The organism is Streptomyces sp. ADI95-16 (genome assembly GCF_003721495.1).
Lineage (GTDB): Bacteria > Actinomycetota > Actinomycetes > Streptomycetales > Streptomycetaceae > Streptomyces > Streptomyces goshikiensis.
On the sequence record NZ_CP033581.1, the window covers coordinates 4,060,172 to 4,116,000 of the forward strand.

The window sequence follows — 55,829 nt, forward strand, 5'->3', positions numbered from 1 at the left end:
CGGGGCCCCCTCGGCCGTACCGGCCCGATGGCGGGAGCCCGATGAACGCACCGGCCCTGAACCCCGGCCGGCTCGCCGCGCTGGGCCGCTCCGAGCTCACCCTGCTGGTGCGCAACCGGGGCGCGCTGTCCGTGGCGCTGGTGATGCCGCTGCTGATGGTGTTCATCCTGCGCTCGACCCTGAGCGGCGTGGACGGCGTCGGCGGCGAGGGCCGGGCGGCCCTCGGCGAGGCCACCTTGACCGGCGGCATCGGCATGGTGCTGATCCTCGTCGTCTACATGAGCCTGGTCTCCGCCTACGTGGCCCGGCGCGAGGAGCTCGTCCTCAAGCGGCTGCGCACCGGCGAGGCGCGGGACCTGGAGATCCTGGCCGGGACCGCGCTGCCCGCCGCCGCCCTCGCCGTCGGGCAGGTCCTCGTCCTCGCGGTGGCCGGGGCGGCCGCCCTGGACGCGCGGATGCCGCGCGAGCCGCTGCTGCTGGCCGCGGCGGTGCTCGGCGCCGTCGTGCTGCTGGCCGGGGCCTCGGCGCTGACCAGCTCCTTCACCCGCAACGTGGAGAGCGCGGGCATCACCACGCTGCCGCTGTTCCTGGTGACGGCGCTCGGCTCCGGACTGTTCCTGCCGCCGGATTCGCTGCCGGGGAAACTGGCCGCGGTGTGCGAACTGCTGCCGCTGAGCGGTGTGATGGCCCTGGTGCGGGCCGGCTGGACCGGCGGCGCCGGGACCGGGGACCTGCTGCGGGCGGGGCTCACCACGCTGGCCTGGATCATGATCACGGTGTTTGCTGTCCGGACGTGGTTCCGCTGGGAACCGCGCCGCTAGGAACGAAGAACGAACTCGGGGGACGGGCCGTGCCGAAGCTGACCGGGTGGTGGAAGAACCGCGGCAGCGCGGGGAAGGTCGAGCTGTACACGCGCTGGTCCTTCCACTTCTTCGTGCTCATCGAGATCTTCTCGTTCGGGCTGAGCGGGCTGGGCGCGGCGTCCAAGGAGACCCCGCCGGGGATCGCGATCGCGGTCCTGCTGCTGGTGTCCGTGCACGCCGTGGTGGTCGCGTTCCAGACCTCCCGCGCGCTGGACTGGATCGTGGGCCGCCGTGAGCGGCCGGTGCGGCTCGCGGTGACGGTGGTGGCCCTGACGGCGGCCTCCTGCCTGGTCCTGATCGCGCTGCGCGGCGCCGGGACGCTGCAGGGAGTGGTGGTCGCGTCGATCGTGACGGGCATGACCTGCTTCGCCACCGGCTCGCTGGTGCTGTGCGTGAAGCGGCTGGGGCACAAGTGGTGCGTCGCCCCGGCCTGGGCCGTCGGGACGGCGCTGACGGTGCTCGCGCTGGGCGTGGGGGTGGGCGAGGCCTGCGGATACGCGGTCGCGGTGCTGCTGACCGGCCAGTTCATGAGCCTGGCCTACGGGTTCTCCGGGTGGCTGCTGAAGACCGTCCACGAGCTCGACCACGCCCGGGAGCTCCAGGCGCAGCTGGCGGTGGCCGAGGAGCGGCTGCGCTTCGGGCGGGACCTGCACGACGTGATGGGCCGCAACCTCGCGGTGATCGCGCTCAAGAGCGAGCTGGCGGTGCAGCTGGCCCGGCGCGAACGCCCGGAGGCGGTGGACCAGATGATCGAGGTGCAGCGGATCGCGCGGGAGTCGCAGCGCGAGGTGCGGGACGTGGTGCGCGGCTACCGCGAGGCGGACCTGGCCGTGGAGCTGGAGGGCGCGCGCGGGGTGCTGAGCGCCGCCGGGATGGACTGCCTGGTCGAGTTCGAGGCCGGCCGGGCGCTGCCCGCCGAAGTGCAGTCGGCGCTCGGCTGGGTGGTGCGGGAGGCGACCACGAACGTCCTGCGGCACGGGGACGCGCGCACCTGCCTGATCCGGCTGACGGCGGACGACGAGGGCGCGCTGACCCTGCTGGTGGAGAACGACGGGGCGCCCGAGGCGCCGGCCGGGCCGCCGGGATCGGGGCTCGCGGGGCTGCGGGAGCGGCTCGCGGTGGTGGACGGCACCCTGCGGGCGGGGCCCGTGGACGGTGGCCGGTTCCGGCTGCTGGCGGAGGTCCCGGGCCGAGGACCGAGACGAGTGGAGGTGCGGGCGTGAACCCCGTACGCGTACTTCTGGCCGATGACGAGCACCTGATCCGGGGTGCGCTGGCCGCTCTGCTGGGCCTGGAGGACGACCTCCTGGTCGTCGCCGAGGCGGCTTCCGGGCCGGAGGCCCTCGCGATGGCGCGGGCGCACCGGCCGGACGTGGCGGTGCTGGACCTGCAGATGCCGGGGGCGGACGGTGTGAGTGTCGCCACAGCGCTGCGGGCCGAACTCCCCGGCATCAGAACCATGATCGTGACGAGTCACGGCCGTCCCGGGCACCTGAAGCGGGCCCTCGCGGCGGGGGTGCGGGCCTTCGCCCCGAAGACGGTGTCGGCGCAGCGGCTGGCCGAGCTGATCCGGACCGTGCACGCCGGAGGGCGTTACGTGGACCCGGAGTTGGCGGCCGACGCGATCAGTGCGGGGGATTCCCCGCTGACCGCGCGCGAGGCGGAGGTACTGGAACTGGCGGGGGACGGGGCACCGATCGCGGAGATCGCCGAGCGGGCCTCGCTGTCGCAGGGGACGGTGCGCAACTACCTGTCCTCGGCGGCCTCGAAGCTGGGCGCGGAGAACCGGCACACGGCAGTGCGTCTCGCACGGGAGCGAGGTTGGGTATAGTAGGTCCCGCGCTACGGCGCACCTGCGGACATAGCTCAGTTGGTAGAGCACCACCTTGCCAAGGTGGATGTCGCGCGTTCGAGTCGCGTTGTCCGCTCAGAACGAAGAAGCCCCCGGTCCTCGACCGGGGGCTTCTTCGTGTCTCAGGACCAGGCCAGGCCGGTGAGCCGCTCGTACGCCTCGACGTACTTGGCGCGGGTCTGCTCGACGACCTCCTGCGGGAGGGCCGGCGGCGGGAGCTCGCCCTTGCGGTCCCAGCCGGAGGCCGGGGAGGCCAGCCAGTCGCGGACGAACTGCTTGTCGTACGAGGGCTGGGCGCGGCCCGGCTCCCACTGGTCGGCCGGCCAGAAGCGCGAGGAGTCCGGGGTCAGCACCTCGTCGCCGGCGACGAGGGCGCCGTCCTTGTCGAAGCCGAACTCGAACTTGGTGTCGGCCAGGATGATCCCGCGCTCGCGGGCGATGTCCCGGGCGCGGCCGTACACGGCGAGCGTGGTCTGGCGCAGCAGCGCCGCCGTCTCGGCGCCGGTGGTGCGCGCGACCTCCTCGTAGGAGACGTTCTCGTCGTGCTCGCCGACCTCGGCCTTGGCGGCCGGGGTGAAGATCGGCGCGGGCAGCTCGGAGCCGTTCACGAGGCCCTCGGGGAGGGCGAGTCCGCAGACGGTGCGGGTCTGGTCGTACTCGACGAGGCCCGAGCCGGTGAGGTAGCCGCGGGCCACGCACTCGACGGGGACCATGTCGAGGCTCGTGCAGATCAGCGTGCGGCCGGCCCAGTCGGCGGGGGCGCCGGCGGGCAGTTCGGTGCTGATGACGTGGTTCGGTACGAGGTCCCGGAGCTGGTCGAACCACCAGAGGGAGAGCTGGGTGAGGACGCGGCCCTTGTCCGGGATCTCGGTGGGGAGCACCCAGTCGAAGGCGGACATCCGGTCGCTGGCGACCATGACGAGGTTGCCGTCCTGGTCGCGGTAGAGGTCGCGGACCTTGCCGGTGTGGAGGTGGACGAGGCCGGGCACCTGAACCGGCTCGGGCTTTTCGACGAATCCGGACACGGGGTCTCCCTGTGGTTCTGTACGAGCGCGGTCCCATTCTCCCGTACTCGGGCCCGCGCGCTCCCCAGGGGGTGCCCGGCCGGACCTCAGTCGCGCTTGCAGATCCGGTCGAGGAGGTTGGCCGTGGCGCGCTGGACCCGCTCGTCGACGTGCCCGGGCCGGTCGAGCGCGGGGGACCAGGCGAAGGTGCCGGAGGCGAAGACCAGGGCCCCGCTGGGCGCCCGGTAGAGGGAGGTCTCCTGGTGGCGCTTGTGCCCCTCGCCGTCGAGGTACGGGGAGTGCGCGAGCAGGATCCGGTCCCGGTGCTCGGGGAGCTGGGTGCGCGGGAAGTAGCGGTCGGCCTCGCCCGCGACCAGACCGTCGAGTTCGTCGTTCTCGGCGGCGCCGGTGGAGTCCCAGAGCCAGTGCGTGGCGTTGCGCACGATCATCGGCGCGGGCTCGGGGACCCGGCCCGCGTACTGGATGCCGAGCAGTTGCTGCTCCGGGCGGTCGACCTCGCGCCACAGGCAGGGACGGCCGGGGCCCCGGCGTTTTCGGCAGGTGAGGAGCCGGTCGGGCACTCCGGAGGGGGAGGGCGCCAGCTCGACCTGCCAGTACATGGTGTTCGCGGAGAGGAAGACGAGCGAGGTGCCGTGGTCGCGGGCGCGCTCGGCGGTGCGGCGCATCGGGGCCGACCAGTACTCGTCGTGGCCGGGGAAGACCAGGCCGCGGTAGCGGGTGGGGTCGACGCGGCCGGCGTGCAGGTCGCGGGTGTCGGCGTAGGCGAGGTCGTAGCCGTAGCGCTCGGCCCAGCGGATGAAGTCGTAGGCGTGGCCCACGTGCAGCGGAAGGCCGGCGCCCGCGTAGGGGCGGTCGAAGGAGATGGTGACGGCCGCGTCCGCCTCGCCGAGGAGTCGGCCGTCCTCGTCCCAGGCGTGGTAGAGGCTGGCCCCGGTCCGGCCGTCCTCGGGATAGAGGTTGTAGGCCTGCCAGGTGATGTCGGGCAGCAGGAGCAGCAGATCGGCCGGGTGGTCGTCCCGGACCGTGAACGGGATGTGGGAGCGGTAGCCGTCGGCGGTGGTGAGGACCGCGACGTACGCGCCGAGGTTCCAGTACGAGGGGACCTGGAGCCGCCAGGAGAGCCACCAGTGGTGGCAGGAGACGGTGCGGTCGGCCGTGAGGGGGGCGGGCTGGACGATGCCGGAGAGCCGCGGGCTGGTGGTGATCTTCGAGGCGCCGTCGCCGCCGTAGTGGCCGATGCGGTAGACGTCCACGGAGAACTGCTGGGGCGGATCGACGGTGATGTGGAAGTCGATGGCCTCGCCCGGGGCGACCGCGCCGGTGGAGGCGAAACCTTTGATCTGGCGGTGCACGTCGTCTGCCGTACGGGGGCCGCCCGCACCGCGGGCGCGGGGAACCTGGCCCGCGCCGGCCGCCGCGGGGTCCACGTACCAGGGGACGACATGGCCGGTGTCGTCGAAGTAGAGCTCGCTGCCCCGGAACCAGGGCAGGGGGCCCTGGCCGAAGGGGTCGTTCACCGCGTGCGCGAGCGCACCTGACTCCCACCGCCGGATCGGGTCAGCACCCATACCGTTCCCCTCCCTCACTCCCCCGGACGCCACAGCCTGTGGCCGCGCCCACGAGTCTTGTCGCGAGCGGTCCCAGCACATCACATAACGCACGCACTCCGTCACTGTTCGCCATATCCGGCCGTACCTGCGACGGGGGAGCACAGGTTCGGGGGGTGGGTCTACCCGGCGGCGGAGCACGTCACACCGGGCCGGGAGGGCACCGCCCGACCACGAGGGGCACGGGCGGGGCACGGCGGTGCGCGGCGGGTTCACACCAGCCGGACCGGCTTCTCCGGGCGTACGCCCACCTCCGCGAGCCAGCCCCGCAGGGGTTCGGGATCGCCGTCCTCGACGAGGCACAGCACATGGGGCGCGAGATCGGAACGCCGGTCGCCGGAGATCAGCAGCACCGGGCCGTCCAGCCAGTCCAGTCCCGGCGCGGCACCGGCCGAGTCCACGGCCGCGCAGCACACCAGCGCCGTCACGTGGTCGGCCAGCAGGTCCCGCGCGCTGCGCGGCGCCTGCAACGGGACCAGCGGCACCGCCTCCGCGTCCCGGGCCGTGCCGGGGCCGCCCGCGCGGTCCTCCCGGGCCAGGTCCCCGCTGAGCCGGCCGGCCAGCGCCTCCCCGGCCGCGCCCTCGCCGGCCGCGCCCGTCAGATAGCCGAGCACCCGCTCCAGCGTGGGGCCCGCCGGGCCCGCGGCCGGACCGGCCGGGACGGCGAGCGCGTCGAGGGCGGCGTGCAGCCGGGACGCCTCCGTGCGCCACTTGCGGTCCACGACCTCTTCCGGATACGCCGCCCAGTCCACCGGGGACCAGTCGGGCCCGGCCTCCGCCGGACCGCCGTGGAACAGCCGCGCGGCCAGCAGCGAGGCCGCCTCGTCGATCACGCCGGGCTGCTCCAGCAGGTCGCAGGCGGGCCGCTCACCCAGCCGCGAGGTGAACCCGTCGGCCAGCCGGTCCCGCCGGGACAGCTCGGTCAGCGCGGAGACCACGCCCGCGTCGAGCCGCGCCGGCCACCGGCCCATCCGCCAGGCGGGCAGCGCCACCCGGGTCAGCAGCCGGTCCCAGCCCGCGTAGGCCAGCCCGACCTGCTCCTGGGCCAGGATCCGCAGCGCGTAGTCCACACCCTGTGCGCGCGCCGAGGCGGCCGCGGCCACCCCGCGCTCCATCTCGGCGGCGTCCTCCCGGCACAGCCGCAGCAGCAGCCGCGCGGGCCGGGCGATCCAGCCCGCGCCGCGCCGGCCGCCGATGTCCACGGCGGCGTCGAGCCCCCGCAGGAAGCCCCGCGCATCGGCTATGTCCGGGTGCGCGGAGGGTCCCGTACCCGCGACGACCGGGGCGAGCACCGCCCGCAGCTCCGCGACCCGCATCCACCACAGGAACGGGGAGCCGATCACCAGCACCGGGGCCGCGCCCGGCTCGGTCTCGGGACCGGCGGATATGCCGCCGCCCCCGGATCCGCGCCGGTGCGCCGCGTGCGTACGGTCCTCCAGCCAGCTGTCGCAGTCCGGGGTCAGGGCTATCGCGGAGGGCGCGGGCACGTCCATCCGGTCGGCGAGGTCCCGTACGAGCCGGTAGAGGTCGGGCGCGGCGGTCTCCGAGAGCGGCACCGTCGGCGTCACGGCGGGGCTCGCCCGCAGCACCACGGCGGCGAAGGCCCCGCCGACCAGCAGCACCAGCGCGGCGACCGCGCAGACGACGAGGGTCACGGCGGGCCAGGGGTCGGCGAGGAGCCGGTCCGTCATACGGGCGGCCACGAGCACCACCGCGAGGGCGGCGGGCAGCAGGAGGACGGCCAGCGCCCTGCTGCGGACCCGCAGCACGGCGAGGGCCCGGGAGCGCGCGGACGGCGCGCCCACTTCCACGATCGAACCGGTTCCGGACACGGCCGGACCTCACCCCCTCTGCCCTGCGGCGGCTTTGCTCACTCCCCCACTGTGACACCCGCCACTGACATCGCAATGCCGGTGGGCCATGTGCCGGAATGCTTGCGCCGCACCCTAGTTGGGGCCGGGGCGGCCGTCAGGCAGACCGGGTGACGATCACCCGATGGAATGGCTTTGGGTAAAGCTGGGTGCGTTCGAACGCGAGCGGAGGCAGGCGTACGCGGGCATGCGCGCGGGCCCGGGCGCACCGTGTGCGCACCGGGCCCGCGGGGTCCGGGGAGTCCGCGAACCGGCGGTTCAGCGGGTCAGCGGCCCTCTGCCGCCTTCGCGGCGATGTCCGTGCGGTGCTGCGAGCCGTCCAGCCGGATCCGGCCGACGGCCTTATACGCCCGCTCGCGGGCCTGCGCCAGATCGGAACCGGTCGCCGTCACCGACAGCACGCGGCCGCCCGCGCTGACGACGGCGTCGCCCTCGCGGCGGGTCCCGGCGTGCAGCACGTACGCCTCGGGGGCGTCCTCGGCGGCCACCTCGGCCAGGCCCTCGATCGGATCCCCGGTGCGCGGGGTCTCGGGGTAGTTGTGCGAGGCGATGACCACCGTGACGGCCGCGTCCTCGCGCCAGTTGAGCGGGGGCTCGGTGTGCAGGGTGCCGGTGGCGGCGCCCAGCAGCACGCTCGCGAGCGGGGTGCGCAGCCGGGCCAGGACGACCTGGGTCTCCGGGTCGCCGAAGCGGGCGTTGAACTCGATGACGCGTACGCCGCGCGAGGTGATCGCGAGGCCGGCGTAGAGCAGGCCGGAGAAGGGGGTGCCGCGGCGGCGGAGCTCGTCGACCGTCGGCTGCAGGACGCTCGCCATGACCTCGTCGACCAGCTTCGGGTCCGCCCAGGGCAGCGGGGAGTAGGCGCCCATGCCGCCGGTGTTGGGGCCCTCGTCGCCGTCGAGCGCGCGCTTGAAGTCCTGCGCGGGCTGGAGCGGCAGCACGGTGACGCCGTCGGTGATGGCGAAGAGGGACACCTCGGGGCCGTCGAGGAACTCCTCGATGACGACGCGGTCGCAGCCGAGCGCGTGCGCGCGGGCGGCGGCCAGGTCCGCGGTGACCACGACGCCCTTGCCGGCGGCGAGGCCGTCGTCCTTGACGACGTACGGGGCGCCGAAGGCGTCGAGGGCCTCGTCCACCTCTTCCGGGGTGGTGCAGACGTAGCTGCGCGCGGTCGGGACCCCGGCCGCGGCCATCACGTCCTTGGCGAACGCCTTGGACCCCTCCAGGAGGGCCGCCTCGGCGGACGGGCCGAAGACGGGGATGCCGGCCGCGCGGACCGCGTCGGCGACGCCGGCGACCAGCGGGGCCTCCGGGCCGACGACGACCAGGCCGGCGCCGAGTTCGGTGGCGAGCGCGGCCACGGCCGCGCCGTCGAGGGCGTCGACCGGGTACAGCTCCGCCACCTCGGCGATGCCGGCGTTGCCGGGAGCGCAGTAGAGCGCGGAGACGTCGGGGTCGAGGGACAGAGAGCGGCACAGGGCGTGTTCGCGGGCGCCGCCGCCGATGACGAGGACCTTCACGGCATGAAGCGTAGCCCGCGCTCCGGATTCTCTTTCGTGCGGCCACCCAATGAGACGGCCCTACTCGTTCGTATATTCCTCTACAACGGTCGCCCCGAGCTCCCTCACGATGAGGTCGTGCCCGGTCAGCGCGCTCTCGACCAGATCCGGATCATCCTCTTCCGGCACGTCGTCCTCGGGCGCGACCGGCGGCGGCGCCTGCCGTACGGGAGGCTGCTGCGCGGGCGCGGACTGCTGCTGCGAAGACTGGTACGAGGACTGCTGCGGGCCGGGATCCTGCCGGGCCGGGGCCGCGGGAGCGGCGGGCGGCGGGTTGTAGGCGGGCGCGGGCGGCCCCGCGTACGAACCCTGGGGCGCGGGCTGGCCGCCACCGCCGCCTCCGACCACGGCGTCGATCTTCCAGTTGACCTGGAACTGCTCGGCCAGGACCGCCTTGAGGACGTCCTCGCTGCCGCTGCTCGCGAAGTTGTCGCGGGCGCCCACGTTGGGGAAGCCGAGCTGGAGGGTCGTCCCGTCGAAGCCGGTGACCTGGGCGTTCTGGCTGAGCAGGATCCAGGTGAAGCGGCGCCGGTTCTTGACGGCCTCCAGCACGCCGGGCCACATCGCCTGCACCTGGCCCGCGCCGGCGGCCATGCCGGGGGACGGGGCGGCGGGAGCCGGGGCCGCGGGGGCGGCGGCCGGAGCGGGAGCCGGGGCCGGGGCGGCGGGTGCCGTACCGGGCGCGGTGGCGCTGGGCCAGGCACCGGCGGCGGGGGCCGCGGGAGCGGCGGCTGCGGCGGCTCCCGGCCAGGCGCCGGGGGCCCCGGAGCCGGGCTTGGCGGCGCCGGGCCAGGCGCCCGGCGCGGGGGCCGGGGCTTCGGCGGCGGGCGGAGCCACGGGGGCCGGGGCCGGCTCCGGCGCCACGGGAGCGGGAGCGGGAGCGGCGGCGGGCGCGGGGGCCTGCGCCACCGGCGCCGGGGCGGCAGCGGGGGCGGGCGGGGCCGACTCCTCCGGCCCCCCTCCTCGTACGGCCGCGCGCGCGGCCGCGACACCGCCGCCGGGACCGGCGGGCGCCATGCCGTGCGCCTCGGGGCCGGGCACGTAGCCCATGGCGGGGGCGCCGGCGGGCGGGACCGCCAGCGCGGCCGCGGCGGCCATGCCACCGCGCTCCAGGCGGTCGAGGCGCGCCTGGAAGGACCGCTCGTCATCGAAGGCGGCGGGCAGCAGCACGCGGGCGCAGATCAGCTCCAGCTGCAGCCGGGGCGAGGTCGCGCCGCGCATCTCGGTGAGCCCGGTGTTGACCAGGTCGGCGGCGCGGCTGAGCTCGGCGGCCCCGAAGACCGACGCCTGGGCCTGCATCCGCTCCACGACATCGGCGGGGGCGTCGATCAGCCCCTTCTCCCCGGCGTCGGGCACGGCGGCCAGGATGACCAGGTCGCGCAGCCGCTCCAGCAGGTCGGCGACGAAGCGGCGCGGGTCGTTGCCGCCCTCGACGACGCGGTCGACGACCTCGAACGCGGCGGCGCCGTCCCCGGCGGCGAAGGCGTCGATCACCGAATCCAGCAACGACCCGTCCGTGTACCCCAGCAGGGAGGTGGCCATGGCGTACGTCACACCCTGGTCGGCGGCGCCGGCCAGCAGCTGGTCCATGACGGACATGGAGTCACGCACCGACCCGGCGCCCGCACGCACGACGAGCGGCAGCACGCCGTCCTCGACGGTGGCGCCCTCGCGCCCGCAGACCTCGCCGAGGTACTCGCGCAGGGTGCCGGGCGGTACGAGGCGGAAGGGGTAGTGGTGGGTCCGGGACCGGATGGTCCCGATGACCTTCTCCGGCTCCGTCGTGGCGAAGATGAACTTGAGGTGCTCCGGCGGCTCCTCGACCACCTTCAGCAGGGCGTTGAAGCCCGCCGAGGTGACCATGTGCGCCTCGTCGATGATGTAGATCTTGTAGCGGCTGGAGGCGGGCCCGAAGAAGGCCTTCTCCCGCAGGTCACGGGCGTCGTCCACACCACCGTGCGAGGCGGCGTCGATCTCGATGACGTCGATCGAGCCGGGGCCGTTGCGCGCCAGGTCCCGGCAGGACTGGCACTCGCCGCAGGGGGTGGGCGTGGGACCTTGCTCACAGTTCAGGCAGCGGGCCAGGATCCGCGCGCTGGTGGTCTTGCCACAGCCTCGCGGACCGCTGAACAGGTACGCGTGATTGACCCGGTTGTTCCGCAGGGCCTGCATCAGGGGGACAGTGACATGCTCCTGCCCGATGACCTCGGCGAACGACTCGGGGCGGTAGCGGCGGTACAGCGCAAGGGACGACACGTCTACGAGGTTATCCGGGCCCACCGACAACAGCGGCCCGCCGACCCCACGGGATCCACCCGGGAACCACCGGGGACCGCCTGGGAACCGTCCGGGGACGGACCGCCCCGGAACGCAAAGCGCCCCCCACGCACCCGCCAGAGCCCACTTACCCTTGCTGCCTTCCGGCCCTGGGGGAGTTGGGTGAGATAGCGCCACGTGAGGGGCTGGCCCCACCCTAGCGGATGGAAGCCCCCGGAATCGAGCCGGGCCTTCCCCGGATCCCCCTCGGATCCCCTTCGGATCCTCCGCGGACGATCACGTTCGCGAGCACCCCTCAACGTCTTGTATTGTTTGCGGCGGAGGATTCGCCTAGTGGCCTAGGGCGCACGCTTGGAAAGCGTGTTGGGGGCAACCCCTCACGAGTTCGAATCTCGTATCCTCCGCCAGTGCCTCACCGGGCACTTGAAGGCCCCGACCGGGAAACCGGCCGGGGCCTTCTGCGTTGCTCCGTCTCACCTTCCGCCCCGGTCGCCCCGGGACGGGCCCCGCAGCGCTTCGCCGAACGGCTCCGCGTACGTGTGATCAGGCGGCGTGCTGTGCGAGGAAGTCGGTGATGAGCTTCTGCCATTCCCCGGGGCGCTCCACCATGGGCAGGTGGCCGGTGGGGATCTCCACGAGCCGGGCGCCGGGGATGTTCTCGGCGAGCTGGTGGTGCAGGCGCGTGGAGGCGAACCAGTCCTGGGTGGTGGAGACGACCAGGGTGGGCACCTGGATGTGGCCGAGGTCGTCGCGGACGTCGATCCGGTCGACGAGTTCGGCGTGTTCGGGAGAGCCCTCGGCGATGCCGGAGGCGGTGTACGCCACGGCCTGCCGGAGCTGCTCGGGCACCATGGCCCCCAGCGCGTCGGCTCCCGTGGCCATCATGACCAGGAACTGGGCCAGCAGCTCCTGGTCCGTCTCGGCCAGCTTGCCCCAGATCGGTGCGGAGAGGGCGAGCCGGTTGTCGGGGCGGGCGAAGGTCGCGGTCAGCACCAGCGCGGTGACGCGCTCGGGGTGGCGGGCCGCCGCGCGGATGGCGACCGGGCCGCCCAGCGAGTAGCCGGAGACCGCGAAGGTCTCCAGGCCCTCGGCGACGGCGGCGGCGACGAGCTGGTCGGCCAGGTCGTCCAGCGACAGCGGGGTGGTGGACCGGGGAGTTCCGCCGCTGCCGGGGTAGTCGACGCCGACGACCTTGTGGCCGGCGGCCAGGCCCTCAAGGATCGGGCCGTAGGTCTGGTCGACGCTGCTGCCGGCGCCGTGGGCGAGGGCGAGACCGGGGCCGGAGCCCAGGACGGTGCGGGCGAAGGTCGCTTCGGGCAGGGGACGTGCGGACATGGTTGGGGTTCCTTTTCTTGGAGGAGCGAACGTCAGTGGGGGGTGCGGCGCCGCGACCCGGAAACGGATCCGCTCCTGGGGGAGCGGGGTGGGTTCCGAGCCGGGCGGGAGCTGGGCGTGACCGGTGGGCTCGGCGGGAGCCGGGCGTGACCGGCCGACTCGGCGGGAGCCGGGCGTGACCGGCCGACTCGGCGGGAGCCGGGCGTGACCGGCGGGGTTAGGCGTGGCCGGCGGGGTTGGCCAGGGGGCCGACGGGTTCTGGCGGGCCCAGCGGGGTTGGCCAGGCCCGGGGTTCGGCCAAGCCCGGCGGGGTTGGCCAGGCCCGGCGCGGCCGGGCGAAAGCCGGTCGGCGCCGGTGGGGCCGGCGCGGCCGGTCGGGACCGGTGAGGGCCGGTGGGCCCGGCGCGGCCGGGCGGGCCGGGGCGGCCGCCCCTCGCGCGCCAGGGCGCGAGGCGGCGGCACGGGGTCAGGGCAGCAGGACGGCCTTGCCGCGGCCCAGGCGAGCCTCCAGGTCCGCGTGGGCCCGTGCGGCCTCGGCCAGGGGGTAGCTGCGCCAGACCGGCACGGCGAGCCGTCCGTCGGCGGCCAGTCGCGCCAGCTCCGGGAGGGATTGGCCTTCCTCGCCGGTGCCCGCGCTGAAGCGCACGCCGTGCCGCGCGGCGGCCATGTCGGCGATGGTTGTCACCCGGGTGGCGTCGCCGGTCAGGGCGACGGACTCGGCGAGCACGCCGGCGCCGGAGGCGTCGAAGACGAAGTCCACCCCGCCCGGGGCGGCGGCCTTCACCCGCTCCGCCCAGCCGTCGCCGTAGCGGACCGCGGTGGCGCCGAGGCGGCCCACCTGCTCCAGGTCCCGCTCGGCGGCGGTGCCGATGACGGTGACGCCGCGCGCGACGGCCAACTGCACCGCGACGACGCCCACGCCGCCGGCGGCGCCGTGGATGAGCAGCGTCTGCCCCGCCCCCGCGCCCAGCTGGCCCAGGACGCGGAACGCGGTCTGCCCGACCGTGACCAGCGAGGCGGCGGTCTCCCACGACAGGGCGGCGGGCTTGGCCACCGGTCGGTCGAGAAGGGCGTACTCGCTGTAGCCGCCGCCCGCGGTGGCGCCGAGAACCTCGTCGCCCACGGCCGCGTCGGCGCCCTCGCCGACCGCGTCGACGACACCGGCCGCGTCCAGGCCCGGGATCACGGGAAAACGGGCCGGGATGACATCGGCCATCAGCCCGGAGCGGATCTTCATGTCGAGCGGGTTCACCGAGGCGGCCTTGACCTTGATCCGGACCTGGCCGGGCCCCGGCTCGGGCGGGGTGACCTCCGACAGCCGCAACACCTCGGGCCCGCCGTACTCGGAGAAAGCGATCGCAGTGGACATCAGGAACTCCCGGAAAGAGGGGAAGCCGCACACGCCCTGAATCATTCGGTGCGTGTGATTGCCATTCCTGTGTATCACACGTTGAGTATGATTCGCGAAGGCCAGCTGACATGACACAGATCACACGGCATGTATGATTTTTAGGTAGGGTGTCGTTCATGTCGTCGACCCCCGTGCACCGCCGCAAGCCGACCCTGAGCAATCCGCGGGTCCAGCGCACCCGCGCGCGGATCATCACCGTCGCGCGCGAACTGCTGTCCGAGGCCGGCCCGGAAGGGCTGACGTACGCCCTGCTGGCCGAGCGGGCCGGCGTCACCCGCCAGACCGTCTACCGGCACTGGCACAACCGCGCCGCCCTGCTCTCGGACCTCATCCTCGAAGGCCCCGACCTCGGCAACTACCCCGAACCCGGCACCGATGTGCGCACCGTGGCCACCGCCTGGCTGAAGAGCATGCGCGACGGCATGAACGCCCCCGCCGTCCGCCCCGCCGTCCTCGCCGTCACCGCCCAGGCCGACCACGACCCGGACAGCGCGCAGGCCCTCGTCCACATCGTCGAGGACCGCCACGCCGCCTTCAACGGGATGCTGGAGCCCGCCGGGGTGCGGATCAGCGCCGAGGAGTACACCCTGCTGTACGGGCCGGTCGTCGCCCGGCTCTTCTTCGACCGCGCCCAGGCCACCGACGCCTTCATCGACGCCGTCGTCGCCCAGTGGCTCACGACCCTGCGACTCGAAGACGGCGACGGTGGCGACGGTCGCGACGGCCACGGCGACCGCCCGGCGCGGGAGCGGCGCTAGGCTGCGCGCGTGCCCTCGTACTCGATCGGGCAGGCCGCGGGCCTGCTGGGCGTGAGCCCCGAAACCGTCCGCCGCTGGGCCGACGCCGGGCGGCTGCCCGTGCGGCGCGTCGCCGAGGGGGCCCGGGCCGTGGACGGCGTGGTGCTCGCCGCCTTCGCGAAGGAGCGGGCGGCCGGGCTGCACCCGGTGCCGGAAACCGCCGCCGCCACCTCGGTACGGAACGCCTTCGCCGGGATCGTCACCTCGGTCCGGCTCGACGACGTGGCCGCCCAGGTGGAGGTCCAGTCGGGCCCGCACCGCGTGGTGTCGGTGGTGACGCGGGAGTCGGTGGAGGAACTCGGCATCGCGGTCGGGGTCAGCGTCACGGCCCGCGTGAAGTCCACGGAAGTCCACATCGACGTCCCGTGACGCCGCCGCGGCCGCGTGACGGGTCGATCAGCCGGCCGGGTCAGAGGCAGCGCAGCGCCGCGTACAGGTCCAGCTTGTGGTCCAGCCGGGACAGGTCACGGCCCGTCAGGGTCTCCACCCGCTCGATCCGGTAGTGCACGGTGTTCACGTGCAGGTGCAGCGCCTCCGCCGTGCGCGTCCAGGAGCAGTTGTTGGCGAGGAACACCTCCAGGGTCTCCCGCAGCATCCCCTCCCCGAGCGCGCCCAGCGTCCGGGTCCCGAACACCGCCCGGACCTCCCGCGGTACCCCGGCCAGCAGTTCCGCGAGGGTGTCCAGCTGCTCCACCCCGCGCACCGGAGCCTCCGGGTCGGCCGCCGTCAGCGCGAACCGGGCCTGGCCCAGCGAAGCCCGCAGCCGCTGCGCCCCGGGGACCGGCGAGCCCACGCCCAGCCGCAGCGCGGTGTCCGCCCCCGCGTCCGGCGCCGACGCGCCGCACGCCTGGAGCAGCGGCCAGACCGAGCGGAGCAGGCCCGTCACATCGCCCTCCGCGCCGGGGTCCTCGTACAGGACCGCCGCCGAGTCCCCCACGGCGTACCGGGCCGCGTCCCCCAGGTGCCCCAGCGCCTCCGCGAGGGCGTCGCCCGAGGTGGCGGCCAGCACCCGGTACGGCCCGCCCGCGGGCAGCCCGGCCGCGCCGAGGGCCTCCTCCAGCGCCCCCGGATCCGCCGGGCCGTCCCCCGACAGCAGCCCGATCAGCTCCTGCCCCGCCGCGCGCCCGGCGGCCACCCGGCGCGCCTGCCCGTCGCGGTACTGGGCGAACACCTCGGCGATCTCGTGGAGCACCCGCGGCGGGGCCGCGTCCGCGTCGGGCACGTACAGGTGCCAGGCGTCGTACGGCGAGCTCTCGGCCCCGACGCGCAGCGAGACCCCGCCGCGCACCGAACCGGGCCGCCGCGCCGGAACGGCCGGGGCGCAGGGCGTACGGGCCACCGTGCGGCCGGTCGCGGTGAGCAGGTAGCAGGCCACGGGCCCCAAGTGCGCGCAGGCGCGGTCGAGCAGCTCGGCCGGGCCGGCCCCGCCCTCCAGCAGCCGGCTCAGCTCGCCGCGCACGTTCTCGGGGAGGGCGAACAGCCGGGTCGGACGGCGGCTCAGGTCGCCCCACTGGCGCAGGTACACCGCCTCGGTCACCGCGCGGAAGCTGGTCCGCGCGGGCACGGCCACCAGCGGCACCCGGTGGGCCCGGCAGGCCGCGACCAGCTCGTCGGGGACCTTGCCGTGGGTCTCCTCGCCGGCCAGCAGCGCGGTCGCCCCGGCCGCGGCGAGCGCGGAGACGAACCGGTCCGCCTTCGCGAGGTCGCCCGCCGTCCACCACACCAGTCCGCTCAGGACGAGCTCCCCGGGCCCCAGGAACCGGCCCGGTTCCTCCAGGTCGGTGGCCGTGACGCCGTTGACCTCCTGGCCGAGAAGGTCCTCATCGCCCCAGAGCAGGGTGAGGCCGAGGCTGTCGGACTGGAGCAGGTCGAGGACATGCATGGCAGGGACTCCTTGCGGTGGGCATGACCCACATTCGCCAGGTGAATACGAGAAAGCCCATCGTAAATGCAAGGACAAGGGCGCAGAGGGGCTCCTGGTTGATCGTCCAGGGCGGACCCTCCGGAGCCGGCCGCTTTCCGTGTCCGGCCACAGTCGTCCCGGCCCCCTCCGCGTTGCTTCACTGGCTGAAACGGCCGGCGAACAGCAGAACGGAAAGGCGGCGCGCGTTGGATCTCAACACGGTGCTCGACGTACGCGACGCGCGCCGCCGCGAACCCTGGCGCCCCGGCGACGCCTGGCTCGGCGGCGGCACGTACCTCTTCTCCGAGCCGCAGCCGCACGTCCGCCGCCTGATCGACCTGTCCCGGATGGGCTGGCCGCCACTGTCCTGGCAGCCCGACGGCTCCCTCGACATCGCCGCCACCTGCACCATCACCGAGCTGTCCCGGTTCGGCCGGACCCTGCCGGCCACGGCCGCCCCGCTCGTCGAGCAGTGCTGCCGGGCCTTCCTGGCCAGCTTCAAGATCTGGAACATGGCCACCGTCGGCGGCAACCTCTGCAACGGCCTCCCCGCCGGCCCGATGGTCTCCCTCACCGCCGCCCTGGACGGCAGCTGCCTGCTCCAGGGCCAGGACGGCGCCACCCGCCGGCTCCCCGTCACCGACTTCGTCCTCGGCGCGGGCGTCAAGGACCTGCGCGAGGGCGAGCTGCTCCGCTCGGTCCGGGTCCCCGCCCGCGCGCTGGGGTGCCGTACGGCCTTCCGGCAGGCCTCGCTCTACGGGCTCGGGCGCTCCGGCGCGCTGGTCATCGGCACGTCCGATCCCCAGGACGGCTCGTTCTCGCTGACCGTCTCCGCCGCCACGACCCGCCCCTTCCGCTTCTGGTTCGCCCTGCCGCCCACCGCCGCCGGGCTGCGGGCGGCGATCGACGACACCGTCCGGCCCGACGAATGGTTCGACGACATCCACGGTCTGCCCGCCTGGCGGCGCCACATGGCGCTGCTCCTGGCCGAGGAGATCCGCCGCGAACTCACGCTGGAGGAGGTTTCCCGATGAGCTACGAGATCGAGATCAACAAGGAGCGCTTCGACACCGAGCCCCGGGCCGGCCAGTGCCTGCGCACCTACCTGCGCGAGCGCGGCTGGTTCGGCGTGAAGAAGGGCTGCGACCAGGGCGACTGCGGCGCCTGCACCGTCCACGTCGACGGGCAGCCGGTGCACAGCTGCCTCTACCCGGCCGTCCGGGCCGGGGGCCGCTCGGTGACCACCGTCGAGGGACTCGCCGCGGCGGGCGGCGAGCTCCACCCCGCCCAGCGGCAGTTCCTCGACGCCCAGGGCTTCCAGTGCGGCTTCTGCACGGCCGGCTTCCTGATGACCACGGCCGCGCTCCAGGCGGAGCGGGGCACCGCCCACGACGACGGCAAGCTCGACGACCTCCCGCGCGCCTTCAAGGGCAACATCTGCCGCTGTACGGGCTACCGCGCCATCGAGGACGCCGTGCGCGGGGTCAAGCACACCGAGCTGCCCGAGGCCGGCCAGGCTGTCGGCCGGTCCCTCGGCGCCCCGGCCGGGCCGCTGGTCGTCACCGGCACCGCCCGCTACACCTTCGACGTCGAGGTGCCCGGGCTGCTCCACATGAAGCTGCTGCGCTCCCCGCACCCGCACGCCCGCATCGTCGGCATCGACACCCGCGACGCCCTCCGGGTCCCCGGGGTGCGCGCCGTCCTCACCCACCACGACGCCCCCGACCGGCTGTACTCCTCGGCGCGCCACGAGCACCCCACCGAGGACCCGATGGACACCCGGGTCCTGGACGACGTGGTGCGCTTCGTCGGCCAGCGCGTGGCGGCCGTCGTCGCCGACAGCGAGCAGGCCGCCGAGGAGGGCTGCCGGCGCGTGGTCGTCACGTACGAGGAACTCCCGTACGTCATCGACCCGGAGGAGGCGATGCTTCCGGGCGCCCCCGTCCTGCACCCCAAGGGCCCCGAGTCGGGGATCTTCCGCGCCGAGAACAACGTGTGCGGCGAGGTCCACCACACGCTCGGCGACATGGAGAAGGGGTACGCGGAAGCGGACGTCGTCCACGAGGAGACCTTCCAGACGCAGCGCGTGCAGCACGCCAGCCTGGAGACCCACGGGAGCGTCGCGTACTTCGAGCCCAAGGAGTCGGGCGACGGCGAGCGCATCACCGTCCGCTCCTCCACCCAGGCGCCGTTCCTGACCCGGCGGGCGCTGTGCGCCCTCTACGACCTGGGTGAGGACGAGGTCCGCGTCGTCGCGGGCCGCGTGGGCGGCGGGTTCGGCGGCAAACAGGAGATGCTCACCGAGGACATCGTGGTCCTCGCCGCCCTGAAGCTGCGGCGCCCGGTGAAACTCGAATTCACCCGGGCCGAGCAGTTCTACGGCGCCACCACCCGCCACCCCTTCAAGATCACCATCAAGATCGGCGCCAAGGCCGACGGCACCCTCACCGCCCTGCGCATCCGCGTGCTCTCCAACACCGGCGCCTACGGCAACCACGGCCCGGCGGTGATGTTCCACAGCGTGGGCGAGTCCTTCGCCGTCTACAAGGCGCCGAACAAGGAGGTGGAGGCGTACTCGGTCTACACCAACGGCGTACCGGCGGGCGCCTTCCGCGGCTACGGCCTGGGCCAGGTCCTCTTCGCCCTCGAATCGGTGATGGACGAGCTCGCCGTCAAGCTCGGCATGGACCCGCTCGTCCTGCGCGAGAAGAACGTCATCGGCGCCGGCGACCACCTGGTGACCCCGATCGGTCACGAGGAGGACCTGTTCATCGCCTCGTACGGGATGAAGCAGTGCATGGACGTCGTCCGCAAGGCCATCGCCGAGGACCGCAGCCACGAGGACGTCCCCGAGGGCTGGCTCACCGGCACGGGAGCGGCCGTCGCCATGATCGCGACCGGACCGCCGGGCGGCCACTTCGCCGACGCCCGGGTCAGCCTGCTGCGCGACGGCACGTACGACATCGCGGTCGGCACGGCCGAGTTCGGCAACGGCACCACCACCGTCCACAAGCAGATCACCGCGGGCGCGCTGAACACCACGGTCGACCGGATCGCGGTCCGCCAGTCCGACACGGACGTGGTCCGCCACGACACCGGCGCCTTCGGCTCGGCCGGCACGGTGGTGGCGGGCAAGGCCGTGATGCTGGCGGCGAACTCCCTCGCCGAGCGGCTGCGGACCTTCGCGGCCCGGCACACCGGCGTCGCCCGGCACCTGTGCGAGCTGGGGGCCGAGGCCTTCGACTGCGCGGGCCGGACCGTCACCCTGAAGGAGCTGTACGAGGCCGCGTACGACAGGAACGCGCTCGACGAGATCGCCGCGGACGGCCACTGGGGCGGCTCCCCCCGCTCGGTCGCCTTCAACGCGCAGTGGTTCCGGCTGGCGGTCGACCCGGACACGGGCGAGATGAGGATCCTGCGCAGCGTGCACGCGGCGGACGCCGGCAAGGTCATGAACCCGATGCAGTGCCGGGGCCAGGTGGAGGGCGGCGTGGCCCAGGCGCTGGGCGCGACGCTGTTCGAGACGGTACGGGTGGACGAGCGCGGGGAGGTCACCACGGCCGCGTTCCGCCGCTACCGGCTGCCGCAGTACGCGGACGTCCCGCGCACCGAGGTCCACTTCATGGAGACCTCGGACGCGATCGGTCCGCTCGGCGCCAAGTCCATGAGCGAGAGCCCCTTCAACCCGGTGGCTCCGGCCTTCGCGAACGCCCTCCGGGACGCGACGGGGATCCGCTTCACGGAGCTGCCGGTGACGCGTGACGTGGTGTGGCAGAGGATCGCGCTGGAACGGGCACGGAAACGGTCACCGGATCTGCCAGGCACAGGCGACCAATGAGCGCTCATCTGCTGCCTATAACAAGCTAACGACCTTGCAGACGAGGTTCCGGAACGGGCGCTCCCGGGCATGACATCCCCATGGCCAAACTCATGCTCCACGGAGACCTGGACCACCCGGCGACCCTGAGCGCCGCGGACCTGCGGGAATGGGTACAGCACCGGGCCGAGGTCACGTTCGACTGCGCGACGAACGGCCCGCAGCACCACGTGTTCGAGGGCCCGCTGCTCCGCGACGTCGTCGCGCACGCGGGCCCGGCCTTCGACGCGCGCCGCCGCAAGGACCGCAGCCGGTTCCTGATCGCGGTCAGCGGCGGGGACGGCCACCACACGGTGCTGTCCTGGGCCGAGCTGGACGCCGACTTCGGCAACAGCCCGGTGCTGCTGGCGACCCGCCTCGACGGGGAGGACCTCGACGAGGCGGGCTGCCAGCTGGTGGTCCCCACGGACCTGTGCGGGGCGCGCTACGTCAGCGCGGTCACGCACGTGTGGTTCGGCGCGCTGTCCCCGCCGAGCCTGGGCATGTGAAGACGCGGCCGGATCACACGGTCGCGAGGGAGACCTCGGTCGACTTGATCAGCGCGACGACGGAGGAGCCGGCGCCCAGGCCGAGCGCCTCCACGGCGTCGTTGGTGATGGCGGCGGTCAGCCCGCCGCCGTTCACGTCGACCTTGACGGAGGCCATGGCACCGCCGGAGGCGATGTCGGCGACGGTGCCGGGGATCTGGTTGCGGATGCTGATCCCGTCGACGGCGGCGGTGGCGAGCGCCACCTCGGTGGCCTTGACCAGCGCCTTGACCGCGGTGCCCGTGGTGATGCCGAGGTCCTTGACGGCGTCGGTGGTGATCGCGGCGATGATGTCCTGGCCGCCCTCCAGCCGGACCTTGACCGTCGTCATGGCCTCACCGCTGGTGACGGCGGTGACGGTGCCGGGGATCTGGTTGCGGATGCTCAGGCTCATGAGTGGCTGACCTCGTGTGTAGGCGTGTCGTGCGGTCGGGGGCGACCGCACGGGACCGACCGTAGGCACCGCCGCGTTGACCGGTGTTCAGCCGGTCGCATCCGCCACCCGGAACCACCCGACCGGCTCGCCCCTGCGGCTGCGGGGTGTCAGGCGTGCTGGGGCACCTCGGGCTTCAGCATGCCGCGCAGCGCATCGCGGAACTCCTGAGTGTCCTCCTCGCCGTGCACGGCGACGGCGTGCTGGACGGCCGCCCCCATGACTTCGTCTTCCTCACCCATGATGGTCAGGGTGCACCCGATGTCGCTGGGGTACTCCCTGCAGTCCATGACCTTGCGCATGACGCGCCTCCTTTCTCTCCCCACGATCCTCCGCGGACCGCAGGAACGGAAGCCGGGCCCTCACCGGGCGATACGGCCGGCTCAGCCGGAGCCGGCCGTGACGGCCCGTGACGGCCCGTGACGGCCGGCGGCGAGGGGCTGGCGGCAAGGGGCTGGGAGCTAGGGGCTAGGGGGCTAGGCGTCCTTCGTCTGCGGCATCTCTCCCGACGTCTTCGACATGTCGATCACCGCGAACGCCGCGCCCTGCTGGTCGGTCAGGGCCGCGAAACGTCCGAACGGGCTGTCCATCGGACCGAAGTGGAGTTGACCACCCCGCTTCTGGGCCTTGGAGACCGCCTCGTCGCAGTCCGGGACGCCGAAGTAGACCTGGACGTACGAGGGGATCTCCGGCGGGAACTCGTCGCCCATGCCCATCCGGCCCAGCACCGCGTTCTCGGGGCCGCGCCCGCCCAGGCTGAAGATCTTGAAGTCCATGGCCGCGCCCTCGGGGCTGTCGCCCATGTCCATCTGCTGGACCTCGTACGGGAAGACCTTCGGGAGGAATCCGTCCACCTTCCCCACGTCCCGGGAGAAGACCTCGGCCCAGGCGAACGAGCCCGGCTTCCCCGCCTTCTCGAAGCCCTTGTGCTCGCCCGGCTGCCAGACGCCGAAGACCGCGCCGCTCGGCTCCTTCGCGATCACCATCGTGCCGAAGGTGCCGACCCGCATCGGCTCCATCAGCAGCTCGCCGCCCGCCGACTTGATCTTCTCGGCGGTGGCCGCCGCGTCGGGCGAGGCGAAGTACAGACACCACTGCGACGGGGCGTCCGCGCCCGGCATCGGCGGGACCACGGCCGCCACCGCCTTGCCGTCGGAGTAGGCCTGCGTGTAGTTGCCGTACTCGCTGGACGCCTCGCCGAAGGTCCAGCCCAGCACGTCCGCGTAGAAGGCCTTCGCGGCCTCCACGTCGGCGAACATCGCGTCCGCCCAGCACGGGGCGCCTTCCGGGTACTCACTCATGCTCGATCGACTCCTGTGTCGGGTCCGACGGCGTACCCGACACACGCTAGGCGCGCGGTGCGGCGACCGCGCGGGGAGCGCGTCCGAGGGGGAGGCTGGAGCCATGGACAAGGACATCACGATGCGTCTGGCCCAGCAGCCGGAGGCGGACGCGCTGCTGGCCAGGAGCCCGCTCGCGGCCCTCGTCGGCATGCTGCTCGACCAGCAGGTCCCGATGGAGTGGGCGTTCTCGGGGCCGTACACGATCGCCGAGCGGCTCGGGGCCGACGATCTGGACGCGCACGCGATCGCCGCGTACGACCCGGAGGCCTTCGCCGCGCTGCTCTCGCGGAAGCCGGCCGTGCACCGCTACCCCGGCTCGATGGCGAAGCGGATCCAGCAGCTGTGCGCGTACCTGGTGGAGCACTACGACGGGGACGCGGAGGCCGTCTGGAAGGGCGTCGGCACCGGCGCCGAGGTGCTGCGGCGGCTGAAGGACCTGCCCGGCTACGGGGAGCAGAAGGCGCAGATCTTCCTGGCCATGCTCGGCAAGCGGTTCGGCGTCCGCCCGAAGGGCTGGCGGGAGGCCGCCGGCGGCTACGGCCCGGCGAACGTCTACCGCTCGGCGGCCGACATCACCGGCCCGGAGTCCCTGGCCAAGGTGCGGGCGCACAAGCAGGAGATGAAGGCCGCCGCGAAGGCGGAGCAGAAGGCCGCCTCCGGCTGACCGACCGGCGGCCGACCCGCGGCCGACCCGCGGCCGGACCGCCGCGGACCGCCCGCGGACCGCCCGCGGACCGCCCGCGGGGGACGCTACGCCGGGAGCCGGCGCAGCGCCGACGCGTAGCTCAGGTCCGCGTCCAGCCGCCGGAGTTCCTCCGCGAGCAGCTCGGCGGTGCTGCGGATCTTCAGCGCGACGGTACGGTCCGGGGCGCCCGGCAGGATCAGCGTGGCCAGTGCCCCGTCCGGGCGGTCCACCCGGATCTCCCCGGCCGTCGTGTCCAGCCGGACCCCGGTGATCACCGGGCCGTCGGTGGCCAGCCGGTCCACCGGCACCGCGAGCCGCTCCTCCAGCCAGCGCGCCAGCAGCTCGGCGCTCGGGTTGCCGGCCTCGCTCTCCACGCCGCCGCCCGTCAGCGGAACCGGCTTCTGGTCCAGGGCGGCGGCCAGCAGCGCCCGCCACGGCGTCAGCCGGGTCCACGCCAGGTCGGTGTCCCCGGGGGCGTACGACGCGGCCCGCTCGGCCAGCGCCGCGATCGGGTCCGCGGTGGCGTCGGCGTCCGTGATCCGGCGCTGCGCCAGCGCGCCCAGCGCGTCGCGGGCCGGGTCGGCGGGGGCGTCGGCGGGCCACCAGGCCACCACGGGGGCGTCCGGCACCAGCAGCGGGAGGACGACGGAACCGGCCTGTCCGGTGAGCTCCCCGTGCAGCCGCAGCACCACGATCTCCCCGGACCCGGCGTCGGAGCCGACGCGCAGTTCGGCGTCCAGCCGGGTCTGGCGGAGCTTGTGCGGCCCGCGTGAGGTCCGCTTGATCACCACGATGATCCGGCAGGGGTGCTCGCGGGAGGCTTCGGAGGCCGCGCGCACGGCGTCGTAGGCGTTCTCCTCGTCGGTGGCTATGACCAGGGTCAGCACCAGCCCCATGGTGGGGCTGCCGACGGCCCGTCGGGCGGCGAGCAGCGCCCGGTCGATCTTGCTGGACGTGGTGTCGGTGAGTTCGGTCCGCATGCCCCGAGTCTGTCAGCGTCCGCCCGGGAACGGGCACCCGGTACGAACATCCGACCGGAGTCATCGTCTCCGCTTCGCCGTCCCGAAGAGGGACCGCGAGATCTCCCGTCCCAGCTGGGTCCCGACCGACCGGGCCAGCGAGCGGAACAGCCCGCTCCCCACCACCTGTTCCGCCAGCGAGGGATCCGGCTTGGGCGCGCCGCGGGCGGTCTTCTGCTCCTCCTTGGCCTGCTCCTTGGCCTGCTTCTCGGCCGCCGCTGCCGCCGCGGCGGCCTCCGCCTGCGCCTCGGCGGCCGCCTGCTCGGCGCTGATCTTCTCGTACGCCGACTCGCGGTCCACCGCCTCGGCGTACCGCGAGTAGAGCGGCGAGGACTTCACGGCCTGCTCCAGCGCCGCCGGCTCGACCGGCCCCATCCGCGACTGTGGGGCCCGCAGCCGGGTCGCCGCCACCGGCGTCGGGGCGCCGTTCTCGCTGAGTACGGTGACCACCGCCTCGCCCGTGCCCAGCCCGGTCAGCAGCTCCTCCAGGTCGTAGGGGGAGTTCGGGAAGGTCTTCACCGTCGCCTTCAGCGCCTTCGCGTCGTCCGGGGTGAAGGCGCGCAGCGCGTGCTGCACCCGGTTGCCGAGCTGGGCCAGCACGTCCGCCGGTACGTCCTTCGGGGTCTGGGTCACGAAGAAGATCCCGATCGCCTTCGACCTGATCAGCCGGACCGTCTGGGTGATGGACTCCAGGAAGGCCTTCGAGGCGCCGTTGAACAGCAGGTGCGCCTCGTCGAAGAAGAAGACCAGCTTCGGCTGCTCCACGTCGCCGACCTCGGGCAGGTCCGCGTACAGGTCGGCCAGCAGCCACATCAGGAAGGTGGAGAACAGCTGCGGCTTGTCCTGCACCGCCGGGAGTTCCAGTACGGACACCAGCCCGCGGCCGTCCGCGGACGTCCGCAGGAATTCGCTCGTGTCGAACTCGGGCTCGCCGAAGAACTCGCCCGCGCCCTGCTGTTCGAACGCGGTCAGCGCCCTCAGGATCACCCCGGCCGTCACCGTGGAGAGCCCGCCGATGCCCTTGAGCTCGGCCTTCCCCTGGTCGGAGACGAGGAACGCGACGACCGCCCGGAGGTCCTTGAGGTCGATCAGCTCCAGGCCCTTGGAATCCGCGTAGTGGAAGATCAGGCCGAGCGACTGCTCCTGCGTCTGGTTGAGCTGGAGCACCTTGGACATCAGCACCGGGCCGAAACCCGTCACGGTGGCCCGTACCGGAATGCCGGTGCCGATCCCGCCCAGCGCGTAGAACTCACAGGGAAATCCGGTGGCTTCCCACTCCTGGGCCACGTCCGCGGCCCGCCCGGTCACCTTCTCGTTCGCCACGCCCGGCACGGAGATCCCCGACACGTCGCCCTTGATGTCCGCGAGGAAGACGGGGACGCCGTTCGCCGACAGCTGCTCGGCGACGAGCTGGAGGGTCTTGGTCTTGCCGGTGCCGGTGGCACCCGCGACGAGGCCGTGCCGGTTGAGCATCGACAGCGGAATCCGGATCTGCAGGTCGGGTCGGCAGGCCCCGCCCCAGAGCAGCGCGCCCAGGTCGAGGGCGGGCCCGGCGAAGGCGTACCCGGCGGCGATCTGGCCGGCCGGAGACGCGGGGTCGGTGCTCTCGCTCATGATCACTCCCGAATTAGCACTCCTTGTCACTTTTGCACCGCTGGTACGAGGCTGCGCCCGCAGGCACCGGCCCGGTAGGCTTTCCGTGTGATCTTCAAGCGCATCGGAAGCGGGCGGCCGTACCCCGACCACGGCAGGGAAACCACCCGGCAGTGGGCGGATGTCGCCCCGCGCCCGGTCCGGCTCGACCAGCTCGTGACGACCAAGGGGCAGCTGGACCTCGAAACGCTCCTCGCCGAGGACTCGACGTTCTACGGCGACCTCTTCGCGCACGTCGTGAAGTGGCAGGGCGACCTCTACCTGGAGGACGGGCTGCACCGCGCCGTGCGCGCGGCCCTGCAGCAGCGCCAGGTGCTGCACGCACGCGTCCTCGAGATGGACTGATTGCGCCTTTCGGGTCTGCCTTACCCGATCAACAGATCATTTAGTAGGCATCGTTCCGGTACGGCACTACGCTGCGCCCATGAGCATGCTCACTCCCCCCGGCATGGGCGGAAAGTACCGCGTAACGGGAGCCGCCTACCCCCGCATGAGCCGTCCGCGGCGTCGCCGCCGGATCGTGCTCGCCCTGCTCGGCTCGGTCCTCACGCTCGCCCTGCTCGGTTACGGGGCTCTGCAGCTCATCGACGTGTTCCGCGGCGACACCGCCAAGCGGAACGCGGCCGCGGGCAAGGACTGTCCGACCACGGCGCCCAAGGCCGGCCCCGCCGCCGCCTCGGCGGCCGCCGCGTCCCCGAAACCGGCCGTCGCGCTCCCCCAGCCCGCCCAGATCAAGGTCAACGTCTACAACGCGACCCCGCGCGCGGGGCTCGCCAAGGCCGTAGGCGACGAACTCCGCAAACGCGGCTTCACCGTCGGCAACGTCGGCAACGCCCCGGCCGACTTCGACAAGAAGGTCCCCGGCACCGGAATACTGCTGGGCTCCCCGAAGACCGACAAGGCCGCCTACTCCGTCCTCGGCACCCAGCTCGCCGGCACCACCCAGCAGAGCGACACGCGCGAAACCGCGGACATCGACCTGATCCTCGGCGATTCCTTCAAGGAGCTCAGCACCAAGGAGGACGCGGACAAGGCGCTGGCCCTGCTGGCCAACCCGGTGCCCGCGGTCGCCAAGAAGTGCTGACCTGACCTGAACGTGACCGGCCGCGCGTACGGGAGCGTGAACGCGTTCCCGTACGCGTGGCCGTCGTCACCGGAGTCCGTCCGGGCGCGGGTCCTACTCGGCCGAGCCGTACATGCGGTCGCCCGCGTCGCCCAGGCCCGGCACGATGTAGCCGTGCTCGTTGAGCCGCTCGTCCACGGCGGCCGTCACCACCGTCACCGGCGTGCCCGCCAGCTCGCGCTCCATGACCTCGACGCCCTCGGGCGCGGCCAGCAGCACCACGGCCGTGACGTCGTCGGCGCCGCGCTTGATGAGCTCCTGGATCGCCGCGACCAGCGTGCCGCCGGTGGCGAGCATCGGGTCGACCACGTACACCTGGCGCCCGGAGAGGTCCTCCGGCATGCGCGTCGCGTACGTGGAGGCCTCCAGGGTCTCCTCGTTGCGGACCATGCCCAGGAAGCCCACCTCGGCGGTCGGCAGCAGCCGCACCATGCCGTCCAGCATGCCGAGACCGGCGCGCAGGATCGGGACGACCAGCGGGCGCGGGTGCGACAGCTTCACGCCGGTGGTCAGGCCGACCGGGGTCTCGATGTCGGCCTGCTCGGTGCGCACGTCACGGGTGGCCTCGTAGGCCAGCAGGGTCACCAGCTCGTCGGCGAGCCGGCGGAAGGTGGGGGAGTCGGTGCGCTTGTCGCGCAGGGTGGTCAGTTTGTGCGCCACCAACGGGTGATCGACGACCTGCAAACGCACAACATCCTCCAAGACTCAAAGCTTCGGGTTTTCGACCTGCGACCTGCGCAAACGGCCGCAACACGCGACCCACACGCAAAAGGCTACGCGGTGAGCCGACCCGAAGCGTCCGCGCGGGTGTACGTGTGGGTGGACGCGCGGGCGGACACGCGGGTGTGCGTGGGGGCGGACACGCCGGTGGACACGCCGGTGGACACGCCGGTCCGCGTGACCGGACCGCCGGGGATGCGCGCCCGCGCGATGGCCAGCACGCTGGACTGGTGAGCAACGGACTGGTGATCGCGGCCGTCGACGGATCCGAGCACAGCCTGGTGGCCCTGGAATGGGCCCGGACCGAGGCCCTGCGGCACGGGGCGGGGCTGATGGTCGCCCATGTGCTGTCCGACAGCTCCCAGTTGTACGCGGGCCGCCGCAGCTCCCTCCACGACCGGTCCGAGCCGGACGCGTTCGTCGATCCGGTGGCCGAAAACCTGCGGGCCCTCCTCGCGCGGGCCCCCGAACTCCCCGCCGAGATGCGGTACGAGTCCCTGGAGGGCTCCGTCCCCGAGGCGCTCCGGGTGATCGGGGCCGAGGCCCTGATGCTGGTGATGGGCTCGCGGGGGCGCGGCGGGTTCGCCACGCTGCTGCTGGGCTCGAACAGCCGGGCGGTGGCCACCAGCGCGCCGTGTCCGGTGGTGGTGGTCCCGCACGGGGCGCGCAGCGCGGGGGCGGCCGAGGGGGCTTCGGCCGGCCGGGTGGTGCTCGGGCTGCACGCCGCCGAGACGCCCGACGACGTACCCGACTTCGCGTTCGCGGAAGCGGCCGCGCGGGGGACCGCTGTCCAGGTGGTCTCCGCGTACGCCGTGCCGCCCTCGCCGGTGGCGCTGATCGACTCCCCCTTCGCGGTGATCACTCCGGAGGGGCTGGCCGACGGCGGCGACGGGGTGCCGGCCGAGCGGGAGATGCTGCGGTCCCAGACGGAGCGGCTGGCCCCGTACCGGGAGCGGTACCCGCACGTGCCGGTCGAGCAGGTGGCCGTGCCGGGGGACGCTGCGGGATCGCTGGTGGACGCCTCGCGGTCGGCGGCGCTGGTCGTGGTCGGCCGCCACCATCCGCGGGTGCGGTCCCTGCTGATCGGGTCGGTGGCGAACGCGGTGCTCCAGCACGCGCACGGTCCGGTGGCCGTCGTGCCGCCGCTGCGGGACGACGGCTGACCGCCCGGCTCCCCCTGATCCGGCACTGAGGTCCCTGACCTGCGAGGGGGTGGCATCAATCGGGCCATCGGGGGGAAGGTGGGTGCGGGGGGACTGCTTCGCGCCGGCGGAGGAGGACGACCGGACCAGCCCGGGGTGGTGGCCGATGCCCGACGTGCACCCGACCGACGACAGCGACGAGCTCCACGCGCCGGAGACGCCGGCGCAGCGCAGGGCGCGCCGCGCGCAGTTCCTGCGCGACCTGATGGAGGCGCGGGAGCTGCGCGACCGCGTCCAGCCCCGGCGCGCCCGCGCGGCCCGGATGCGCCAGCAGATGCGCATGCGCACCTTCCGCTGGTAGTCCGCCGGGGTGCGCCGCGCCCCGCAGGGTGACCCTCGTACCGCCACACGCAGCAACCGCCGCGCCGGGCGCCGAACCGGGTCCCGAGGGGCCGTTCCGGCGCCGCGCCGACGCCTCGCCGACCCCGTTCGGAGCCCCGCCGGGCAGGCCCCGTAAGACCCGCCGAGCACACGGCACGGAACGACGCAGCGCGGAAGACCTCTCGCAAAGCCGCTGTTTCTGCCACGATGCCGATTGGGCGGGGCATGAACGGTGAGCACGACGGCCGTTCCACCCCCAACCTCCGGCCGGGGGGACCTCCAACCGGCACGCCTATGACCAGTGGGAGAGTCACGGTGTACTTCGCCGCACTGCTCGCGCGCACCGAAGACGGGTGGGAAGCGAGCGACATGGAACTCGACGATGTCGAGTCTCTGAGTGATCTGATCGATCTCGCCCGGTCCGCCGCTGTCGACGACGACACGGTGGTCGCCCTCATCGAGCAGGAGGACGCCTGGTTCGGCGTCGTCCGCGTGGACGGCGAGGAGGACCCGCGGTACTTCGTATCCAACGCCTCCGCGGCCTCCCGCAGCTCCTACGGCTCGATGCTGACCGACGAGCTGCTCGGCAGCGACGAGGAGGACGACGAACTCGACGAGCTGGACCTGGACGGCACCGAGGACGGCGAGGAGGAATCCATCGCCGCGTTCACGGACGAGGACGACGACGCGGACGAGAAGGGCGGGACCGGCGCGGAGCCGGTGCCGGCCGGTCCGCTCGGCGATCCCCGGCTGCTGGACGACCTCGGGGTGAGCCACAAACAACTGATGACCCTCGACGGGGACGCCCTCTCGGAGATCGCCGACTCGCTCGGCGCCACCGAGGTGCTGGAGGCCGTCCGCTAGTGACCGACCCGTACACGACCTCTACGCACGACCCCGGTTCCGAACCCGGCCGGGATCCCGCACGCGACCCCGGTGGCGTCGGCGATCCCGTCCGGGACCCGTGGCGGTCCTCCATGCGCCTGGCGCTCCAGGAGGCCGCCCGGGCGGTACCGGCCGGCGACGTGCCGGTCGGCGCCGTCGTCCTCGGCCCGGACGGGGAGCTCCTCGCCACCGGGTACAACGAACGGGAGGCCACCGGCGATCCCACGGCGCACGCCGAGGTGCTGGCACTGCGCCGTGCGGCCGCCAAGCTCGGGGAATGGCGGCTTCCGGGGTGCACCCTGGTGGTGACCCTGGAGCCGTGCGTGATGTGCGCCGGCGCGCTCGTACAGGCGCGGGTGGCCCGTGTCGTCTACGGAGCGGGGGACGAGAAGGCGGGCGCGGCGGGGTCGCTGTGGGACCTCGTACGGGACCGCAGGCTCAACCACCGGCCGGAGGTGATCCGCGGGGTGCTCGCCGAGGAGTGCGCCCGGCAGCTCACGGACTTCTTCCGCGATCTCTGACGGGCCCCGCGGATACGGATTTCAGAGCACGGGCCACCTTGGGCTAAGCTCTCTCTCGGTAGCGTGTCCGAGCGGCCGAAGGAGCACGCCTCGAAAGCGTGTGATGGTGCAAGCTATCCGTGGGTTCAAATCCCACCGCTACCGCTCTGATCGAGAGCCCCGCCCCGCAAGGGTCGGGGCTCTCGGCGTTTTCCGGTGCGCACGCGGCGGGGGCCGGGTCTCCGGAACCGGGGTACGGGGCCCGGCGTCCGCGGCCGGCGTCCGCGCCCGGCGTCCGCGGCTGCGCCGGGGCACCGGAGGGCCCTACGGGGGACATCCGCGTGACCGGCCGCCCGCTCGGCCGTTGTCACGGCATGACCAAGACCCAGCGCATGCTCGCCGCCATCGCCCTCGCGGGGGCCGCCGCGGGCCTCGCCGCGCCGGCCGCCTCCGCCGCCCCGATCGCCCCGCTCACCCTTCCGGACCTGCCGACGGCGGCCCCGGGCATGCCGGAGGGGGCCACCCCGAACTCGGTCCAGGACATCGGCGCCAAGCTCAACGACCTGAACCAGCTCAACCAGGTGATGGACCTGCCGAACCAGCTGGCGCCCGTGATCGCCCCCGTACAGCCGATCACGGACCTGGCCGGCGCCATCCAGTAGGACCTCCGGAACGCGAAGAAGGCCCCGACCGGGATCGGGGCCTTCGACGTACGGGACGGGACGGGGGAAGTGGCGTCGGGGGGACAAACCACTTCCCCCGACGAGGACGGACCTGCCAGTCCGCGCCGCGTCAGGGGGAAGCCGACGGCTCGGACCCCGCAGTCAGGCCCTGTCCCTCACCCACCGGTTTCCTGCCAGAACCGGCGGGCTCGCCTCCCATCCTGCGCTCCCCCCGCCGCCGGGCGGACCGCCAAAGGACCCGGACCACCGGGTCCTTGGTCCTTAAAGGCCGGGTGAGTGTCCGAACCCGACCGGTTAGACTCACCCGACTTTGCAGTACCGGTTGGGGAGGCCGACACCGCTCATGGAGACCAAGAAGCTTGTCATGGGCGCGCTCGTCGTGTTCGTGCTCTTCGTGATCATCACCGAGCCGGTGAAGGCGGCGGACCTCGTGCTCCTCGGCTTCCAGGGCATCTCCGACGTCGCCCACGCGATCGGCGCGTTCATGACCGAGCTGGTGCGCTGAGCCCCTGCGCTGAATCGGTTCTTCGGCCGTCCGGCCCCCCACTCGCGCACGTGGGGGGCTTTTCGTGTTCCGGTGCGGTCCGGCGCCGGGTCCGGGGCCGCACGCGGCGATAGCCTGCACGCCCCAATATGCCCAACTTGCCCTCAACACGGCGATATACGGTGCTTGCACATAATGCACATGTCTTGTGATGCTATGACCGCTTTTGACGGATAGTCGACTGAAGGGGTGGCGTGACCGTGCCGGCCAGTACAGCGCCTCAGGTGCCACCCCAGCAGGACGACGCCCGGGATGCCCGGGACACGCGGGACGCCCGGGACACACGGGATGCCCGGAACTCCCCGGACGCCCGGGACTCCCCGCACGACTCCCAGGTCCCGCCGCAGCAGGACGCCCCGCAGGACCCCCCGGCGGAGCCCCCGCAGCAGCCCCCGCCCGCCCCCAGACCGCAGAGCCGGGGCGCGGACACCCGGGCCCTCACCCAGGTGCTGTTCGGCCAGCTGAAGGGCCTCCAGCCCGGCACCGGCGAGCACACCCGGGTGCGCGGCGCCCTGATCGAGGCCAACCTCCCGCTCGTCCGGTACGCGGCCGCCCGCTTCCGCAGCCGCAACGAGCCGATGGAGGACGTGGTCCAGGTCGGCACCATCGGCCTGATCAACGCGATCGACCGCTTCGACCCGGACCGCGGGGTGCAGTTCCCGACCTTCGCCATGCCCACGGTCGTGGGGGAGATCAAGCGGTACTTCCGCGACAACGTCCGCACCGTCCACGTACCGCGCCGGCTCCACGAGCTGTGGGTCCAGGTCAACGCGGCCACCGAGGACCTCACCACCCTCCACGGGCGCACCCCGACGACGCCCGAGATCGCCGAGCGGCTGCGGATCACCGAGGAGGAGGTGCTCTCCTGCATCGAGGCCGGGCGGAGCTACCACGCCACCTCGCTCGAAGCCGCCCAGGAGGGCGACGGGCTGCCCGGGCTGCTCGACCGGCTCGGTTACGAGGACCCGGAGCTGGCCGGGGTCGAGCACCGCGACCTGGTCCGCCACCTCCTCGTACAGCTGCCCGAGCGCGAACAGCGGATCCTGCTCCTGCGGTACTACAACAATCTGACGCAGTCACAGATCAGTGCCGAGCTGGGCGTCTCCCAGATGCACGTGTCCCGGCTGCTCGCCCGGAGCTTCGCCCGGCTGCGATCCGCAAACAGGATCGAGGCGTAACCGGTTCGAGTGGAGATCGCTCCGCGATTCCGGCAGAACGGGCTCATTCCGGTCTGTCGCTGGAACTACATGTCGACATGGCGCTACAGCGTGTTGCCGACATGTGACATTCTGCTGGAACCGCGTTTGCCGCAGCCCCGCCTCCGGTATTCAGGTGGAGGCTGCGTTCCTCCGACGGGCGCGCAGAGAACGCGACCGTCCGCGACCTCAAGGGGGTGGCATGTCCGTAGACCAGGGCAGCTCCAAGGTGCTCACGCTCGTCAAGCGTGAGCTGCCGGCAGTGTCCAACCGCTCGGAAGCCATCGACACCCGCACCCTCTCCCGCTCCCTCTTCCAGCGACTGGCCGCCCTGGACGCGGACAGCCCCGAACGGGCCTACGTACGCGACACCCTGATCGAGCTGAACCTGCCGCTGGTGCGGTACGCGGCCGCCAGGTTCCGCAGCCGCAACGAGCCGATGGAGGACATCGTCCAGGTCGGCACGATCGGCCTGATCAAGGCGATCGACCGGTTCGACTGCGAACGCGGCGTGGAGTTCCCGACGTTCGCGATGCCGACCGTCGTGGGCGAGATCAAACGATTCTTTAGGGACACCTCCTGGTCGGTGCGCGTCCCGCGCCGCCTCCAGGAGCTCCGTCTCGCCCTCACCAAGGCCAGTGACGAGCTCGCCCAGAAGCTCGACCGCTCGCCGACGGTGCCGGAACTCGCCGCCGTGCTCGGGGTATCGGAGGAGGAGGTCGTCGACGGCCTCGCCGTCGGGAACGCGTACACGGCCTCCTCGCTCGACTCGCCCTCCCCCGAGGACGAGGGCGGCGAGGGCTCGCTCGCGGACCGCCTCGGCTACGAGGACACCGCGCTCGAAGGCGTCGAGTACCGCGAGTCGCTGAAGCCGCTGCTGGCCAAACTCCCGCCCCGGGAACGGCAGATCATCATGCTGCGGTTCTTCGCCAACATGACGCAGTCGCAGATCGGCGAGGAGGTCGGCATCTCCCAGATGCACGTCTCCCGGCTGCTCACCCGCACCCTCGCGCAGCTGCGCCTGGGCCTGATCGGCGAGTAGCCCGGCCGCGCATCCGCCGCACCCGGGTTCCCATTTGACGGAGCGTCAGTGAAACTGGCGCGATGCGAAGGGGACCACGGGCACCACGAGGCACGTTCGCCTGGCTCGTCCTGTGCGGTACGGCCGTCGTCGCCCTCACGGGATGCGGCGGCCCGGCACCGGACGGCTACGTGGCCGTGGGAGCCGCGGCCCCGGGTCCCGAACGGGGCGCGGGGGAGAACGTGGCACCCCGGAGCGGGGTCGAATTCCAGCCCCTCTCCGCGCCGGACGCGCCGGCCGGGTCGGTTGGGTCGGTTGGGTCGGTTGGGGCGTCCGCCTCGTCGAGTACGTCGGCCAGTGCCCCGGGGTCCGAGGGCGCGGCCGGTTCCACCCCGGGCGCGGGCCCGCCCGCCGCACCCGGCGGCTCCGCGACGCGGCCCGGCACCTCGCCCGCCCCGGGCGGCGGTTCACCCGGCCCCGGAGCCCCTTCCGGCGGGCCCGCCGCCACCCGACCCGGCACCCCGCGGCCCGGTACTCCGGGCCCGACCGCACCCACCACCCCCACCACGCCGCCGGGCGGCGGCGGTCCGGCCACCCCGGCGAAGCTGACCCTGAGCCCTCCGGCGCGCGCGGCGGCGTCCGACCGGTGGTGCGAGCGGGTCACCGTCACGTTCACCAACACCGGCAGCGCCGCGGCCCGTTCGGGCACGGTGACCTTCGCGACGCACATCATCGGGGCCCTGGGCATCGACTGGGCCACGATCACCACGACACAGCCCCTCCCGGCGCCGATCGCCGGGGGCACGGCCGCGACCCGGACCTACACGGTCTGCCTGGAGGCGTGGCGCGTCCCGCTGGGCATGCGCGTGGAGACCCGGAACGTCACGGCGACCTGGTCCTGAGCGGGCCGGGGCCGAACGAGCCGGGCCTGAGTGAACGGCGCCCGAGCGGCCGGCGCCTGCGCGAACGGCGCCTGAGCCGGCCCGATCTCTAGCGCAGGGTCAGCCAGGCCGCCGCCGCGATGATGAGCAGCAGACCGAACGCCAGCCCGATCCGCGCGCCCGTCGACGATCCGGATTCCTGCCGGGCCGCCGCGCGCCGCTGCGTCCGCGCCCCCGGCGTCGTGGGCCCGGTCGGCGCGGCCTCCTCGACGAACGCACGGAACATCTGGGTGCTGCCCGCGGGGTCGTAGTTGCCCTCGGGGCCCTGTGTGGTGTGGTTGTCAGCCATGGAGCAGGACCCTAGCGGGTTTTCCGATTCCTTTACCGCCCACCCCCTCCATTAATTTGCCTGTAGCAACCATCTGCTCTTATGGTTGCTCTAAGCAACGAGATGGGGGGCAGCCCGGTGACGATTCAGGCCGTACGAGCGGCTCGGGGCACGTACGAGGAGCTGGCCCGCCAGCTCACCGGCATCGGCGCGGTCAAGCGCGACCTCGCCCGGCACCTCCCCCCGGACTGCCCGCCCGGCGCTGCGGCCGTCCTCACCGTGCTGGAGCGGCACGGCGAAATGCGGCTCAGCCGGCTCGCCGAGCTGATGGCGGTCGACGTCTCGGTGACCAGCCGCCACGTCACGTACGTGGCGGACCACGGCTGGATCGCCCGCGAGACCGACCCCGGCGACGCCCGCTGCCGGATCCTGCGCCTCACCCCGGCCGGGGTGGCCCTGCTGGCCGACCTGAGCGCCCGCTACACCGGCGCACTGGAAAGAGCCCTGGCTGACTGGCCGGCCCAAGACATCGACGTACTGAACACCCTGCTGGCCCGACTCCGATCGAGCTTCTAGAGCAAAGGAAACACATGGCTACGACCACACCAGGCGGTGTGCGGGGAGGCGGCCGGTCGGAGACCACGTCCGACGGCGCGCCCATGACCCACCCCCAGATCATGAAGGCGCTCTCCGGGCTGATGCTCGGCATGTTCGTGGCGATCCTGTCCTCGACGATCGTCTCCAACGCACTGCCGCAGATCATCAGCGACCTCGGCGGCACCCAGTCCTCCTACACCTGGGTGGTCACGGCCGCCCTGCTGTCGATGACGGCCGCGACCCCGCTGTGGGGCAAGCTGTCCGACCTCTTCAGCAAGAAGCTGCTGGTCCAGATATCCCTGGTCATCTACGTGCTCGGCTCGATCGTGGCCGGCCTGTCCCAGAACACCGGCATGCTCATCGCCTGCCGCGTGGTCCAGGGCATCGGCGTCGGCGGCCTCTCCGCCCTCGCGCAGATCGTGATGGCCGCGATGATCTCCCCGCGCGAGCGCGGCCGGTACAGCGGTTACCTCGGCGCGGTCTTCGCCGTCGCCACCGTCGGCGGCCCGCTGCTCGGCGGCGTCATCACCGACACCTCGTGGCTCGGCTGGCGCTGGTGCTTCTACGTCGGCGTGCCCTTCGCGATCATCGCGCTGATCGTCCTCCAGCGGACCCTGCACCTCCCGGTCGTCCGGCGCGACGTCAAGGTCGACTGGCTCGGCGCGTTCCTGATCAGCGGGGCCGTGTCCCTGCTGCTGATCTGGGTCACCCAGGCCGGCGACTCCTACGAGTGGATCTCCTGGCAGACCTGGGCCATGACCGGCGGCGCGCTGGCGCTCGGCCTGCTGTTCATCCTCGTCGAGTCCCGGGCGAGCGACCCGATCATCCCGCTGCGGCTGTTCCGCAACAAGACCATCAGCCTGGCCTCGGCGGCCTCGCTGTTCGTCGGCATCGCGATGTTCTCGGGCACCGTGTTTTTCAGCCAGTACTTCCAGCTGGCCCGCAACGAGTCCCCCACGATGTCCGGAATCCTCACGATTCCGATGATCGGCGGGCTCTTCGTCTCCTCCACCCTTTCTGGTCAGGTGATCACCAAGACCGGTAAGTGGAAGGCCTGGCTCGTCTCCGGCGGTGTGCTCCTGACGGCCGGTCTGGGCATGCTGGGCACCCTGCGGTACGACACCCCGTACTGGCACATCGCCATCTACATGGCGCTGACCGGACTCGGTCTCGGCATGATGATGCAGAACCTGGTGCTCGCCACGCAGAACCAGGTCGCCCCCGAGGACCTCGGCGCGGCCAGCTCGGTCGTCACCTTCTTCCGCTCGCTCGGCGGCGCCATGGGCGTCTCGGCGCTCGGCGCGGTGATGGCCAACCGGGTCACGTCCTACGTCCAGGACGGCCTGACCGCGCTCGGCCCGAAGGCGGCGGCCCTGGGACACGGCGGCACCGCCGGGGGCGGGATTCCCGACCTCGACAAGCTGCCCGAGCCCTTCCGCCAGGTCTTCGAGTCCGCGTACGGGCACGGCGTCGGCGACGTGTTCCTCTACGCGGCCCCGTTCGCGCTGCTCTCGCTGGTGCTGGTGCTGTTCATCAAGGAGGTCGCGCTGAAGTCGAAGCCGGCCGCCCATGCCCCGAAGGCGTCCGGCGCCGCGGACGCGGACGCGGAGGCCCCGGCCACCGTGAAGGCGGCCCGGGCGCAGGCCTGACGGCCGGAACGACGACGACCGCGGGGCCAGGGCCATCAGGCCCTGGCCCCGCGGTCGTTCTTGGCCGCGATGCCCGCGATCAGGACGTCGAGTGCGAGGCGGAAGTCCCCTTCGGGCAACCGCCGGGCCGCGCCCCCGCAGCCGTAGAGGAAGTACGAGACGGCCAGATGGGCGCCGGTCCGGCGGGTGTCCACGAGGCCGGTCGCGTCGAGCAGCCGCTGCAGGGCGGCGTCGAAGGCCCGGGCGTGCGGCCCGATGTTCGGGTACGCGGCCGTGAGCGGAGCCACCCACGGGTGGGCCACCAGCAGCTTCCGGTACCCGCAGGCCAACACCCGCAGCCGACCGGGCCAGGCCTCGGGCTCCGACTCGGGCCCTGCCTCGGGCGGCGCCTCGGGGCCTGCCTCGGGCCCTGCCGAGGGCCCTGCCTCGGGCGGTGCCTCGGGCTTTGGTTCCGGCGCGGCCGGCAGCGCGAGTTCTCCCAGCGCCCGGTCCAGGGCGAGTTCGAGCAGGTCGTGCTTGGTGTCCACGTACCAGTACAGGGACATCGCGGTGACCCCCAGCTCGGCCGCAAGCCGCCGCATCGAGAACCGGCCCAGCCCCTCCGCGTCGAGCAGCCGGACCGTCGCCGCGGTGATCCGCTCCCGGTCGAGGCCGGACGGCGCCTCGCTGCGGCGTCTGGCCGGGGCGGCGGGCCTGGCGGTCAGCCAGACGCTGGTCCGGGTCTCCTCGGGATCGGCCGCGGTCACCACGGAGGCACCCTCCTCACGACAGGCGGATCAGCCCGGAATGCCCGGTCCGCCCTGTTGATGCTCCTCTCGATGCTAGGGGGTGCGTCCCGTGTTCCGGCCGGATCAGGACGTGCCGGACATCGGCGCCGTGAGGTCGTAGAAGGTGGCCCCGCCGATCGTGGTGGCCTTGAAGCCGGCCTTCACCCACTCCGAAATGGCGCTGCTGGTACCGCCTCCGGGACCGCCGGGGCCGCCGGCCCCGCCGCGCATGCCCTGGCCGCCCTCTGCGCCGGTGCCACCGTCGTTCTGCCCGATGAAGTAGTGGATCTTCCCCGCCTTGACGTACTCCTGGAACTTCGCGAGCGTCGGCGAGGGGTCGCTGCCGTTGAACCCGCCGATCGGCATCACCGGTTCGCCCGAGGCCAGTTGGTAGCTCGCCGCGTTCTGGGCGCCGACGGCTGCCGCCGCCCAGGTGTAGCCGTCCGCGTTCGCGCGCAGCGCGGCCGTCGCCTCGGCGCTCGCCTTGGTCCCGTTCAGCAGGCCGCCACCGGGGCCGCCCATGGCGTTCCGGGCGCCGCGCCCTCCGGCGCCACCGGCCGCGCCGGGAACACCCTGGCCGCCCCGGCCGCCGGGGGCCGTCCCGGCCTGCCCGCCCTGGGGAGCGCCGCCTTGCCCACCACCCTGGGGACCACCCTGCGGACCGCCCTGCGGCGCGCCCTGGGGACCACCCTGCGGGCCGCCCGGGAAACCGCCCCGGAAGCCCTCGGCGCCCGCCCGCTTGAACCGCATGCCGCCCGGGCCGCCGGCTCCGCCCGCCACCGCGGGCCCGGCCGTCACGATCGAGCCGCTCCGCCCGGAGTCCACCGTCGTCAGGCAGTACGCGAGCGGCCCGGCCAGTGCCGCGCCCACGCCCAGGGCCGCCGCGCCCAGCAGGAGCCGGCCGCCCGTCCGCGAGCCCGGCCGCCACCGCGAGCCGATCAGCAGCCCGGCCGCCGCGAGGAGACTGGCGACCAGCACCGTCCAGCGCAGCCACGGCAGGTAACCGGAGGCCCGGCCGAGCAGCACGTACGACCACCACGCGGTCAGCGCCACGGTCGCGGAGAGGGTGAGGGAGGCGGCCGGGCCGCCCCGCTCCTCCCACAGCACGGCGACGCCCATGCCGACCAGCGCGGCCACGAACGGCGCCAGCGCGACGGTGTAGTACTCGTGGAAGATGCCCTGCATGTAACTGAAGATCAGCCCGGTGATCAGCAGGCAGCCGCCCCAGGCCAGGAAGGCCGCGCGGGCCATGCTCTCCACCGAGTCGGTGGCCCGGCGGGCCCGCCAGGTGATGACCAGACCGGCCACCAGCATGATCAGGGCCGCCGGGAGCAGCCAGGAGATCTGACCGCCGATGTTGGCCGAGAAGAGCCGGTCGATCCCGGTCTCGCCCCAGCCTCCGCCCCCACCGCCGCCCGCGCCGGCTCCGCCCGCACGGCGGGCGCCGCCGCCGACGCTGCCGACCTCGTCGCCGCTGATGCGGCCGAGGCCGTTGTAGCCGAGGGTCAGTTCCAGGAAGGAGTTGTTCTGCGAGCCGCCGATGTACGGGCGGGAGCCGGCCGGCCAGAGCTCGACGATCGCCACCCACCAGCCGCCGGCCACCACCATGGCGAGCCCGGCGAGCAGCAGCTGGCCGAGCCGGCGGCGCAGCCGGGTGGGCGCGCAGACGGCGTAGAGCAGGGCGAGCGGCGGCAGGATGACGAACGCCTGGAGGGTCTTGGTGAGGAAGGCGAGACCGATCACGGCGCCGGCCAGGACGAGCCACTTGGTGTGCGCCCCGTCGAGGGCGCGCAGGACGCAGTACACGGTGACGGTGAGCAGCAGGGTCAGCAGCGCGTCGGGGTTGTTGAAGCGGAACATCAGCGCGGCGACCGGGGTCAGTGCGAAGGCCGCGCCGCTCAGCAGCGCGGCCGCGGGCCCGAACTGGCGGCGGACGGCGCCGTAGAGGACGGCGGTCGTCCCGACGCCCATGAGGGCCTGCGGGACGAGGATCTGCCAGGAGCCGAGCCCGAACAGCCGGACCGACAGCGCCATCGGCCACAGGGCGGCCGGGGGCTTGTCGACGGTGATGGAGTTGCCCGCGTCGGAGGAGCCGAAGAAGAAGGCCTTCCAGCTCTCGCTGCCCGCCTGGACGGCGGCGGAGTAGAAGGAGTTCGCGTAGCCGGAGGCGCTCAGGTTCCACAGCAGCAACGCGGCGGTGCCGAGCAGCAGCGCGAGGTAGGCGGGGCGCTCCCAGCGGGGCGGCGGCGCGGTGGCCGCCGTGGACGGCGCCGGGTCCGTCGCGGCGTCCGTCGCCGCGTGCGGGCCCCGTTCCGGGAAGGGTGAGTCCAGGGGTGGTACGGCCGTGGTCATCGGTTGTCGTCCTTCGCGGGAGTGGCGCGCCGGTCGGGGAAGACCCAGGCACGGAAGAGCAGGAAGCGCAGCACGGTGGCGGCGAGGTTGGCGGCGATCAGGACGGCCAGTTCGGTGCTGTGGGCGGCGGAACGGGCGGGTACGGCCGCGTCGAGCGCGGCCAGCGAGCCGCTGGTCAGGGCCAGTCCGATGCCGAACACCAGCAGGCCCTGGGCCTGGTGGCGCACGGCCCGGTCCCGGCCGCGGACCCCGAAGGTGAGCCGCCGGTTCGCGGCGGTGTTGGCGACGGCCGAGAGCAGCAGCGCGGCGGCGTTGGCGAGCTGCGGCCCGGTCCCGGACCGGAAGGCGGAGTACAGCAGCAGGTAGAGCAGGGTGCTGAGCAGTCCGACGGCGCAGAAGCCGAGGAGCTGGCGGGCCAGTCCGCGCGGTACGCCGGGCAGTGCGGTGCGGTCGCGCGGGTCGTCGCCGAAGGGGCGGGCGAGCCGGTCGAGGGGGAGCGCTCCGACGGCCAGCGCCCGGCCCACCCGCCAGACGCCCTTGAGGTCGTCGGTGGCGGTGCGCACGATGTGGACGGTGGAGTCGGGGTCGTCCACCCAGTCGACCGGCACCTCGTGGATCCGCAGCCCGGCCCGCTCGGCGAGCACCAGCAGCTCGGTGTCGAAGAACCAGCCGGAGTCCTCGACCAGCGGCAGCAGTCGCTCGGCGACCTCCCTGCGGATGGCCTTGAAGCCGCACTGGGCGTCGCTGAACCGGGCGGCGAGGGAGGACCGCAGCAGCAGGTTGTAGGCGCGGGAGACGAATTCCCGCTTCGCTCCCCGCACCACGCGCGAGGAGCGGGCCAGCCGGGTGCCGATGGCGAGGTCGGAATGCCCGGAGATCAGCGGGGCGACCAGCGGCAGCAGTGCGTTGAGGTCGGTGGAGAGGTCCACGTCCATGTAGGCGAGGACGGGCGCCTCCGACCGGGACCACACGGTGCGCAGCGCGCGGCCGCGGCCCTTCTCCTCCAGCCGGGTGCTGCGGACGCCCTCGACGGTGGTGGCGAGGACGGCCGCGACCTCGGGGGTGCGGTCGGTGCTCGCGTTGTCGGCGATGGTGATGCGGAAGGGGTACGGGAAGGTGCGGGTGAGGTGCTCGTGCAGTCGGCGCACACACGGCCCGAGGTCCTTCTCCTCGTTGAACACCGGGATCACCACGTCGAGTACGGGCATCCCCGGCACGAGCGCGAGGGGCGCCCGGGCCGGGAGGGCACCGGGTCCGGGAGAGGTGTCGGTTCTCATGGACCGACATTCGCCGGGCGGCCTGTCACCGCTGTGTGGTGAGCCTGTGGCCTGTCTGTGAGTCGGCCGGGATCAGGACTCCGGCGCCATGACCGCCGACGCCGGCGCCGGCGCCGTAGACGTCCGCGTCGGTGCCGGTGTCCTCGTCGCGGTCGTCGAGGGGGAGCAGGACCTCGAAGCGGGTGCGTCCGGGCTCGCTCGCGACATCGACCTGTCCGCCGTGCGCCGAGACCACGGCCGCGACGATGGCGAGCCCGAGGCCGGTGGAGCCCGCCGAGCGGGAGCGGGAGGCGTCTCCGCGCGCGAAGCGCTCGAAGACGTGGGGGAGCAGGTCGGGCGCGATTCCCGGTCCGTCGTCCTCGATCCGCAGTCTGACGGCGCGTGTTTCACGTGAAACATGGGCGGTCACGGTGGTGCCCGGCGGGGTGTGGGTGCGGGCGTTGGCGAGGAGGTTCACCAGGACCTGCTGGATCCGGGCCGGGTCGGCGCGGATGGGCGCGGGTCCGTCGGGGAGTTCCAGGCGCCAGTGGTGCGCGGGCCCGGCGGCCCGGGCGTCGCTGACGGCGTCCACGACCAGCGGGGCGAGGTCGGTGTCGGTACGGGAGAGGGGGCGGCCCGCGTCGAGCCGGGCCAGCAGCAGCAGGTCCTCGACCAGCCCGGTCATCCGGGTGGCCTCGGACTCGATCCGGCCCAGGGCGTGCCGGGTGTCGGGGCCGGGCTCCTCCCTGCCCCGGCGGGTGAGTTCGGCGTAGCCGCGGATGGAGGCCAGCGGGGTGCGCAGCTCGTGGCTGGCATCGGCGACGAACTGCCGGACCCGTGTCTCGCTCTGCTGGCGGGCGGTGAGGGCCGAGGAGACATGACCCAGCATCCGGTTGAGGGCGGCGCCGACCTGGCCGACCTCGGTGCGCGGGTCGGCCTCGGCATCGGGGACCCGCTCGTGCAGGGCGGGTTCGCCGCTGTGCAGGGGCAGTTCGGAGACCCGGGTGGCGGTCGCGGCGACCCGGCGCAGCGGGCGCAGGGCCACCCCGACGAGGACCTGTCCGGCGAGGGAGGCGGCGACGAGACCGGCCAGGGTGACGAAGGCCTCGACCGCGATCAGGGTGCGCACCGTGGAGTCGACGTCGTCGAGCGGGAAGCCGAGGACCAGGCTCCCCTCGGGGGCGGTCAGCACCCGGTAGCCGCCGAGGTCCGGCAGCTCCAGGTCCACCGGATCGGGCCGGCCCTGCGCGGCGGCCTTGCGGACGGCCTGGGTGAGGACCGCCGTCTGGGCATCGGTGAGGGGCTGGCGGTGGTCGAGCGAGGGTCCGCCGATGGCGTCGCTGCGGGCGGAGCCGAGGACGTTGCCGTCGGCGTCGAGGCGGATCCCGACGGTGCCCAGCGGGGTGCCGGGGGCCATGACGAACCCGAGGCCGCTCTCGCGGAGCGGTTTCCCGCCGGGGCCGCGGGTGGCCATGCCGACGGAGGTGCGCAGCTGGTCGTCGAGCCTGTCGACGAGGTACGAGCGCAGGGAGAGGGTGGTGACGGCGCCGATGGCGGCGCCGACGACGGCGATCAGCGCGACGGCGGAGACGACCAGCCGGGTCCGCAGGGACCAGGGCCGCCACAGCCGCCGCCGGCGTGGCTCCGGGGCATCGCGGGGCTCGCCCTCGGCCCGGCGGGATCCGCGCGCGAGTCCGGGTGCCACTATTCGGCCGGCTTGATCAGATAGCCGGCGCCGCGCCGGGTGTGGATCATCGGCGGCAGACCGGTACCGGCCTCCAGCTTGCGCCGCAGGTAGGAGATGTACAGCTCGACCACATTGGCCTGGCCGCCGAAGTCGTACGACCAGACCCGGTCCAGGATCTGCGCCTTGCTCAGCACCCGGCGCGGATTGCGCATCAGGTAGCGCAGCAGCTCGAACTCGGTGGCCGTCAGGTGGACCTCCTGGCCACCCCGGGTCACCTCGTGGCTGTCCTCGTCCAGCCGCAGGTCACCGACGGCCAGGACGGAGCCGCCGCGCGCCGCCTGGGCCGCGCCCGAGCGCCGGACCAGTCCGCGCAGCCGGGCCACGACCTCCTCCAGGCTGAACGGCTTGGTGACGTAGTCGTCGCCGCCCGCCGTCAGGCCGGCGATGCGGTCCTCGACGGAGTCCCTAGCGGTCAGGAAGAGCACCGGGACCTGCGGGATCTCCCGGCGCAGCTGTCCGAGGACGGCCAGCCCGTCCATGTCGGGGAGCATGATGTCGAGGACCACGACGTCCGGCCGGAATTCCCGGGCCGCCCGCACCGCTCCCGCCCCGTCGCCCGCACTGCGGACCTCGCAGCCCTCGTAGCGCAGGGCCATGGACAGCAGCTCGGAGAGCGAGGCCTCGTCGTCGACGACGAGCACCCGGCAGGGGCCGCCGTCGGGCCGGACGAGGGCCGTGGGGTTGCTGGTGGACGTGGACGCGTGGGAGGTGGTCGTCGCTGTCATGGGGCCACGCTGACCGGCGGCTCTGAGAGCGTCCTTGGCCCTTCCTGTGAATTTCCTGAGAAACGGGCGGCGGCCCCGGCGGCCCCTCAGACGAGCCGGAAGAGCCTGGCCGCGTTGTCGTGGCAGACGGCGCGCAGCCAGTCGTCGCCCAGCCCCAGGCGGTCGAGGGCGTCGAGCTGGTGCTCGTAGGGATAGGGGATGTTCGGGAAGTCGGTGCCCAGCAGGATGCGGTCGCCGAGGTCGGCGAGCCGGCCCAGTTCGCCCGGCGGGAACCGGCTGATCCCTTCGGAGAAGTCGGTGAACGCCATGGTGGTGTCGAGCCGGACCTGCGCGTACCGGTCGGCCAGGTCGAGGAAGTCCGTGTACTCGGGCATGCCCATGTGCGCGATGACCAGGGGCAGCGCCGGGTGCCGGGACAGCAGCCGGGCGATCGGCCCGGGCCCGGTGTGCTGGCCCGGGGCGGGCCCCGACCCGCAGTGGATCACGATGGGGATGCCGGCTTCGGCGAGCAGCCCCCAGACCGGATCGAGGAGGTCGTCGTTCGGGTCGTAGCCGCCGACCTGGAGGTGCGCCTTGAAGATCCGGGCGCCCCCCTCCACGGCCTGCCGGACGTACGCCGCCACGCCCTCCTCCGGGAAGAAGGTCGCGGTGTGCAGGCAGTCGGGGGTCCGCGCCGCGAAGCCGGCGGACCAGGAGTTGAGCCAGGCGGCCATCCCGGGCTTGTGCGGGTAGACCATGGCGGTGAAGGCCCGGACCCCGAACTCCCGCAGCAGCGAGACCCGCTGCTCCTCCTCGTGCCGGTAGGTGATGGGCCATGCGACCCCGGTCAGCGGGCCGGCCGCGTCGAAGTAGTCCCATACCTTCGCCAGGACCCGCTCGGGCATGAAGTGCGTGTGGACGTCGACCAGTCCGGGCAGTGCGAGCCGTTCCCGGAAGGCGCGCAGCGCCTCAGCCGTGGTCGCGGACAAAGCCGTGGCTCCGCTCGACGGTCCCGACGTGCAGGGTGTAGCTCTCGTACCAGTCGGCGCGGCCGCGCTTCATGGCCGCCTGGTGTTCCAGGTCCTCGCGCCAGGCGGCCAGGGAGGCGTGGTCGCGGAAGTAGGCGACGGTGATCCCGAGGCCGCCGGGGGTCCGCGCGGACTCGTAGCCGAGGAAGCCCGCGTTCGCCTGGACGATCTCGTTCATCCGGGCGTTCGTCTCGGGGTATCCGGCGTCGTCAGGGGTGCGGACATTGGTGAAAACGGCCATCAAGTACGGCGGTTCGAATGCCTGTACGGGCTGGGTGCTCATGCCCTCCACCCTCGGCGGCGGCCCCCCGGCGTGTCCAGCGCAATGGGGCCCGAGAGGCCAACGGGATCCAAGTCTTGACCTTGGACGGCGGTCTCAGAACAGCCCGTCCTGCTCGGCGGCGGGACCGGCGGGCGCGATCTCCGCGACGGGCACGTCGGTGCCGGACCCGGAACGGGAACCGTGGCCCGCCGCGTCCGCCCCGGGGGCTGTCAGCTCCCAGCCGGCCAGCAGCCGGGTGTCCACCACGAGCCCGTCCGCGAAGTGCAGGTCCGGCCCGGCGGCCCCCGCCAGCAGTCCCGCCACGGTCCCGCCGGGCACCAGCTCCGTGACCACCCGAGTGGCAACCGGCAGCCCGGCCAGCCCGAACGCCCCGGCATGGTCGGTGACTTCGCAGCCCAGCCGCTCCAGCGAATCCGGCCAGCCCGGCAGCGCCGCGGCCCGGGCGTGCAGCTCGGCGACCTCCCCGGCCCGCTCGGCGGCCGGCGGCAACCGGTCCCGTACGGCGCGCTTGCGGGCGTACGCGATCCGGTCGGGCACCCCGAGCGCCGCCCGCAGCAGTTCCTCGGTGCGGCGGGTGGCCATCAGCGGCCCCCGCCCCAGCCAGGTCCAGGTCACCGCGCCCTGCTCCAGCAGCCGGGCCGCGCCGCGCTCCTCGGCGGTGATGCCGACCTTGACCATCCCGGGCCCGAACCAGGCCAGGTAGACCCGGTAGGTCCGCGGATCGGCGGCGTTGGTGTCGGCGGCGACGGAGAACGACCGGTCCAGCCGGGCGCACTCGGGGCACTGCGCGCTCCCGGTCCGCCCCGGCACCGCCCGGGCCGTCGGACAGGCCGTCCGCTTCCCGGCCCGCCACACGCCGAGGCAGTGGCGTTCGCCCCGCGCGGCGAACGCCAGGGGCCGGCCGTACGCGAGCGGGCTGGTGCGCTCCCCGCGCCCCTCCCCGTACCAGCCGATGGCCGGGCTCCCGCCGCTCCACCGGATGCCGGTGCACCACCAGGTCACAGCGGGAGCGGGCGCTCGAAGAAGGTGTCCAGCACGACGGTCGCGTGGGTGCCGCTGACGCCTTCGATGGCGTAGAGGCGGCGCAGCACGTCCTGCAACTGCTCGGTCGACGCCGTGCGCACCTTCACCAGCACGGAGGCGCTGCCCGCGATGACGTGCGCCTCCTGGATCTCGGCGATGCCCTCGAAGGCGGCCCCCGAGTCCCCCATCCACGCGTTGGAGTCGACCATCACGTAGGCCAGCACCCCGATGCCGACCGCTGCCGGGTCCACGTCGACCGTCGTCCGCCGGATCACCCCGCGCTCGCGCAGTTTGCGCACCCGCTCGTGGGTGGCCCCGGCCGACAGCCCGACGGCCGCGCCGAGCACGGCGTACGACTGACCCGCGTCCTCCTGGAGGCACCGGACGAGCGCCCGGTCGATGTCGTCCACGCGATCTTCCTTCCACCGGCCCGTCAGTTCTTGCGCAGACGGTACCTGATCCTGCAATCCCACCATCACACCGAACATAATTCGAAAATTGATCCCGGCCCCAGGGGGACTTCCCACCGCCCCGGTCAGCGCGCGACGAACTCGGTGAGGATCGCCTGCACCTCGTAGATGTTCACTCCCTTGGTGAACGTCTTCTCGATCGGCGCGGCCGTACCCGAGATCCAGATCTTGAGCTCGGCGTCGAGGTCGAAGTGGCCGGCCGTCTCCACCGAGAAGTGCGTGATGCTCCGGTACGGGACCGAGTGGTACTCCACCTTCTTGCCCGTGAGCCCCTGCTTGTCGATGAGCACCAGCCGACGGTCGGTGAACAGGATCGTGTCGCGTATCAGCAGGTAAGCGGCGTGCACCCGCTCCCCCTGGCCGAGCAGCCGCGCGTAGTCGCGCTGCGCCGTCGCCGGATCGGTGGAGTGCGCGTTCCCGAACAAGCCCATGAGAGTCCCCCTTTGCCGGTGCCGGAACCGGCCGAGGAGCCGTTCCGGACGATCTCCCGAAACCGTAGCCAGGACCCCCGGCGCCCCACGTCCCCCGGCGGACCGACCCGAACCCGGAAGCTCCCCCGAGCCGCCCCTCCCCACAGGGGAGGAGGAGACGGAGCGGCGCGGACGGTGAACCCAGGACCGCTGACCGCACCGGACAACGCAAGAGGCCCCCCGGTGAACCGGGGGGCCTCTTCGGCTGTGCACTCGGCAGGATTCGAACCTGCAACCTTCTGATCCGTAGTCAGATGCTCTATCCGTTAAGCTACGAGTGCTTGGGCTTCCCGGGGTTTTGCGCCCCGTTGGCCTTGCGAGAACAACAATACATGGACCTCGGCGGGACGCGAAATCCATTAGGCGAACCGCCTCTGACCTGCGGAAACGACCAGAACGAAGATCATCCGATGGTGATCGGCGGCGGGGTTGAGGAGGGGCGGGCCGCCGGGCCGGGGGCGCTCCGCGCGGGAACGGGGCCCGAACGCACGGAAGCCCCGGTCCACAAGGACCGGGGCTTCGCAAGGTGCGGAGGCGGAGGGATTTGAACCCTCGATGGGGGGTAAGCCCCAAACCGCATTAGCAGTGCGGCGCCATAGACCGGACTAGGCGACGCCTCCAGCACACCCCCGCGTACGAGGGTGCGTGCAGATGATGACACAGCCCGGGGGCCGCTCACCAATCCGCTCCCACGGTACAAGCAGCGGAGGCCGCAGGGCAAAGCCTTATCCCCCGCGCCCGCGCCAGGAGGCGGAGACGCAATCGAACGTGCCCGCGTACGCAACGTCGGGGCGCGGGCGTCGTTGATCAGGCGTACGACGTACGGACGACCTGGAGTGCCCCATGCTGCGTCTCGCCGCCTTCGCCGTCACTTCCGCCCTGGCCGCCCCGGCCGCCCTGGCCGCCGCCGGGCCGCCGCTGCCACCGCTGTCGTCGCTGCCCGTGGCCCGGCTGCTGAACGGGGGGCAGCCCGACCGCCTCACCATCGTCGTCTCCGGCACCGGCAATCCGCGGGCCGACGGCGAGTACCTGCTGGAGTGCGAACCCGTCGGCGGCAACCACCCCGAGGCCGAGCAGGCGTGCGCCCGCCTCGGTGAGTTCGCGAAAGCGGGCAAAGACCCCTTCGCGGCCGACAACAGGCGGCAGATGTGCACGATGCAGGACGGCGGTCCGGCCACCGCCCATGTCACCGGCACCTGGCAGGGACACAAAGTGGACACCACGTTCCGGAGGAAGAACGGCTGTGAGATCAGCCGTTGGAACGATTTGGAACCTGTGCTTCCGCCCGCGCGCGCCTGACCAGCGAGGATGCCGGGATGTGGAGGTTCCACACCCGCATCCGCCACCCCACCGCGGGGCAGTGCGCTTAGACTCCTCCCGTGACATGCCGGTAGTTGTGGTCAGGGAGGAAGCTCGTCGTGAGCAGCAGGCCATCCCGAGGCGCTGCTCGCCTCGCAGCAATACTCGACGCTCTTCCGGACGCGCTGTTGCTCGTCAACGCCAACGGCACGGTCGTCAACGCGAATTCGATCGCCCTTGAGGTCATGGAGAGCCCCGGCACCGGGCTCGTCGGCCGCGGGGTGCTCGACCTCCTGCCCGAGTTCGACTCCAAGCTGATCCCCGGCTCCATGCGCCGGCCCGGTGAGGACGAGGGCGGGCGCGCCAAACCACAGCGGATGATCGCGCGCCGTACCGACGGCTCCGAGTTCCCCGTCGAGGTCACCAGCGCCCATCTCGACGGCCGTGACGCCTACCGCGAGCCCCAGCCCTCGTACACCGGCGACGAGCTGCTGATGCTCGTCGTACGGGACCTCTCCGAGACCGTGGACACCGAGGCCGAGCTGGCCCGCTCGCAGCGGCAGACCGAGATGATCCTGCGGGCGGCCGCCGAGGGCGTCGTGGGCACCGACACGGACGGCCGGGTCGTCCTGGTCAATCCGGCCGCGGCCCAGATCCTCGGCTACCGCGCCACCGACCTCGGCAACCGCGAGCTGCACGGGCTGATCCAGCACTCGCGCGCCGACGGTTCGCCGTTCCCCTTCGAGGAGTCCCCGCTCGCCGACACCCTGCGCAGCGGCCGCAAGCACCGGGTCCGCGGCCAGGTGCTGTGGAACAAGGCCGGGCAGCCGGTCGCCGTGGACCTGACGACCTCTCCCGTACGGGACGGGGAGCTGCTCGTCGGCGCCGTGATGACCTTCACCGACCGGCGCCGCTACGACGCCCTCGCGGCGCGCCACGCCCAGTTGCTGGCCGTGCTCGGCGACTCGCTGCGCGGTCCGCTGGACGAGCTGCGCGGGGAGCTGGCGACGCTGGCCGCCGATGACGCGGGCCAGCTGTGGCCGGAGGCCAACCAGCTGCTGCACCATCTGGCCGCCGGGTACTCCCGGATGACCACGCTGGTGGACAACGTGCTCGGCTTCCAGCGCCTGGACGCGGGCACGGACCGGCTCGCGAAGAAGAAGGTCCTGATCAACACGGTCGTCGCGGCCGGTGTCGACGGCGCCGTCGAGCTGATCGGGCCCGGGCGGGCCCAGTTCGCCATCCACGCGCCGACCATCGAGGCCGAGGTGGACGCGGAGCGGATCGCGACCGCGCTCGCGCACCTGGTCGCGGATGTCGCCGGGGTGGACGCCACCGGCAAGACGCCCCAGGGCAGCGGGTACATGGACTCCACGATCGTGGTGGCCGCCGCGCAGCGGGGTGATGTCGTACGGATCGAGGTGCGCGGCCCCTACGAGGGCGGCAACCCGGTGCACGAGCCGATCGTGCGGGGCATCGTGACCGCGCACGGCGGGGTGCTCCAGACGGTCGAGGTGCCGGGTGCTCCCGGCGGGGCGTACGTGCTGGAGCTTCCGCTGGGCGCGGGGGCCGGGACGGTGACGCTGCCCGAGCCGGCGGAGGAGCCGGAAGGCGACAAGGCGGCCGGGGGCGGCGACCGTGACGCGGCCAAGGCCGGCGGGCCCGCGGGTCCCGCCGGGCGGCGTGCCCGGCGCGGTGTGGACGCGTTCCTGGAGGACGAGGCGGCCGATGCCGCGGCGGCCTCCGCCAAGGCTCCCGAGGGCCGCGAGGGCGGGGGCGCGCTGGCGCTGCCGTCCGGTCGGCGCCGGGGCGGTGAGGCCGGCGCCCCTGACGCGGGGCCCGAGCTCGCGCAGTCCCCGGTGAACCCGGCGGGCCTGGGTACCGGGCGCCGTCGCGGCCGGGACGGCGACGGCAGCGGCGAGGGCGGCCAGGGCGGCCCCGGGCGGCCGGTGCCCCCGCAGGGCACCGCCATGCCCGCGCTGCCGCCGGTGCCGGTGCCCTCGATCCCGGCGACCGAGCATCCGGCCGCGCGCCGCAGGGCGCTGGGTCCGGCCGGCCCGGCCGCGCAGGCCGGTGGTCCGGTGCCGGCGACCGGGCTCGCCCCCGCGGCTCCGACAGCGGCTCCGGTACGGCCGATCGCGCCCGAGGGCGGCTTCGCACTGCCGGCCGGGCCGACCCCCGCCGCCGCGCCCGGCCAGGCCGCCGCGCCGGTTCCGCCGGCTTCGCAGACTCCTTCGGCACCTTCGGCTTCTTCCGCGCAACCCGTGCCTTCCGCACCGCAGGCCCCCGCCATGGCCGGTGCGGTGCCCGCTCCCGCCGGGACCGACGCCGAGGGCGAAGCCCCGGCCGGCCGTCGTGCCCGCCGGACCCTGAGCGCCCCCGCGGCGCAGCCCGAGGCTCCCGACGCGCAGGCCCCCGAAGTGGCGCCGGAGTCCGGGGAGCCGGTGCCCCCGACGGGTCGGCGCCGCGCACTGCCGGCGACTCCCGCGTGGCCCGTACCGTCGGCGCGGACCCCCGACGAGGACGACGCCGTCGCGGGGCCGCTCTCCGTACCCGGTGCCCGTCGTCCCCAGGAGGCCCCGGCGGAGTCCGGGCAGCCGATCAGCGTGCGTGCGCTCGGCACCCTGGGCCAGGGCATCTCCGTAGACGCCTCCGGCTCCGGGCGCCGTCGCCGGCTCGCCGAGCCCGCGCCCCAGGGGCGGGCGTTCGCCATAGGGGCCCCCGAAGCGGGCTCCGCCGAGGGACCCGAGCCGCTGGACGGCCCCGGTGGCGCCGTCGAGGTGGTCAACCGGCCCGTACCGGCGCCCGTGGACGACGAGCTGCCTCCGGAGCCCCTGGACAACCCGCGCCGGCTCCTGGTGTGGCCCGCGCCCGATGCGCAGACGCAGCAGGCGCTGAGCGACCGCGGCTACCGCCCGGTGATCGTGCATTCCCGCGAGGAGGTGGACGCGCAGATCGCCGCGTTCCCCGCCGCGCTGTTCGTGGACCCGCTCACGGGTCCCATCACCCGGACCGCCCTGCAGTCCCTGCGCCAGGCCGCGGTGGCCGCCGAGGTGCCCGTACTGGTCACGGCCGGGCTGGGACACGCCACGCGCGAGGCGGCGTACGGCGCCGATCCGGCCGTCCTCCTCAAGGCGCTCGCGCCCCGGGACAGCGAACAGCACCCTTCCCGGGTGCTGCTGATCGAGGAGCACGACGCGATCGCGACCGCGCTGACCGCCGCGCTGGAGCGGCGCGGCCTCCAGGTCGCCCGGGCCGGGGCCGACACCGATGCCGTGGAGCTGGCGACCCGGATGCGGCCCAACCTGGTGGTCATGGACCTGATGCAGGTCCGCCGTCGGCGCGCCGGGATCGTGGACTGGCTCCGTGCGAACGGACAGTTGAACCGCACTCCGCTGGTCGTCTACACGGCGACGGGGATCGAGCCCGCCGAACTGCCACGGCTGGCCTCGGGCGAGAGCGTGCTGTTCCTCGCCGAACGGGCCACCACGGCGGACGTGCAGGGCCGCATCGTGGACCTGCTGGCCAAGATCGGGACCAACTAGTCATCCTGGCCGCATGGCCATCATCGACACGCCCGAGCACACCGTCCCCGCCGACAACGGTGAGGTGAACCTGCTCATCGCCCGCCAGGTGGAGCCCGGCCACGAGGAGACGTTCGAGGCGTGGGCCCACGGGATCCTGGAGACGGCCGCGGCCTTCCCGGACCACCTGGGGTACGGGCTGTTCCGTCCGGCGACGGAGGGCGGGCCCTGGTTCCTGGTGCACCGCTTCCGCAACGAGGCGGCGTTCCGGCGCTGGCAGGACTCCGCCGAGCGGGCCCAGTGGTTCTCGAACTGCCTCGGCCACCACCACACGGAGATAGCCCGGCGGGAACTCCACGGGATGGAGACCTGGTTCGCCAAGCCGGGTACGACCCGGCCCGCGCCGCCGCGCTGGAAGATGGCGGTCAGCTCGGGGCTGGCCATCTTCCCGATCTCGCTCGCGGGCAACGCGGTGCTCGGGCCGTACCTGGTGGATCTGCACTTCGTCCTGCGGACGGCCGCCTTCGCCGTCGTCTTCAGCACCCTGATGACCTACCTGGCGATGCCGGCCGTCAGCAGGCTGCTGCGGCCGTGGCTGACGAAGTGAGCCACGGCTACTCCAGCCTGGTGACGGCCAGCTCACCGTCCGCGTACTGCTTGCGGATCACCTTCTTGTCGAACTTGCCGACGCTGGTCTTGGGGACCGCCTCGATGAGCGTCCAGCGCTCGGGCAGCTGCCACTTGGCGATCGACTGGCCGAGGAACGCGCGCAGCCCCGCGTAGTCCACGGTCGCGCCCTCCTTGAGGACGACGGTGGCCAGCGGCCGCTCGCCCCACTTGTCGTCGGGCACGGCGACGACCGCCGCCTCCGCGACCTCGGGGTGCGCCATCAGGGCGTTCTCCAGCTCCTGACTGCTGATCCATTCGCCGCCGGACTTGATGACGTCCTTGGCCCGGTCGGTCAGGGTGAGGAAGCCGTCCGCGCTGATCACGCCGACGTCGCCGGTCTTCAGCCAGCCGTCGGCGCTGAACTTGTCCTCCGGGCGGAAGGGTTCGCCGGCCGCCCCGCCGTAGTAGGCGCCCGCTATCCAGGCGCCGCGCACCTCCAGCTCGCCCGCCGACTCCCCGTCCCAGGGCAGGAAGTCACCGCCGGGGCCGACCAGGCGCGCCTCGACGCCCGCCGGGAAGCGGCCCTGGGTGATCCGGTACGGCCACTCCTCCTCGGCGCTCAGGCCGCCCGGCGGGTGCGCCATGGTGCCCAGCGGGGAGGTCTCGGTCATGCCCCAGGCGTGGCAGAGCCGGACGCCGAGCTTGTCGTAGGCCTCCATCAGCGAGGGCGGACAGGCCGCGCCGCCGATGGTGACCTGCTTCATCGAGCTCAGGTCGCGCGGGTTGGCGGTGACCTCGGCCAGCAGTCCCTGCCAGATCGTGGGGACGGCCGCGGCGTACGAGGGCTTCTCCCGCTCGATCATCTCGGCGAGGGGGGCCGGCTGAAGGAAGCGGTCCGGCATCAGCAGGTTGATGCCGGTCATGAACGTGGCGTGCGGCAGGCCCCAGGCGTTCACGTGGAACTGCGGGACGACGACGAGGGCGGTGTCCTTGTCGGTCAGCCCCATCGACTGGGTCATGTTGACCTGCATGGAGTGCAGGTAGATCGAGCGGTGCGAGTAGACGACGCCCTTGGGCTCCCCGGTGGTGCCGGAGGTGTAGCACATGGCGGCGGCCTGGCGCTCGTCCAGCTCGGGCCAGGCATAGGTGTCGGAGCGGCCCGCGAGCAGTTCCTCGTACTCGTGCACGCGCACGTCGAGGCCTTCGAGCACGGAGCGGTCGCCGACGCCGGAGACCACGACGTGGTCGATGGTCGGCAGGTGCGGCAGCAGCGGCGCGAGCAGCGGCAGCAGGGAGCCGTTGACCAGCACGACCCGGTCCGCGGCGTGATTGACGATGAAGACCAATTGCTCAGGGGGCAGCCGGAGGTTGAGGGTGTGCAGCACCGCGCCCATGGAGGGGATCGCGAAGTACGCCTCGACGTGCTCAGCGTTGTTCCACATCAAGGTGGCGACTCGTTCGTCCTGCTGGACGCCGAGCTCATCACGCAGAGCGTTGGCGAGGCGGGTGGCGCGGGTACCGATCTCGGCAAAGCTGCGGCGTTGCGGCTCAGCCTCCCCGGTCCAGGTCGTGACCTGGGACTTCCCGTGGATCGTCATCCCGTGTCGGAGTATGCGGGTGACGAGGAGCGGTACGTCCTGCATGGTGCTCAGCAAAGCGTCCTCCCGGAAGGCGCTGCGGCGCTGCGACGGCTACGGATGCTGCCGATTCTGCGCACGTACCGGTCGGCATGTCACTACCCGAATGTACAAACACGTCGAGTATTCGCCGCGTAAGCCAGTCGGCGGGATGTTTCACGTGAAACACCCGCTCTGTTTCACGTGAAACACGGCGCGCCCGTTTCACGTGAAACATCGCCCGGTCAGCGGATTGGGGTGAGCTCCGGATCCTCGCGGAGCTTGACCAGGGCGCGGGAGACGGCGCTCTTGACGGTGCCGACCGAGACCCCCAGGAGCTCGGCGGTCTGCACCTCGGTCATGTCCTCGTAGTAGCGCAGGACGACCATCGCCCGCTGCCGGTCGGGCAGCCGGGTCACCGCGCGCCACATGGCATCGCGCAGCGCCTGCGCCTCGGCGGGATCGGTGGCCGGGGCCGCTTCGATCTCGGGGAGCTCCTCGCAGGCGAACTCGTCGACCTTGCGCTTGCGCCACTGGGAGGTGCGGGTGTTGACCAGGGCCCGCCGGACATAGCCGTCCAGGGCGCGATGGTCCTCGATCCGGTCCCAGGCGACGTAGGTCTTCGCGAGGGCCGTCTGGAGCAGGTCCTCGGCATCGCACGGGTTGGCGGTGAGGGAGCGGGCGGTGCGCATCAGGACGGTGCCCCGGGTCCTTACGTACGCCGAGAACGACGGGTACGGCGTCGGATTCGAGGCGAGCGTGCACACAGGCGTGGTCATGTGTCCACGCTATGAGCGCGCTCCTCTCCTGGGATCGGCCGCAGGTGCCGAAGGGGGATCCGTCTCAGGTTGTAGGGGCGGAGCCCGCCCCACCTCCTGAAGGTGGAGGGGACGGGGTCCCTCGGTACCAGTGCGCAGGACCTCTTCAGCCGTCCGCGCCGAGGAACAGACCGGAGGTCGGCACCCCGGTACCGGCCGTGACCAAGGTGTGCGCC

Annotated in this window: 55 protein-coding genes, 5 tRNA genes and 1 other RNA gene (2 of these 61 running past the window's edge); 30 read left to right on the forward strand and 31 right to left on the reverse strand. The window is 73.2% G+C overall.

Translation table 11 applies throughout. The features are described from left to right. From EES41_RS17860 to EES41_RS17880, 5 genes are all read left to right on the forward strand, one after another. Positions 1–45, forward strand: the 3' portion of a protein-coding gene (locus tag EES41_RS17860; RefSeq protein ID WP_123079456.1) for an ABC transporter ATP-binding protein. The gene continues 909 nt to the left of window position 1, outside the view; 45 of the gene's 954 nt are visible here — the last part of the coding sequence; the start codon falls outside the window, past its left edge; its stop codon occupies positions 43–45. After that, entirely contained in the window at positions 42–821 is a 780-nt protein-coding gene (locus tag EES41_RS17865; protein ID WP_123079457.1) for an ABC transporter permease, read from the forward strand. Before EES41_RS17860 ends, EES41_RS17865 begins: the two co-directional genes overlap by 4 nt. Before the next feature lie 29 nt (positions 822–850). Further along, positions 851–2,086: a sensor histidine kinase gene (locus tag EES41_RS17870; RefSeq protein ID WP_123079458.1), complete on the forward strand. Its 1,236-nt coding sequence runs from the start codon at positions 851–853 to the stop codon at positions 2,084–2,086. Beyond that, on the forward strand, positions 2,083–2,694 hold the full coding sequence (locus tag EES41_RS17875) for a response regulator transcription factor (protein ID WP_123079459.1): 612 nt from the start codon (positions 2,083–2,085) through the stop codon (positions 2,692–2,694). The genes EES41_RS17870 and EES41_RS17875 overlap by 4 nt, the downstream gene beginning before the upstream one ends. Positions 2,695–2,718: 24 nt before the next feature. Beyond that, positions 2,719–2,791 (forward strand) — tRNA-Gly (locus EES41_RS17880). Between the two features lie 46 nt (positions 2,792–2,837). Here the strand turns inward: EES41_RS17880 and EES41_RS17885 are convergent. From EES41_RS17885 to ffs, 6 genes are all read right to left on the reverse strand, one after another. Continuing rightward, positions 2,838–3,740 carry a phosphoribosylaminoimidazolesuccinocarboxamide synthase gene (locus EES41_RS17885; RefSeq protein WP_123079460.1) on the reverse strand — a complete coding sequence of 301 codons (903 nt, stop codon included), beginning with the start codon at positions 3,738–3,740 and terminating at the stop codon, positions 2,838–2,840. 86 nt (positions 3,741–3,826) lie between these two features. Next, positions 3,827–5,308: a N,N-dimethylformamidase beta subunit family domain-containing protein gene (locus EES41_RS17890; RefSeq protein ID WP_123079461.1), complete on the reverse strand. Its 1,482-nt coding sequence runs from the start codon at positions 5,306–5,308 to the stop codon at positions 3,827–3,829. Between the two features lie 251 nt (positions 5,309–5,559). Beyond that, positions 5,560–7,179 carry a hypothetical protein gene (locus EES41_RS17895; RefSeq protein WP_123079462.1) on the reverse strand — a complete coding sequence of 540 codons (1,620 nt, stop codon included), beginning with the start codon at positions 7,177–7,179 and terminating at the stop codon, positions 5,560–5,562. Positions 7,180–7,484: 305 nt separating this feature from the next. Then, entirely contained in the window at positions 7,485–8,738 is a 1,254-nt protein-coding gene (gene purD / locus EES41_RS17900) for a phosphoribosylamine--glycine ligase (RefSeq protein ID WP_037797860.1), read from the reverse strand. Positions 8,739–8,798: 60 nt separating this feature from the next. After that, positions 8,799–11,033: a DNA polymerase III subunit gamma and tau gene (locus EES41_RS17905; protein WP_123079463.1), complete on the reverse strand. Its 2,235-nt coding sequence runs from the start codon at positions 11,031–11,033 to the stop codon at positions 8,799–8,801. Positions 11,034–11,145: 112 nt separating this feature from the next. Further along, positions 11,146–11,244: signal recognition particle sRNA small type (gene ffs, locus EES41_RS17910), an RNA gene on the reverse strand. Between the two features lie 129 nt (positions 11,245–11,373). Between ffs and EES41_RS17915 the strand changes: the two genes are divergently transcribed. After that, positions 11,374–11,461 (forward strand) — tRNA-Ser (locus EES41_RS17915). 136 nt (positions 11,462–11,597) lie between these two features. Here EES41_RS17915 and EES41_RS17920 read toward each other — a convergent pair. Further along, on the reverse strand, positions 11,598–12,389 hold the full coding sequence (locus tag EES41_RS17920; protein ID WP_123079464.1) for an alpha/beta fold hydrolase: 792 nt from the start codon (positions 12,387–12,389) through the stop codon (positions 11,598–11,600). Between the two features lie 466 nt (positions 12,390–12,855). Further along, the gene (locus EES41_RS17925) at positions 12,856–13,758 is read right to left on the reverse strand and encodes an NADP-dependent oxidoreductase (RefSeq protein ID WP_164495873.1); all 903 of its coding nucleotides are present in this window, start codon (positions 13,756–13,758) and stop codon (positions 12,856–12,858) included. A gap of 158 nt (positions 13,759–13,916) precedes the next feature. On the opposite strand from EES41_RS17925, the gene EES41_RS17930 reads away from it, so the two are divergent. Together EES41_RS17930 and EES41_RS17935 are read left to right on the forward strand one after the other, a co-directional pair. Further along, on the forward strand, positions 13,917–14,558 hold the full coding sequence (locus EES41_RS17930) for a TetR/AcrR family transcriptional regulator (protein ID WP_123082540.1): 642 nt from the start codon (positions 13,917–13,919) through the stop codon (positions 14,556–14,558). 9 nt (positions 14,559–14,567) lie between these two features. Beyond that, on the forward strand, positions 14,568–14,966 hold the full coding sequence (locus tag EES41_RS17935; RefSeq protein WP_008740971.1) for a molybdopterin-binding protein: 399 nt from the start codon (positions 14,568–14,570) through the stop codon (positions 14,964–14,966). 40 nt (positions 14,967–15,006) lie between these two features. Here EES41_RS17935 and EES41_RS17940 read toward each other — a convergent pair whose 3' ends face one another. Beyond that, complete coding sequence (locus EES41_RS17940; RefSeq protein WP_123079466.1) at positions 15,007–16,479, reverse strand: helix-turn-helix domain-containing protein; 1,473 nt, start codon at positions 16,477–16,479, stop codon at positions 15,007–15,009. A gap of 227 nt (positions 16,480–16,706) precedes the next feature. On the opposite strand from EES41_RS17940, the gene EES41_RS17945 reads away from it, so the two are divergent. From EES41_RS17945 to EES41_RS17955, 3 genes are all read left to right on the forward strand, one after another. Further along, positions 16,707–17,534 (forward strand): xanthine dehydrogenase family protein subunit M, encoded by an 828-nt coding sequence (locus tag EES41_RS17945; protein WP_123079467.1) that lies wholly within the window; start codon positions 16,707–16,709, stop codon positions 17,532–17,534. Next, a complete protein-coding gene (locus EES41_RS17950) occupies positions 17,531–20,338 on the forward strand; it encodes a molybdopterin-dependent oxidoreductase (protein ID WP_123079468.1) in 2,808 nt (935 codons plus the stop codon). Before EES41_RS17945 ends, EES41_RS17950 begins: the two co-directional genes overlap by 4 nt. 80 nt (positions 20,339–20,418) lie before the next feature. Beyond that, complete coding sequence (locus EES41_RS17955; protein ID WP_123079469.1) at positions 20,419–20,865, forward strand: molybdopterin-dependent oxidoreductase; 447 nt, start codon at positions 20,419–20,421, stop codon at positions 20,863–20,865. A 13-nt stretch (positions 20,866–20,878) separates the two neighbouring features. Here the strand turns inward: EES41_RS17955 and EES41_RS17960 are convergent, their stop codons facing one another. The 3 genes from EES41_RS17960 to EES41_RS17970 form a co-directional block, all read right to left on the reverse strand. After that, positions 20,879–21,298, reverse strand: coding sequence for a molybdopterin-binding protein (locus EES41_RS17960; RefSeq protein ID WP_123079470.1), 420 nt, complete (start codon positions 21,296–21,298; stop codon positions 20,879–20,881). 149 nt (positions 21,299–21,447) lie between these two features. After that, positions 21,448–21,639, reverse strand: a complete 192-nt coding sequence (locus EES41_RS17965; protein WP_008740974.1) for a DUF1059 domain-containing protein — start codon at positions 21,637–21,639, stop codon at positions 21,448–21,450. A 174-nt stretch (positions 21,640–21,813) separates the two neighbouring features. Next, positions 21,814–22,638, reverse strand: a complete 825-nt coding sequence (locus EES41_RS17970) for a VOC family protein (RefSeq protein ID WP_123079471.1) — start codon at positions 22,636–22,638, stop codon at positions 21,814–21,816. A 103-nt stretch (positions 22,639–22,741) separates the two neighbouring features. On the opposite strand from EES41_RS17970, the gene EES41_RS17975 reads away from it, so the two are divergent. Continuing rightward, positions 22,742–23,344, forward strand: coding sequence for an HhH-GPD-type base excision DNA repair protein (locus EES41_RS17975; RefSeq protein ID WP_073774094.1), 603 nt, complete (start codon positions 22,742–22,744; stop codon positions 23,342–23,344). 86 nt (positions 23,345–23,430) lie between these two features. Here EES41_RS17975 and opcA read toward each other — a convergent pair whose 3' ends face one another. Further along, the gene (gene opcA, locus EES41_RS17980; RefSeq protein WP_123079472.1) at positions 23,431–24,345 is read right to left on the reverse strand and encodes a glucose-6-phosphate dehydrogenase assembly protein OpcA; all 915 of its coding nucleotides are present in this window, start codon (positions 24,343–24,345) and stop codon (positions 23,431–23,433) included. 60 nt (positions 24,346–24,405) lie between these two features. Then, complete coding sequence (locus tag EES41_RS17985; protein ID WP_123082541.1) at positions 24,406–25,998, reverse strand: helicase HerA-like domain-containing protein; 1,593 nt, start codon at positions 25,996–25,998, stop codon at positions 24,406–24,408. Between the two features lie 87 nt (positions 25,999–26,085). Here EES41_RS17985 and EES41_RS17990 point away from each other — a divergent pair, with 87 nt between their 5' ends. After that, entirely contained in the window at positions 26,086–26,382 is a 297-nt protein-coding gene (locus EES41_RS17990; RefSeq protein ID WP_008740979.1) for a type II toxin-antitoxin system VapB family antitoxin, read from the forward strand. Positions 26,383–26,485: 103 nt separating this feature from the next. Next, positions 26,486–27,121, forward strand: a complete 636-nt coding sequence (locus EES41_RS17995) for a LytR C-terminal domain-containing protein (protein WP_174261821.1) — start codon at positions 26,486–26,488, stop codon at positions 27,119–27,121. A gap of 93 nt (positions 27,122–27,214) precedes the next feature. Here the strand turns inward: EES41_RS17995 and upp are convergent, their stop codons facing one another. After that, on the reverse strand, positions 27,215–27,850 hold the full coding sequence (upp, locus tag EES41_RS18000) for a uracil phosphoribosyltransferase (RefSeq protein WP_123079474.1): 636 nt from the start codon (positions 27,848–27,850) through the stop codon (positions 27,215–27,217). A 90-nt stretch (positions 27,851–27,940) separates the two neighbouring features. Here upp and EES41_RS41465 point away from each other — a divergent pair, with 90 nt between their 5' ends. The 11 genes from EES41_RS41465 (at position 27,941) to EES41_RS18050 (ending at position 35,134) form a co-directional block, all read left to right on the forward strand. Further along, complete coding sequence (locus EES41_RS41465) at positions 27,941–28,114, forward strand: hypothetical protein (protein WP_164495874.1); 174 nt, start codon at positions 27,941–27,943, stop codon at positions 28,112–28,114. After that, positions 28,111–29,043, forward strand: a complete 933-nt coding sequence (locus EES41_RS18005) for a universal stress protein (protein ID WP_254211490.1) — start codon at positions 28,111–28,113, stop codon at positions 29,041–29,043. The genes EES41_RS41465 and EES41_RS18005 overlap by 4 nt, the downstream gene beginning before the upstream one ends. A 145-nt stretch (positions 29,044–29,188) precedes the next feature. Beyond that, positions 29,189–29,383 carry a hypothetical protein gene (locus EES41_RS18010; RefSeq protein ID WP_037792810.1) on the forward strand — a complete coding sequence of 65 codons (195 nt, stop codon included), beginning with the start codon at positions 29,189–29,191 and terminating at the stop codon, positions 29,381–29,383. A 335-nt stretch (positions 29,384–29,718) separates the two neighbouring features. Further along, entirely contained in the window at positions 29,719–30,267 is a 549-nt protein-coding gene (locus tag EES41_RS18015; RefSeq protein ID WP_008740985.1) for a hypothetical protein, read from the forward strand. 113 nt (positions 30,268–30,380) lie between these two features. Beyond that, positions 30,381–30,809 carry a tRNA adenosine(34) deaminase TadA gene (gene tadA / locus EES41_RS18020; RefSeq protein ID WP_123082543.1) on the forward strand — a complete coding sequence of 143 codons (429 nt, stop codon included), beginning with the start codon at positions 30,381–30,383 and terminating at the stop codon, positions 30,807–30,809. Between the two features lie 57 nt (positions 30,810–30,866). Continuing rightward, a tRNA-Ser gene (locus EES41_RS18025) sits at positions 30,867–30,953 on the forward strand. Between the two features lie 209 nt (positions 30,954–31,162). Beyond that, positions 31,163–31,450, forward strand: coding sequence for a hypothetical protein (locus EES41_RS18030; RefSeq protein ID WP_123079475.1), 288 nt, complete (start codon positions 31,163–31,165; stop codon positions 31,448–31,450). 364 nt (positions 31,451–31,814) lie between these two features. After that, positions 31,815–31,976, forward strand: a complete 162-nt coding sequence (locus EES41_RS18035; protein WP_250569487.1) for a hypothetical protein — start codon at positions 31,815–31,817, stop codon at positions 31,974–31,976. A gap of 263 nt (positions 31,977–32,239) precedes the next feature. Next, on the forward strand, positions 32,240–33,193 hold the full coding sequence (locus EES41_RS18040; RefSeq protein ID WP_254211491.1) for an RNA polymerase sigma factor SigF: 954 nt from the start codon (positions 32,240–32,242) through the stop codon (positions 33,191–33,193). Between the two features lie 220 nt (positions 33,194–33,413). Beyond that, positions 33,414–34,253: an RNA polymerase sigma factor SigF gene (locus EES41_RS18045; protein ID WP_037792764.1), complete on the forward strand. Its 840-nt coding sequence runs from the start codon at positions 33,414–33,416 to the stop codon at positions 34,251–34,253. Between the two features lie 62 nt (positions 34,254–34,315). Beyond that, entirely contained in the window at positions 34,316–35,134 is an 819-nt protein-coding gene (locus tag EES41_RS18050; protein WP_254211492.1) for a hypothetical protein, read from the forward strand. An 88-nt stretch (positions 35,135–35,222) separates the two neighbouring features. Here EES41_RS18050 and EES41_RS18055 read toward each other — a convergent pair whose 3' ends face one another. Continuing rightward, positions 35,223–35,462, reverse strand: a complete 240-nt coding sequence (locus EES41_RS18055) for a hypothetical protein (RefSeq protein ID WP_008740992.1) — start codon at positions 35,460–35,462, stop codon at positions 35,223–35,225. A gap of 102 nt (positions 35,463–35,564) precedes the next feature. On the opposite strand from EES41_RS18055, the gene EES41_RS18060 reads away from it, so the two are divergent. Together EES41_RS18060 and EES41_RS18065 are read left to right on the forward strand one after the other, a co-directional pair. Continuing rightward, complete coding sequence (locus EES41_RS18060; RefSeq protein WP_123079478.1) at positions 35,565–36,017, forward strand: MarR family winged helix-turn-helix transcriptional regulator; 453 nt, start codon at positions 35,565–35,567, stop codon at positions 36,015–36,017. Positions 36,018–36,031: 14 nt separating this feature from the next. Beyond that, complete coding sequence (locus EES41_RS18065; protein ID WP_123079479.1) at positions 36,032–37,687, forward strand: MDR family MFS transporter; 1,656 nt, start codon at positions 36,032–36,034, stop codon at positions 37,685–37,687. 35 nt (positions 37,688–37,722) lie between these two features. Here EES41_RS18065 and EES41_RS18070 read toward each other — a convergent pair whose 3' ends face one another. The 12 genes from EES41_RS18070 to EES41_RS18125 all read right to left on the reverse strand — a co-directional run bounded on the left by EES41_RS18070 (position 37,723) and on the right by EES41_RS18125 (position 48,407). Then, entirely contained in the window at positions 37,723–38,436 is a 714-nt protein-coding gene (locus EES41_RS18070) for a TetR/AcrR family transcriptional regulator (protein ID WP_123079480.1), read from the reverse strand. A gap of 102 nt (positions 38,437–38,538) precedes the next feature. Then, complete coding sequence (locus EES41_RS18075) at positions 38,539–40,806, reverse strand: glycosyltransferase family 39 protein (RefSeq protein ID WP_123079481.1); 2,268 nt, start codon at positions 40,804–40,806, stop codon at positions 38,539–38,541. Next, positions 40,803–42,083: a glycosyltransferase gene (locus EES41_RS18080; RefSeq protein ID WP_123079482.1), complete on the reverse strand. Its 1,281-nt coding sequence runs from the start codon at positions 42,081–42,083 to the stop codon at positions 40,803–40,805. Before EES41_RS18080 ends, EES41_RS18075 begins: the two co-directional genes overlap by 4 nt. Positions 42,084–42,108: 25 nt before the next feature. Next, a complete protein-coding gene (locus EES41_RS18085) occupies positions 42,109–43,689 on the reverse strand; it encodes a cell wall metabolism sensor histidine kinase WalK (protein ID WP_123082545.1) in 1,581 nt (526 codons plus the stop codon). Between the two features lie 77 nt (positions 43,690–43,766). Beyond that, a complete protein-coding gene (locus tag EES41_RS18090) occupies positions 43,767–44,534 on the reverse strand; it encodes a response regulator transcription factor (RefSeq protein WP_073774083.1) in 768 nt (255 codons plus the stop codon). Positions 44,535–44,620: 86 nt separating this feature from the next. Then, complete coding sequence (locus EES41_RS18095) at positions 44,621–45,502, reverse strand: amidohydrolase family protein (RefSeq protein ID WP_123079483.1); 882 nt, start codon at positions 45,500–45,502, stop codon at positions 44,621–44,623. Then, on the reverse strand, positions 45,483–45,824 hold the full coding sequence (locus EES41_RS18100; RefSeq protein ID WP_164495875.1) for an antibiotic biosynthesis monooxygenase: 342 nt from the start codon (positions 45,822–45,824) through the stop codon (positions 45,483–45,485). Before EES41_RS18100 ends, EES41_RS18095 begins: the two co-directional genes overlap by 20 nt. Before the next feature lie 93 nt (positions 45,825–45,917). After that, entirely contained in the window at positions 45,918–46,826 is a 909-nt protein-coding gene (locus EES41_RS18105) for a DUF2797 domain-containing protein (protein ID WP_123079485.1), read from the reverse strand. Next, positions 46,823–47,257: an Lrp/AsnC family transcriptional regulator gene (locus tag EES41_RS18110; RefSeq protein WP_008741002.1), complete on the reverse strand. Its 435-nt coding sequence runs from the start codon at positions 47,255–47,257 to the stop codon at positions 46,823–46,825. The genes EES41_RS18105 and EES41_RS18110 overlap by 4 nt, the downstream gene beginning before the upstream one ends. 125 nt (positions 47,258–47,382) lie before the next feature. Then, positions 47,383–47,748 carry a PH domain-containing protein gene (locus EES41_RS18115; protein ID WP_123079486.1) on the reverse strand — a complete coding sequence of 122 codons (366 nt, stop codon included), beginning with the start codon at positions 47,746–47,748 and terminating at the stop codon, positions 47,383–47,385. A gap of 247 nt (positions 47,749–47,995) precedes the next feature. Further along, a tRNA-Arg gene (locus EES41_RS18120) sits at positions 47,996–48,068 on the reverse strand. 248 nt (positions 48,069–48,316) lie between these two features. Then, a tRNA-Ser gene (locus EES41_RS18125) sits at positions 48,317–48,407 on the reverse strand. Between the two features lie 223 nt (positions 48,408–48,630). On the opposite strand from EES41_RS18125, the gene EES41_RS18130 reads away from it, so the two are divergent. From EES41_RS18130 to EES41_RS18140, 3 genes are all read left to right on the forward strand, one after another. After that, positions 48,631–49,086, forward strand: a complete 456-nt coding sequence (locus tag EES41_RS18130) for an SSI family serine proteinase inhibitor (protein ID WP_123079487.1) — start codon at positions 48,631–48,633, stop codon at positions 49,084–49,086. Positions 49,087–49,205: 119 nt separating this feature from the next. Continuing rightward, a complete protein-coding gene (locus tag EES41_RS18135) occupies positions 49,206–52,631 on the forward strand; it encodes a PAS domain-containing protein (protein ID WP_123079488.1) in 3,426 nt (1,141 codons plus the stop codon). Positions 52,632–52,644: 13 nt separating this feature from the next. After that, on the forward strand, positions 52,645–53,217 hold the full coding sequence (locus tag EES41_RS18140) for an antibiotic biosynthesis monooxygenase (protein WP_123079489.1): 573 nt from the start codon (positions 52,645–52,647) through the stop codon (positions 53,215–53,217). Between the two features lie 7 nt (positions 53,218–53,224). Here the strand turns inward: EES41_RS18140 and EES41_RS18145 are convergent, their stop codons facing one another. The 3 genes from EES41_RS18145 to EES41_RS18155 all read right to left on the reverse strand — a co-directional run. Continuing rightward, positions 53,225–54,874, reverse strand: coding sequence for a long-chain fatty acid--CoA ligase (locus EES41_RS18145; protein WP_123079490.1), 1,650 nt, complete (start codon positions 54,872–54,874; stop codon positions 53,225–53,227). A 206-nt stretch (positions 54,875–55,080) separates the two neighbouring features. Further along, a complete protein-coding gene (locus EES41_RS18150; RefSeq protein ID WP_123079491.1) occupies positions 55,081–55,614 on the reverse strand; it encodes a SigE family RNA polymerase sigma factor in 534 nt (177 codons plus the stop codon). Positions 55,615–55,759: 145 nt separating this feature from the next. Beyond that, positions 55,760–55,829, reverse strand: the 3' portion of a protein-coding gene (locus EES41_RS18155; protein WP_123079492.1) for a lipid-transfer protein. It continues 1,097 nt past the right edge of the window; 70 of the gene's 1,167 nt are visible here — the last part of the coding sequence; its start codon lies beyond the right edge, outside the window; it ends in the stop codon at positions 55,760–55,762.

Coding starts and splice junctions, on each gene's coding strand:
- EES41_RS18130 (WP_123079487.1), top strand. CDS start 48,631: ATGCTGCGTCTCGCCGCCTTCGCCGTCACTTCCGCCCTGGCCGCCCCG.
- EES41_RS18140 (WP_123079489.1), top strand. CDS start 52,645: ATGGCCATCATCGACACGCCCGAGCACACCGTCCCCGCCGACAACGGT.
- EES41_RS17975 (WP_073774094.1), top strand. CDS start 22,742: ATGGACAAGGACATCACGATGCGTCTGGCCCAGCAGCCGGAGGCGGAC.
- EES41_RS18010 (WP_037792810.1), top strand. CDS start 29,189: ATGCCCGACGTGCACCCGACCGACGACAGCGACGAGCTCCACGCGCCG.
- tadA (WP_123082543.1), top strand. CDS start 30,381: ATGCGCCTGGCGCTCCAGGAGGCCGCCCGGGCGGTACCGGCCGGCGAC.
- EES41_RS18050 (WP_254211492.1), top strand. CDS start 34,316: ATGCGAAGGGGACCACGGGCACCACGAGGCACGTTCGCCTGGCTCGTC.
- EES41_RS17940 (WP_123079466.1), bottom strand. CDS start 16,479: ATGCATGTCCTCGACCTGCTCCAGTCCGACAGCCTCGGCCTCACCCTG.
- EES41_RS18060 (WP_123079478.1), top strand. CDS start 35,565: ATGGGGGGCAGCCCGGTGACGATTCAGGCCGTACGAGCGGCTCGGGGC.
- EES41_RS18150 (WP_123079491.1), bottom strand. CDS start 55,614: ATGACCACGCCTGTGTGCACGCTCGCCTCGAATCCGACGCCGTACCCG.
- EES41_RS17985 (WP_123082541.1), bottom strand. CDS start 25,998: ATGAGCGAGAGCACCGACCCCGCGTCTCCGGCCGGCCAGATCGCCGCC.
- EES41_RS17920 (WP_123079464.1), bottom strand. CDS start 12,389: ATGTCCGCACGTCCCCTGCCCGAAGCGACCTTCGCCCGCACCGTCCTG.
- EES41_RS18090 (WP_073774083.1), bottom strand. CDS start 44,534: ATGACAGCGACGACCACCTCCCACGCGTCCACGTCCACCAGCAACCCC.
- EES41_RS17930 (WP_123082540.1), top strand. CDS start 13,917: ATGTCGTCGACCCCCGTGCACCGCCGCAAGCCGACCCTGAGCAATCCG.
- EES41_RS18030 (WP_123079475.1), top strand. CDS start 31,163: ATGACCAAGACCCAGCGCATGCTCGCCGCCATCGCCCTCGCGGGGGCC.
- EES41_RS17965 (WP_008740974.1), bottom strand. CDS start 21,639: ATGCGCAAGGTCATGGACTGCAGGGAGTACCCCAGCGACATCGGGTGC.
- EES41_RS18065 (WP_123079479.1), top strand. CDS start 36,032: ATGGCTACGACCACACCAGGCGGTGTGCGGGGAGGCGGCCGGTCGGAG.
- EES41_RS18115 (WP_123079486.1), bottom strand. CDS start 47,748: ATGGGCTTGTTCGGGAACGCGCACTCCACCGATCCGGCGACGGCGCAG.
- EES41_RS18045 (WP_037792764.1), top strand. CDS start 33,414: ATGTCCGTAGACCAGGGCAGCTCCAAGGTGCTCACGCTCGTCAAGCGT.
- EES41_RS17890 (WP_123079461.1), bottom strand. CDS start 5,308: ATGGGTGCTGACCCGATCCGGCGGTGGGAGTCAGGTGCGCTCGCGCAC.
- EES41_RS17950 (WP_123079468.1), top strand. CDS start 17,531: ATGAGCTACGAGATCGAGATCAACAAGGAGCGCTTCGACACCGAGCCC.
- EES41_RS18080 (WP_123079482.1), bottom strand. CDS start 42,083: ATGAGAACCGACACCTCTCCCGGACCCGGTGCCCTCCCGGCCCGGGCG.
- EES41_RS18075 (WP_123079481.1), bottom strand. CDS start 40,806: ATGACCACGGCCGTACCACCCCTGGACTCACCCTTCCCGGAACGGGGC.
- EES41_RS17955 (WP_123079469.1), top strand. CDS start 20,419: ATGGCCAAACTCATGCTCCACGGAGACCTGGACCACCCGGCGACCCTG.
- opcA (WP_123079472.1), bottom strand. CDS start 24,345: ATGCGGACCGAACTCACCGACACCACGTCCAGCAAGATCGACCGGGCG.
- EES41_RS17865 (WP_123079457.1), top strand. CDS start 42: ATGAACGCACCGGCCCTGAACCCCGGCCGGCTCGCCGCGCTGGGCCGC.
- EES41_RS17925 (WP_164495873.1), bottom strand. CDS start 13,758: ATGTCCACTGCGATCGCTTTCTCCGAGTACGGCGGGCCCGAGGTGTTG.
- EES41_RS17970 (WP_123079471.1), bottom strand. CDS start 22,638: ATGAGTGAGTACCCGGAAGGCGCCCCGTGCTGGGCGGACGCGATGTTC.
- EES41_RS17995 (WP_174261821.1), top strand. CDS start 26,486: ATGGGCGGAAAGTACCGCGTAACGGGAGCCGCCTACCCCCGCATGAGC.
- EES41_RS18055 (WP_008740992.1), bottom strand. CDS start 35,462: ATGGCTGACAACCACACCACACAGGGCCCCGAGGGCAACTACGACCCC.
- EES41_RS18100 (WP_164495875.1), bottom strand. CDS start 45,824: ATGAGCACCCAGCCCGTACAGGCATTCGAACCGCCGTACTTGATGGCC.
- EES41_RS17960 (WP_123079470.1), bottom strand. CDS start 21,298: ATGAGCCTGAGCATCCGCAACCAGATCCCCGGCACCGTCACCGCCGTC.
- EES41_RS18035 (WP_250569487.1), top strand. CDS start 31,815: ATGGAGACCAAGAAGCTTGTCATGGGCGCGCTCGTCGTGTTCGTGCTC.